The organism is Pantoea sp. BR_17 (assembly GCF_041955125.1).
Classification (GTDB): domain Bacteria; phylum Pseudomonadota; class Gammaproteobacteria; order Enterobacterales; family Enterobacteriaceae; genus Pantoea; species Pantoea stewartii.
In genome coordinates this window covers 1-56,939 of record NZ_JAVAXT010000016.1, presented here as the reverse complement: position 1 = coordinate 56,939, position 56,939 = coordinate 1, and the positions used below count along the sequence as shown (strand labels likewise).

Genomic DNA, 56,939 nt, shown 5'->3' with positions numbered 1-56,939 from the left:
GAGTGAGCCTGGGCAATACCTCTACATGCTCAAAACCCTCAGCCAGCCGGATCGCACGCTGATGCTCATGCTCAGCGCCCCAGGGCAGTTTTACGCGCAAACCTGTCGGCTGGAGCCGTTCAATTAACTCGCGCCAGTGGGATTCCGGCCAGTGCTTGTTATCACGGGTCGTGGCATGCAGGAAGACCAGATAAGCGTTTTCACCCTGTAATGCCACATTGCGGAAATGGCCAGCAATAGCATAGTCTCCCTGCGTTTGCGGCTTCTCATAACCCAGGCTTTTCGCGAACAGTTCCCGGGTCCTCTCTACTGCGTGTTGCTGCTTACTGACCTCGTGCTTTTTGTCGTACCACCAACTGGCAAAGGGTTCACGCGCACTGCGGCTGTCCAGACCGTGCTTGACACCTTTAGCCAGACGCGTCACGAGTGCGGCACTCTTAATCAGCCCCTGAGCATCAATCACCACATCATAGTGGCGAGACTGTAAATCGCGTTTAAATCGAACACGTTCTTCACGCTGCTCGCTGCCGAACCAGTGCTTACGCCAGCGACGGATTGCAACGGGCAGAACCTTATCAACGGCGGGATGCCATGCAGGAATCTGGGCAAAATTTTCTTCTACCACCCAATCAAAACGAATACCGGGAAGGGCATGCATAGCATCAGTCAGGGCAGGTAACGTATGGAGCACATCCCCCATTGACGAGGTTTTAACAATCAGGACGTGCATGAACTCTCCTGGGCTTCACGCAACAAACTGCGTAATCTTTCATGGACTTGTGAAGGCTGGATGTCAATCAGGCTTTGATGGTAGCCCTGCTCAGCATCCCCTTTACGGACGCGATGGTAACCGCTGATTAAACGGATGATACGCGCCTGATCCGACAGCGGCGGGGTGAAGTCCGGGCTACTGGGACCATATAAAGCCACCAGTGGGCGGTTCAACGCGGCGGCAATGTGCATAAGACCAGAGTCATTGCTCACTATCGCCCGGCACTGGGCCAGCAGAGTGACAGCCTGTTCCAGCTGGGTTTGACCTGCCAGATTGCGGCAATGCTCACGACTTTTCTCGGGCAGCGACGCGATGATTTCTTCGCCAGTAGGGCCATCTTTTACTGAACCGAACAGCAGGATCTGAAACCCTTCGCGAATTAACTGTTCTGCCAGTGCGGCGTAGTGAAAATGCGGCCAGCGTTTTGCCGGACCAAATTCGGCGCCGGGGCAAAAGCCAATAGCCGGGCGCTCAGAGGAAAGTTGAAACTGCGCAGCCATTACGCTTTTTTCCGCTTCGCTGACCTGTAACTGCGGTTTCAGCAAGGGTTGTGGCAGTTGACGGGCTGAACGGAAAGGCGTGTCATAGGCCAGCGCAACATAACGCTCTACCATTAAAGGAAACGCGGCCTTATCCAGTACCCGCACATCATTCAACAGACCATAGCGCATTTCTCCGCGCCAGCCGACGCGGCGAGGAATACCCGCAAAAAAGGGCACCAATGCCGATTTGAATGAGTTGGGCAACACGTAAGCGCGATCATAACCCTGATCGCGCAGTGATTTACCCAAACGGCGGCGCTCGCCTATCGCCAGCGCTCCATGGCCGAGTGGCATGGCCAGCGCCTGATTCACTTCAGGCATTCGGGAAAGTAAAGGACGGCACCATTCAGGTGCCATCACATCAATCACCGCATCAGGATGTTCGGCCTTGAGCGTACGATAGAGACTTTGCGACATCATCATATCGCCGACCCACGACGGGCCGATCACCAGAATTTTCATTACCGGTATCCGTTCCTTAGACGTTGCGGTTTAACCAGGCCATATATTCAGACACGCCCTGTGCCACGGTTTTAAAAGGCTTGTCGTAGCCTGCCTCACGCAGTTTCGTCAGATCAGCCTGGGTATAAGCCTGATAACGGCCTTTCAGTTTTTCCGGGAAAGGAATGTATTCAATTTCACCTTTCTGATGGAAATTAAGCACGGCGTCCGCAACTTCCTGGAACGATTCGGCGCGGCCTGTGCCGCAGTTATAAATCCCGGAAATGCCGTTCTCCCAGCACCACAGATTGACTGACACAACATCATCAACATGAATAAAATCGCGTTTAAAGCTGTCGCTGCCCTCGAACAGTTTTGGATTTTCGTCATTACTGATCTGCGTATTCAGATGGAAGGCAACGCTCGCCATACTGCCTTTGTGGCCTTCGCGCGGTCCGTAAACGTTGAAGTAACGGAAACCACAGACTGGTGACGTTGCTTCTGGCAGAATCTGGCGTACATAGTGGTCAAACAGCATTTTTGAGTAGCCGTAAACGTTTAGCGGCTGCTCGTACTGACGCTCTTCGATAAAATTCTCATTGCGTCCACCATAGGTGGCTGCCGAAGAGGCATACAGAAAGGGGATTTCACGCTCAAGGCAAAAGTGCAGCAGGTCTTTTGAGTACTGATAGTTATTATCCATCATGTACTTACCATCCCACTCCGTTGTGGCTGAGCAGGCACCTTCATGGAACACCGCTTCAATCGGACCCAGATCTTCACCCGACATGATGTAGGTTAAGAACTCTTCTTTATCCATGTAATCTGTGATGTCCAGATCGGCAAGATTCACGAACTTGGTGCCATCTTTCAGATTATCTACGACCAGAATATCTGTATGGCCACGATCGTTCAGCGTCTTAACGATATTGCTGCCGATCATACCTGCGCCACCGGTTACGATAATCATATTGCTACCTTTAACGTTTTGTGGTGAAACGGGACGTCTCACGCGTAATGTCACCATCATAACATTTCATCCCGCCACAGACAGCCAGATGACTCCGTAAGGTCAGGACCCAAAATGCCTGTGACGTGAACTGTGCTACATAATTCACATTATTTTGGTCGATTAGGCGTTAAAAGGCGATATGTTCAGTCGTATTTGCCCCTTCCTACCTTTTCAGGAGTGTAATAATGTCAGCGCATTTTTATCAGCATATTCGTCAGCAACTGGCTATCGCCCAGCAAGAAGGGCTGTTCAAAAAAGAACGTATTATCACTTCCGCGCAGCAGGCTGAAATCGACGTTGGGCATCATCACGCTGTCATTAATTTCTGTGCAAATAATTACCTTGGGCTGGCTAACCATCCTGCTTTGATTCAGGCCGCGAAAGAGGGAATGGATTCGCACGGTTTTGGGATGGCATCGGTGCGCTTTATCTGTGGCACGCAGGATAAGCACAAACAACTGGAAAGAAAACTGGCTGATTTTCTGGGTATGGAAGACGCCATACTTTACTCCTCCTGCTTCGATGCGAATGGCGGATTATTTGAAACACTGCTGGGGGCTGAGGATGCCATCATTTCTGACGCACTTAATCACGCGTCGATTATTGATGGTGTGCGTCTGTGTAAAGCACAACGCTACCGTTACGCCAATAATGACATGAACGAGTTACGTGCCCGCCTGCAGGAAGCCAAAGATAACGGCGCAAAGACCATCATGATTGCAACCGATGGCGTCTTCTCTATGGATGGCGTAATTGCCAATCTGAAAGGCATTTGCGATTTGGCAGACGAATACTCTGCCCTGGTCATGGTCGATGATTCCCATGCGGTGGGTTTTGTGGGAAAGGCAGGGCGGGGAACGCATGAGTATTGTGATGTCATGGGGCGGGTAGACATCATCACCGGCACCCTGGGTAAGGCGCTGGGGGGTGCTTCCGGTGGCTATACGGCAGCCAAAACCGAGGTTATAGAATGGCTACGTCAGCGTTCAAGACCTTATCTGTTCTCTAATTCACTGGCACCCGCAATCGTGGCTGCCTCATTGCGCGTTCTGGATCTGTTAAGCGAAGGCGACGGACTGCGTCAGCGCCTCTGGGAAAACGCACGCCTGTTCCGCGAAAAAATGACGGCAGCGGGCTTTACGCTGGCGGGGGCCGATCACGCCATCATTCCGGTCATGCTGGGCGAAGCCAGCGTAGCGCAGGCGTTTGCACATCTGCTTCAGCAGGAGGGGATTTATGTGACCGGATTTTTCTATCCGGTAGTGCCAAAAGGTCAGGCACGTATTCGCACACAAATTTCAGCCGCGCACAGCCAGCAGCAGCTCGATACCGCTGTGGCCGCTTTCACGCGGATTGGTAAGCAACTTGGCGTGATCGCCTGAGGACAGACCATGAAAGCACTTGCGAAACTGAAAAAAGAGCAGGGTATCTGGATGGTTAACGATGCGCCCATGCCGGAGCCTGGCCACAACGATTTGCTGATCAAAATCCGCAAAACCGCGATCTGCGGCACCGATGTACATATTTACAACTGGGACGACTGGTCCCGTAAAACGATCCCCGTGCCCATGATTGTTGGCCATGAATATGTAGGCGAAGTGGTGGCTGTGGGGCAGGAAGTGAAAGGGTTTCAGATTGGCGATCGCGTTTCGGGTGAAGGTCACATTACCTGCGGGCACTGCCGTAACTGCCGGGCAGGGCGGACACATTTATGCCGCAATACGCAAGGTGTAGGTGTCAACCGGCAGGGATGCTTTGCTGAATATCTGGTGATCCCTGCCTTTAATGCCTTCAAAATTCCTGACAATATTTCAGACGAACTGGCGTCGATTTTTGACCCGTTTGGCAACGCAGTTCATACCGCTTTGTCCTTCGATCTGGTGGGAGAAGACGTTCTGATCTCTGGGGCAGGGCCGATTGGAATCATGGCGGCGGCGGTATGTCGTCATGTGGGTGCACGAAATGTCGTCATCACAGACATTAATGATTATCGCCTTGAACTGGCCCGTAAAATGGGCGTGACCTGTGCGGTCAACGTGGCGAAACATGACTTGCGTGAGGTCATGCATACGCTCGACATGCGAGAGGGCTTTGACGTGGGCTTAGAAATGTCGGGCGCACCGCCTGCTTTTCGGACCCTGCTTGACGTCATGAATCACGGCGGTCGTATCGCCTTACTGGGCATTCCGCCCGGTGAAATGGCCATCGACTGGAATCAGGTGATTTTTAAAGGGCTGTTTATTAAGGGCATTTACGGGCGGGAGATGTTTGAAACCTGGTACAAGATGGCCGCACTGATACAGTCAGGTCTGGATCTCACCCCGATCATTACACATCGCTACGATATAGATGACTTTCAGCGAGGTTTTGATGATATGCGGTCGGGGCAATCAGGAAAGGTGATTTTGAGCTGGACGTAATGTTGCCCTTTGTTTTTTTAACGTTGACGCTCAGCATCGGGTTTAAGGCCGATGCTGAGTGTGTCAGAAAAGTGCATTAATACGGCGATACAGCGGGCTCTCAGCGATGCTCTCACCAATCACGCCCAGTGCGCGTGTAGCAGGCACAGGTGACAGTGGTTGCTTCACTTTACATTCGCCTGGCGGCTGGAAGCCTTGCACTGGTTTATTGCGCGGCAGGGTTTTTGCCGGCGAAGCACTGCCGTTACGCAGCGGCTCATTTAATAACTGACCCGGTGTCACCAGCGTAATATCCGCAGGCAAAGTGGGCAGCATTTGTTGCAACACGCGCACAGTGTTCGGGTGCGGGTGACCAATCGCAATCGCATAGCCATCCCGCTCGGCCAGTTTCACTGCCCGACTAAATTGCTGACGGATGGCGTTGATGTCCTGGCTGTCGTCCAGAAAGACCCTGCGCTTTAGCACTCTGACATGCGTGCCCTGGGCGGCGGGTACAGACTGGCTGTTGCCAATCGTCATGCTGTCAAGGAAGTACAGATTGTACTGGTTAAGGGCCTGCATGACTTTTTGCATACCCGGCAGACTGGACGTCATTTTGCTGCCCATATGGTTATTCAGCCCCACCGCATAAGGCACGTTATTTACTGCACTGCGGATGATGCGATCAATCTCGGCGCTGCTCATCTCGGGCGTTAACGTGTTTTTTTCAAGGGGTTGCTTACTGAGAGGGGCCATGGGCAGATGAATCAGGACTTCGTGTCCGCCCTGATGCGCTTTGATTGCCATTTGACGTGCATAGGGCGCATCGGGGAGGACGGCAACCGATATCGCCTGCGGCATCTGCAACACTTTATTCTCTTCTGTAGGCCGGTAGCCGACATCATCAATAACAATGGCGAGCTTACCGGCCTGGGCTGCGAAACTGAGCAGCAATCCACTCAGCAGCGCAACCAGGGTCTTTCGCTGACGTAACACTTATTTTCCTAACCACGGAAGTGGATTAACCGCTTTACCCTGACGCCGGATTTCAAAGTAGAGCGAAGGTGTACCACGGCCACCGCTGGTGCCGACCAGGGCAATAGGCTGACCTGCTTTTACCTGAGCGCCGACGCTGACCAGTGCGCTTTGGTTGTAACCATAGAGGCTCATATCCCCTTTGCCATGTTCAATCACGACGACGAGGCCATAACCCTGTAACCAGTCAGCCATCAACACGCGACCATCGGCAATGGCTTTAACTTCTGTGCCCTCAGGCGCGTTAATGACCAGCCCTTTCCAGCGTAATTCGCCCTGAAGCTCCTCACCGAAGCGATGCTCAATCCGTCCTCTTACTGGCCAGATGTCCTGACCATTTGGCCGCCCAAGCCCGCCTGTGCGCGCCATCAGTTCGCGTTCACTCTGGGTTGGCTGATAGCTGGAGCCTTTCGCTTTTGCCTGCACCTGACGCTGGCGGACTTTTTCAGCCTCACGCGCTTCCCGTGCGGCGCGTTCACGCGCTTCTCGCTCGGCACGGGCAATTTTGTCTTGCAGGCGGCTTTCGTTCTGCCGCATCTCGACCAAATCAGCCTGATCTTTCTGCAGCGCACTTTCCAGAGAGGTTAGCGTTTTTTTGCGGGCGGCACTGGCTTGCTGAAGTTTGTCTTGCTGTGCTTGCTGCTGAGTTAACAACGATTTTTGCTGCTGCTGTTTTTGTTCCAGCGATGCGCGCTGTTGAGCCAGTTCCTTGCGGGTAGTTTGCAGGGCGGTGATATTTTCCTGACGTGCCGTGTTCAGGTAACCAAAGTAGGCCAGGATGCGCTCGCTGCGCTGACTTTCTTCACCACCTAACAGCAGTTGCAGGCCCTTGTGCTGGCCCTGACGAAAAGCGGCATCCAGTTGCTCTGCCAGCAGTTTTTCCTGCTGAGCCTGTTGTTTCTCAAGGTGGGCAACGGAGGCGGTGACCTGCGCGATGTCATTGTTTAAGGCGGACAGACTATTGCGCGTTTCACGCAACTGCCGGCTGGCCTGCGCAATGATTTTTTCCTGACTTTGCAGCTGATTAAGCAACTGGCTGCGCTGGGCTTTTTGCGCCTTAACGCTTTTTTCTTTTTCAGCAATTTCCTGCTGAATGGATTTCAGTTGCGCTTTGTTATCATCAGCGGCCAGCCCGGGTAAGGGCAATGACAACAGGCCCGCATAAAGCAGGCTAAAAGACAGAACGGACAAGCGTGTAAACAGCGGCACGGTAACGCCGTTGTGACGGGTCCATGTTGGCAGAGCAGGTGTCTTTCCCTTCATAGGTCGATGATTATTCCACGATGAACAGTTGCTTACCAGCATTGCCGACCGGCTTTTGCTTCCCTAAACGTGACCATTTTCAACAGTACAAGGCATAAGCGTCACGACATTTTTGCCATTCGGTGAATTTTTTTGGAAAATGACGCACAAATTATCACTCTGCCCGCTTAGCGTCTGTACATGCGAAGTGGCGCAGGTATACTCAGAAGCCTTGTTTTAGCTTATTAGCCCGGTCTGGAGTCGTTACCCCTCATGCAAGAAATTATGCAGTTTGCAAGCAATCACCCCATCCTGAGTCTGGCATGGGTCGTTTTACTTATACTGGTGATTGTGACCACCGTTAAAGGGATGTTCTCTAAAGTAAAAACGATCAGTCGAGGCGAAGCAACCCGACTTATTAACAAAGAGGATGCGGTGGTGGTAGACGTGCGTTCGCGCGACGATTACCGCAAGGGGCATATTTCGGGCGCGGTCAACGTCGCTGCAGCTGATATCAAGAAAGGCAGTTTTGGCGAGCTGGAAAAGCATAAAACACAGCCCATAATTGTGGTATGCGCTACCGGGCAGAGCGCGGCCGATCCTGCTGCACATCTGAGCGCGGCAGGTTTCAATCAGGTGAGCGTGCTCAAAGACGGTATTAGCGGTTGGAGCGGCGAAAATCTGCCGTTAGTTCGCGGTAAATAACCATCCTGAGGTCCCTATGGCAAACGTTGAGATTTATACCAAACCAACCTGTCCGTATTGTCATCGCGCAAAAGCGCTGCTGAATGAGAAAGGCGCGGCGTTCCAGGAGATCCCCATTGATGGGGACATGGCAAAACGTGAAGAGATGATTAAGCGCAGCGGCCGCACGACAGTGCCTCAGATCTTTATTGATGGCCAGCATATTGGTGGCTGCGACGATTTGATGGCACTTAACGATCGTCAGGGTTTAGATCCGTTACTTCAGGCGTAGTTTTACGCCAGACATTTTAACTTACAGGACTTAGTCACATGTCAGAACATAACACTAACGAAATGCAATTCCAGATTCAGCGCGTTTACACGAAGGATATTTCTTTTGAAGCGCCCAATGCGCCGCAGGTGTTTCAGAAAGAGTGGGAGCCAGACGTTAAGCTGGATCTGGATACTGCCTCTTCGCAGCTGGCTGATGAAGTGTATGAAGTGGTGCTGCGTGTGACCGTTACGGCAACCGTTGGCGAAGATACCGCTTTCCTGTGTGAAGTTCAGCAGGCAGGTATTTTCACCATCGGTGGCATTGAAGGTACCCAGATGGCGCATTGCCTTGGCGCTTACTGCCCAAATATCCTGTTCCCTTATGCCCGCGAATGCATCACCAGCCTGGTTTCACGTGGTACCTTCCCGCAGCTTAACCTTGCGCCAGTGAACTTTGATGCGCTGTTTATGAATTATCTGCAGCAGCAGCAAGGCGAAGAAGCGCAACATCAGGATGCCTGATGACCACTCACGCTTCGATTAGCGTCATCGGTGCCGGTTCATACGGCACCGCTTTGGCGATTACGCTGGCCCGCAATGGCCACCCGGTGCTGCTGTGGGGGCACAATCCTGCCCATATGGCACAACTTCAGTCCGACCGCTGCAACCGTGCTTTCCTGCCAGATGTAACGTTTCCCGATAATCTGACTGTTGAACCTGACCTGAATACCGTTATAGCCGCCAGCCGCGATTTGTTGGTTGTTGTACCGAGTCATGTTTTCGGCGATGTGCTGACGCAGATAAAGCCCGGTTTACGTGATGACTCACGCATCGTCTGGGCAACGAAAGGACTGGAGAAGGAAACGGGTCGTCTGCTGCAGGATGTTGCCCGCGACATTTTGGGCGAAACGATTCCACTGGCCGTCATCTCCGGCCCCACTTTTGCAAAAGAACTGGCAGCGGGTTTACCAACAGCGATTGCGCTGGCGGCTACTGACGCGCAGTTCGCAGACGATTTACAACAGCGACTGCACTGCGGCAAAAGCTTTCGCGTCTATAACAATCCCGATTTTATTGGGGTTCAACTGGGCGGCGCGGTGAAAAACGTCATTGCTATCGGTGCTGGCATGTCTGATGGCATCGGCTTTGGTGCGAATGCACGCACGGCGTTAATTACGCGCGGGCTGGCCGAGATGAGTCGTCTGGGTGCGGCATTAGGCGCAGATGCCACAACATTTATGGGCATGGCCGGTTTGGGTGATCTGGTGCTGACCTGTACTGATAACCAATCGCGCAATCGCCGTTTTGGCATGATGCTCGGGCAGGGTGAAGATGTCGATAGCGCACAACGCATTATCGGACAAGTTGTAGAAGGCTACAGAAATACCAAAGAAGTCAAAGCGCTGGCTGCACGCACAGGGGTTGAAATGCCTATCACCGAACAGATTTATCAGGTGCTCTATTGCGGAAAACCGGCACGAGATGCAGCATTAAGCCTGCTGGGGCGTTCACGGAAGGACGAAAACAGCACAAACTAAAGCAGGAAGCCAAGCGTCATCACCTGTAGCGCCGGTCAAGGCGCTTTTTTTATCGGGAGAAAACAGCATGTCGTCTGATGAGTTAGAACTGGTCTGGAACAACATTAAGGCAGAAGCACGCGCGCTGGCAGACTGCGAGCCAATGCTGGCCAGCTTTTATCATGCGACATTGCTTAAGCATGAGAATCTGGGCAGCGCCCTGAGCTATATGCTGGCCAATAAGCTGGCGAATCCAATCATGCCTGCTATTGCGATTCGTGAAGTTGTCGAAGAGGCCTACCGAAAAGATCCCTCAATGATTGCTTCCGCTGCCTGCGATATTCAGGCCGTACGCCAGCGCGATCCTGCGGTTGATAAATATTCGACGCCGCTGCTGTATCTGAAAGGTTTTCATGCGCTCCAGGCCCATCGTATCGGGCACTGGCTTTGGAATGAAGGCCGACGCGCTTTAGCCGTTTACCTGCAAAATGAAGTGTCCGTTTCCTTTGCTGTGGACATTCATCCGGCCGCAAAAATTGGACACGGGATCATGCTGGATCACGCTACAGGTATTGTGATCGGTGAAACGGCCGTCGTGGAAAACGATGTGTCCATCCTGCAGTCGGTGACGCTCGGCGGGACCGGTAAAACCAGCGGCGACCGTCATCCGAAAATTCGCGAAGGCGTCATGATTGGCGCAGGTGCAAAAATTCTGGGCAATATTGAAGTTGGTCGCGGTGCCAAGATTGGTGCTGGCTCTGTTGTGCTGCAACCCATTCCGCCTCACACCACCGCCGCTGGCGTGCCTGCGCGCATCGTTGGCAAGCCCGGCAGTGAAAAGCCGTCCATGGATATGGACCAGCATTTCAGCGGCAATGGCGCAGGTTTTCAGTTTGGTGACGGAATTTAGGACTTAATCAACGCGCCAGCGTAGTCGAGTTGGCGCCAGGCTTCGTATACCACCACGGATACCGCATTTGATAAATTCATACTGCGGCTTTCCGCCCGCATGGGAATCCGTATTTTTTGCTCTGCAGGCAGCGTCTGTAGCACCTCTGCGGGCAAGCCCCGACTCTCTGGACCAAACAGCAGATAATCTCCCTGCTGCCAGGCGACGGCACTGTGCGCGGGCGTCCCCTTCGTTGTCAACGCAAACAGCCGCGCAGGTTGCTCGGTCGTCATGAACGCCTGAAAATCAGCATGGAACTTAATGGCGGTGAACTCGTGGTAATCCAGTCCCGCGCGACGAAGGCGCTTGTCGTCCCAGGCAAAACCCAGCGGTTCGATAAGGTGAAGCTGGAAGCCGGTATTGGCGCACAGGCGAATAATATTACCTGTATTGGGTGGAATTTCTGGTTCAAAGAGTACGATGTTAAGCATAAGGCCCCCGGTAACGAGGGCCGAAGCATAGCAAATTATTGTCTGCCAGAGGAGTAAAGTGGCAGCCAGATTGTCAGACGCAGACCACCCAGTGGGCTGTCATCTGCTTTTACCCAGCCACGATGCTGCTGAATGGCCGTTTCCACAATGGCCAGCCCCAGGCCGGTGCCGCCGGACTCTCGGTCGCGCGCCTCGTCAGTGCGGTAAAACGGTCGGAATATCTGCTCACGATCTTCCGGGCTCACGCCGGGACCATCGTCGTCAACGTGAACGGTAATGCCTGCAATATCAACGGAAAAACTGACGCTGATATGGGTATGAGAGTAGCGCAACGCATTCCGCACGATATTCTCCAGCGCACTTTCAAGCGCATGGGGGTTACCATACAAAGGCCATGGCCCCGGAGGATAAGGGATCTCCAGTGTCTTACCCATTTGTTCCGCTTCAAATCGGGCGTCTTCCAGCACGCCGTTCCACAGCTGATTTGCCTTCATGGCCTCGCTGACCAGCGCGTTCTTATGCTGGGTCCTCGACAGCACCAGTAGGTCATTAATCATGCCATCGAGGCGTTGTGCTTCCGTCTCTATACGTTCCAGCTCTTTGCCTTCACCATGACGGCGGCGCAGCAGGGCGGTCGCCAGCTGTAATCGCGTTAGCGGCGTGCGTAATTCGTGGCTGATATCAGACAGTAAGCGCTGCTGACCGTTCATCATCCGTTCCAGCGCACTGACCATCTGGTTAAAGCTGGAACCTGCCGCCAGAAATTCCTGTGGGCCTGATTCCAGTTCAGGATGCTGGCGCAGATTACCGCTGGCGACTTCGTCCGCGGCATATTTAAGTTTCCGTGCAGGACGCGCCAGGCTCCACGCCAGCCACAACAGAAGCGGTGAGCTAATCAGCATGGTAACAATGAGCAGCAGCAAAGGGCGATCAAACAACAGATTAATAAAATCCAGCTGAGAGCTGCTGGCGGGGCGGATCAGATACAGCTGATAGTTATCCTCTCCATCCCGGACGGCGAAAGGACCTACCATCTCTACCCGGCCATATTTCTTCTTCTGTGGGTGATCGGCGTTATCTGACTGACCGATGAAGTTACGAATGACCTGCATTTCATTATGCTGTGCGCCGATGACCCGGCCTTCACTGGTGACCAGGAGCAAACGTTGGCCGGGTGGAGCCCACTTCTCAATAGCGCGAAATAAGCGCCGCCACCACATCAAATCATTAGGCGGATCGCGTGACAGCTCGGCTTCAACGTGCTGCTCGATCATCGTGCCCTGGCGCTGCTCGCTTTCCAGCAGCGCCGTCATCTGGCGTGAATCAAGCTTGGGTACCATGAGCACCAGCATCAATACCAGTGCCAGCGTCAGCCAGAAAATAGCAAAGATGCGGGTAGTCAAACTGCCTATCATGATGCCGAAACCATCAAATAACCGCGGCCACGTAAGGTCTTGAACCACGGATGCCCATCGCGACGTTCAGGGAGTTTACGGCGCAGGTTCGAGATGTGCATATCGATGGCACGGTCAAAAGGCGTCAGGCGTTTACCCAGCACCTCCTGGCTAAGATGCTCGCGCGAGACAACCTGACCTAAATGCTGAGCCAAAAGGTACAACAGGGTGAATTCTGTGCCGGTGAGATCCAGCGTTTCGTTATCGAAACTGGCTTCCTGACGGCCCGGGTTCAGGCGCAGGCAGTCCACTTCCAGCGTAGGTGAGCTGTTATCGTGCTGCTGCTGTTGTTCGCTCCAGTTCGAACGGCGCAGGATAGCGCGTATGCGCGCAACCAGCTCCCGATCGTTAAAGGGCTTAGGCAGATAGTCATCGGCGCCCAGCTCAAGGCCCAGCACACGATCAAGCTCGCTTCCGCGGGCGGTAAGCATAATCACAGGTGTTTGATACTGCTGGCGTAATTCTTTCAGGGTGTCGATACCGTTTTTCTTGGGCATCATGACATCCAGTAAAAGCAAATCAATTGAGTTATCGAGCAGATTCAGTGCTTGCTCACCATCGCTGGCAACCACCACTTCAAACCCTTCCATTTCTAACAGTTCTTTTAAAAGCGAAGTCAATTCGCGGTCATCATCTACCAACAGGATTTTATTCATTTTTGTAGCCCTCCGCAGGCAAAATAGCGTGTTCCTATGATACCAATCCATCGCTTTACGTACTTTTACACCCCCTGACGGATGTTTGCAGCTATCGCCGTACACTGGCTATCGTTGAATCGCAAAACAGAACGAACTGGAGTAAACGATGCGCAAATTAACCGCCGTCGTTCTTGCCTCAGCGATGGTTCTCAGTCACGCCAGCGCAGGAGCAGCAGAGTCGATGGCGCTTGACGAGGTGCATCACGGCGGATTTACGACAGGCAGTATGACGCAAAATTCGCAAAGTCACATGTTCGACGGCATTGAGTTGACGGAACATCAACGACAACAAATGCGTGACCTTATGCAGCAAGCCCGACATGACCGTCCGGCAACGAATATTGATGATATCGCAGCTATGCACGATTTGGTGACGGCAGATAAATTTAACGAAGCGGCCATACGTGACAAGGCAGAGGCCATCGCCAAAGTTCAGGTTGAACAGCAAGTTGAGATGGCGAGAGTGCGTAATCAGATGTACCACCTGTTAACGCCCGAGCAGCAGGCCGCGTTACAGAAGAATTATGAGCAGCGCCTGAATGCCATGCGTAAGCTCTCAAGTTTGCAGCCAGCTTCGACGCTGCAACCCGTAAGTCGTACCAGTAGTAACCAGTAGTAACCAGTAGTAAATAGTATCCCTGTTTTCCTTGCCATAGACACATCCCTGTCTTCCCCCTCATGATGAGGGGGTTTTTTTTATCTGTTTTTCGCCATTATTTACTGTAGTTTTACAGTGCGCGAAAAAATGATCTGGACGATTGAATGGCAACGTTTTTTTATTTTTCTTACGCACGCTTTCCTGTCTGTTATTACTGTCTTGCCGATCTGTTTTACAGGTCATGAGTTATTTCCAATCGATTGATAAATATAAAGATTCATTAATTTATTTGTGCATTTTCCTTTCTTTTCAAGGGGCTGTAAATATCCCGCTCCGCTTGCACCTTATCCGGCCTCGCCTACACTTATATTGTCTCAGCAAGGAAGCCGATGCACTTCTGAAATTAACGGAGAGCAGCAACCACATCATGTAGTCCGAATTAATCTATTAATGGAGTAAATTATGGCAGAGCATCGTGGTGGTTCAGGTAATTTCGCAGACAACCCGCAAAAAGCCTCTGAAGCCGGTAAAAAAGGCGGAAAGAGCAGCGGCAACGGCGGCGGCGGTAATTTCAAAAATAACCCCGAAAAAGCCTCCGAAGCGGGCAAGAAAGGCGGCAAAAAATAATTTTGCTGAGCACTGAACCAAATCTGCACGTTGATTTGGCGCTTACTTAGGTAAGCAATCCTTCGCCCCATCGTTACCCGATGGGGCGAAGTCGTATTATCTCTTCCCGTCTTATCCCTCATCACGCTGTCCGAACGGTATCAGTCGGGCGCATCGCCTGCGTCAGTGTTAAACTTAGCCCTTCTCTGCTGTTATTTTACCTCTTCAGTCATGATGTTCATGGAGTGTGGCATGCAGGCTTCGTATGGAAAGTGGGTTAAATCTGCGGCGATTGCGGCGACGCTGCTGGCGACAACCTTGTTAATTATCAAGATTTTTGCCTGGTGGTATACCGGATCGGTTAGCCTGCTGGCTGCCATGGTTGATTCGCTGGTGGACATTGCCGCTTCCCTGACAAACCTGCTGGTGGTGCGCTATTCCCTTCAGCCCGCTGACGCCGATCACACCTTTGGCCACGGTAAAGCGGAATCGCTGGCCGCCCTGGCGCAAAGCATGTTCATTTCAGGTTCGGCACTTTTCCTCTTTCTGACGGGTATTCAGCATCTCGCTTCCCCGAATGAACTGCGATCGCCCGGTATGGGCATTATCGTGACGGTGCTGGCTCTCATTTCGACATTACTGCTGGTGGCTTTCCAGCGCTGGGTCGTACGAAAAACACGCAGTCAGGCGATTCGGGCCGATATGCTGCATTATCAATCCGATGTTTTCATGAACGGGGCAATTTTGGTCGCGCTGGTGTTAACCAGCTACGGATTCGCTCGTGCCGATGCGCTGTTTGCGCTGGGCATTGGCGTGTATATTCTCGTCAGCGCACTTCGGATGGGCTATGAAGCCGTTCAGTCCCTGTTGGACAGAGCCTTACCCGATGAAGAACGACAACATATTATTGCGATTTCATCAAACTGGCCCGGTGTGCAAGGCGTTCATGATGTGCGGACGCGTCAGTCTGGCCCGACGAAATTTATTCAGCTTCACGTAGAGCTGGAAGATCAATTACCGTTAGTGCAGGCACACCGAATCGCCGATCAGGTTGAAAAAGCATTACGCGAAGCCTTTCCCGGGTCGGACGTCATTATTCATCAGGATCCCTGTTCTGTGGTACCGTCAGAGAAACAGGATGCATTCAATTTCTGACGTACAGGAAAGACGTTAGAAAGATGAAAATGACATGCAGCTAACATTGCTAAAAAAATTAGTGAAAAGTTGTCTGACCTGAATCAATTCAGCATCAGGCCTTTGATATACTATCTGCCATCATATGTCGCGCTTACCACATCAGTGTTCATCAGCGTTGCACAGGCCGGATTAACCCTTAGTTTTGAACAATCCAGAGGTTGTCATGATCAAAAAAATTGGTGTACTGACCAGCGGCGGTGACGCCCCAGGCATGAACGCAGCCATTCGCGGTGTAGTTCGCTCCGCATTAAGCGAAGGGCTGGAAGTTTTTGGTATCTATGACGGCTATCAGGGTTTATATGAAGATCGCATGATCAACCTCGACCGCTACAGTGTGTCAGATATGATCAATCGCGGCGGCACGTTCCTGGGTTCTGCACGTTTTCCTGAGTTTCGTAATGATGATGTCCGCCAGGTAGCAATCGAGAACCTGAAAAAGCGGGGCATTGATGCCTTAGTAGTGATCGGTGGCGACGGTTCGTATATGGGGGCCAAGCGGCTCACCGAAATGGGCTTTCCGTGTATCGGTCTGCCAGGCACGATTGACAACGACGTGGCCGGGACAGATTACACCATCGGCTACTTTACGGCGCTGGAAACGGTCGTCGAAGCCATTGACCGCCTGCGTGATACGTCGTCATCGCATCAGCGCATCTCGATTGTTGAAGTCATGGGTCGTTACTGTGGCGACCTGACGCTGGCTGCGGCTATTGCCGGGGGATGTGAATTTATCGTGTTACCTGAGATTCCTTACACTCGTGAGGAGCTGGTGGCAGAGATTAAAGCCGGTATTGCGAAAGGTAAAAAGCACGCGATCGTAGCTATTACGGAGCACATCTGTGATATCGACGACCTGGCGCGTTTCATCGAAACAGAAACCAAACGCGAAACGCGCGCCACGGTACTTGGTCATATCCAGCGCGGCGGCGCGCCCTGCGCTTATGACCGCATTCTTGCGTCGCGCATGGGTGCCTATTCGATTGAGTTGCTGATGCAGGGCTACGGTGGCCGGTGTGTAGGTATCCAGAATGACAAGATGGTCCATCACGATATCATTGATGCCATTGAAAATATGAAACGTCCCTTTAAGCGTGACTGGATGGATACGGCTAAGCAGCTGTACTAAGTATTACCGGGCATGCTTAACGGCATGCCCTTGTGCCTTCCTCATATTCCCCAAAGTTATAACCGCTTATTTTTAATTCTTTTAGCTATAATCACGTTTATGTCACGCTTGTCTCATCATGAATGGGGAGAGTGCGCAATGAATAAATGGGCCGTGGGTTTAGGGTTGTTACTGGCATCTGGCAGTGTTCTGGCGAAGGATATTCAGCTGCTAAACGTTTCTTATGATCCTACCCGGGAACTCTACGAGCAGTACAACAAGGCCTTTAGCGCGCACTACAAACAGGAAACGGGCGACAACGTGGTCATCCGCCAGTCGCACGGCGGTTCAGGTAAACAGGCGACTTCTGTCATCAACGGTATTCGTGCTGATGTGGTGACGCTGGCGCTGCAGTCGGATGTTGATGCAATTGCTGATCGCGGTCGCATTGATAAAGACTGGATTAAACGTCTGCCCGACAACTCCGCGCCTTATACCTCCACGATTGTCTTTTTGGTGCGTAAAGGCAATCCTAAAGGCATCCATGACTGGAGCGATCTTATCAAGCCCGGCGTTTCGGTGATTACTCCAAATCCTAAAACGTCAGGCGGCGCTCGCTGGAATTACCTGGCTGCCTGGGGCTGGGCACTGGATCATAACAACGGCGATCAGGCAAAAGCACAGCGTTACGTGAAAGATCTGTTTAAGCATGTTGAAGTGCAGGATTCCGGTGCGCGCGGCGCAACCAATACCTTTGTAGAGCGTGGTATTGGTGATGTCCTGATCGCCTGGGAAAACGAAGCCTACCTGGCGGTCAATAAACTGGGTAAAGACAAATTTGAAATTGTGACGCCAAGTGAATCGATTCTCGCGGAGCCAACTGTGTCCGTCGTGGATAAGGTGGTCGATGAGAAGGGAACGCGTCAGGTGGCGGAAGCCTATCTGAAATATCTCTACTCGACGGAAGGGCAGACGATTGCGGCTGAAAACTATTATCGTCCGCGCAATGAAGAGGTCGCGAAGAAGTTCGCCAGTACGTTTGCGCCGGTAAAACTGTTTACCATCGACGATAAGTTTGGCGGCTGGGCGAAGGCGCAAAAAACGCACTTCGCTGATGGCGGCACCTATGATCAGATCATGAAGCCGTAATCCTTACCGGTTATTCTTGAAGCCAGCGGAAACGCTGGTTTTTTTATGCGTGACATTTACGCGCTGTCAGGTGAGGATGCGAATGAAAACAGTCAGGGGAAGATAACAATGCAGGCAAATCGTCGGGCCTTCATCATCATTGCGCTTCTGCTGGTATTGATTGGCGCAGGGATCCTGGTTGCGGCTACGCATGTTAAAACGAATGCGGATGCGCTTTGGCAAATCGTCAGTGAAAAGTGTCTGCCCGATCAGCTCACGCATGGTCAACCCGCGCCGTGTCAGCACGTTGATCTGCAGCACCGCTACGCGCTGTTGAAAGACCGAAACGGCCCCCTTCAGTATCTGCTCATCCCCATTGATAAAATCACCGGAATCGAAAGCCCACAGTTGCTCCGTTCAGACACGCCGAATTATTTTGACCTGTCCTGGCAGGACAGAGGCGTCGTGGCGCAAAAATATGGCAAGCCCATCAACGACAGTGTGCTGTCACTGGCCATCAATTCCCAGTACGGCCGTACCCAGAATCAGCTTCATATTCATCTTTCATGCCTTCGGCCTGATGTGAGAAAGCAACTGGATGCGCTGACACCCACGTTCACACCGAAATGGAAAGCCGTCACCTTTCTCAGTCATCCTTATCACGTGCGTACGCTGAGTGAAGCCGAGCTGGCAGAGCAAAGCGTATTTATCCGTCTGGCCGCTGAGATACCGCATGCACGCGATCAGATGGGCCGCTACGGCCTCGCGTTAGCGCGCTTGTCTGATGGGCGGTTGATACTGATGGCAGTGGAGCGCAACTGGCTGTTGTTAAATAAAGGTTCCGCTGAGGAAGTGCAGGATCACGACTGCGCGTTACTGCAACCCATAAAAAAAGCGGCCTGATTTGGCCGCTCAGAATGGACTAAGCGCCAGGTCAGCCTTGTTTGGCTGCCGCGGCTGCTTTAACGATGACCGCAAATGCATCGGCTTTCAGTGACGCACCGCCAACCAGGGCACCGTCAATGTCCGGCTGCGTAAACAGCTCGGCTGCATTTTTATCGTTGACTGAACCACCGTACTGAATAATCACTTGCTCAGCGACAGCAGCATCTTTTTTCGCGATATGGTCACGAATGAATTTGTGAACGGCCTGCGCCTGCGCTGGGGTGGCTGATTTACCCGTGCCAATCGCCCAGACGGGTTCGTAGGCGATAACCGCATCTTTAAATGCTTCGGCACCCTGAGTGGTCAGTACAGCATCAAGCTGACGTGCACACACTTCTTCGGTTTTGCCTGCTTCATTTTCGGCTTCGGTTTCGCCGATGCACAGAACCGGCACCAGCCCCGCTGCTTTTAAGACGGCAAATTTTTTCGCAATGAATTCATCGCTTTCTTTATGGTAAGTGCGGCGTTCTGAGTGGCCAATGATGATGTACTTCGCGCCAATATCTTTCAGCATCTCAGCGGAAATCTCGCCGGTAAATGCGCCAGACAGGTTTACATCAACGTTTTGAGCACCCAGTGCAATATGGCTACCGGAGACAGCATGTTTAGCCTGATCAAGATAGAGCGCAGGGGGGGCAATAGCAACGCCACAGCCTCCCACGCCCGACAGTTCTTTGCGCAGACCGTCGATCAGTTCGGCTGTCATATGCTTGCTGCCATTCAACTTCCAGTTACCCATAACCAGTGGATGTCGCATTCTATCCTCCGCATAACGCGATACATGAAATGGCGCTGCCCTGGGGCAACGTTGTCTGCCAGACAGTATAGAGATCAAATAATGCCATGGCTTTGCTTTTCGTCATTTTTGCCCCGTCCATCAAGGCGTAGCCAGCGCCAGTTTTACCGGCTCAATGGCAAAGGTGAGTCCTTTATCCCCGTTATCTGAAACCACGAAACGCAGTGCGCCTTCAACGTGCTCATAGTATCGTGAGCCTTTACCGGCTTTAAGCAGCGTTTCCAGCTTTTTTCGCCCTTCTTCCTGCGTGAGTCCCGGCACAAAAAAACGTAACATGGCGGTCATATAATCAAGCGCCTTAGCCTGCGAGGCACTCTGGTCAGGCCCCGGAATCGGCAGCCACGTGATCTGCAACGTTTTGATTTTGCCCGTGCCCGGCTCAAGCGCCGTAGAAGAATAAAGGGTTTCATTAATTTTGGTGGCGGCGCGTGTCAGATCGCTCTTTTCATCGCGCGTATCAATGGCACTGTATTCCCTGAGCGGCAATTGGGGATTGGCCAGGTTGTATTTTTCACGAAACTGGCCAATGGTCATGTCCAGCGTGGGTGCGCCCGGTAACAGATAGGGGGCGGTTGGCATGTGTTCAGCCTTGTCGAGGGGTTGCGGATCGGCGGCAAATACCGGAACCGTCAGCGCGACGCTCAGCAACAGTACGCCTGGCAAATTCTTCATTTTGTCGGCTCTGACCAATAAACTCGATGCCAAATTAGAACGGTTTTTATCTTCAAGGTCAAAAGTGTGCAGCGTAAAATTTTGTCTAAGGAAAGTGCATGATAATCCAGCAATGGTTTTTCTCTTTTCGCGGGCGCGTAGGGCGTCGGGATTTTTGGCTCTGGCAGGCAATCTGGGTACTGCTAACCAGCCTGCTGTTTTTCCTGGCAGGTAACGATCTGCTGGACACACAGATGGCTGCGTTTGGCATCGTCTGCTTATTGTGGCCTGCCAGCGCGATTGTGGTTAAACGCCTGCACGATCGCGATCGCCGGGGCTACTGGGCCCTGCTGCTGATTGCCGCCTGGCTACTGATGGCGGGCAACTGGAGCATGACGGGAGAGGTGTTACAGTGGCTCATCGGGCGCGTACTGCCCTTTATTATCCTGGCCGGATTGATTCTGGATCTGGGGGTGTTTCGTGGCACCGTCGGCGACAACCGCTTTGGTGCCGCGCCGGTGCCCTTGCGTCTGAAACGCGCGCCTTACCAGTAGTTTTCGCTGGTGATATGGCCGGGTTTGCGCTTAAGGTGCTTACGCATACCGCGCGTCTCTTTCAGTAACTGCTGCGTATCACGTACCATCTGTGGATTGCCACAAACCATGACATGGCTGGTCTCTGCGTCAATGGTTAACCCTGCTGCCTGCTCCAGCTTGCCATTCTCAATCAGGGCCGGAATGCGTCCCGTCAGCGACCCCAGACTTTCCTCACGGCTGACAACCGTGATGATCTGCAACTTACCGTTATAGATTTGCTGGAGTTGCTGCATCAGCGGTAAAAAGCTCAGGTCGGCGGCATAACGGGCGGCATGGACCAGGACGATATTATCGAAGCGATCCAGGCCTTCGCCCTGTTGCAGGATCGACAGGTAAGGGCCCACGGCGGTACCGGTCGCCAGCATCCATAATGTTTGACACTCAGGGACTTCATCCAGAATAAAAAAGCCCGCCGCATCTTTGGTGATCATCACCTGATCACCGGGGCGCAGCGCCTGCAGATGCGGGCTTAATTTGCCGTCGGGTACGGTGACTAAGTAGAACTCAAGCAGGTCGTCATTGGGTGCATTGACGTAAGAGTAAGCTCGCTGCACACGTTCGCCCTCAATTTCGAGTGCCAGTTTTGCGTACTGTCCGGCATGGAAGGGGGCAATCGGTGCCTTAACCCGCAGGCTAAACAGCGCATCGGTCCAGTTTTTCACTTCCTTCACTTGCGCATTGATCCACTCGGCCATAGTGACTCCTTAAGCGTTGATAGTCAGGCGGATAAACATCTTCGCTACTGCTCTGACAGATTACCAGTCGGTAACGGGGCAAAGGCTCTAATCGACAAACTGTAATATTAAGTTTACATCCTGGTTGCATTTATTGACGTGAATGGCGCACCCACTTTGTGTGAATCACTCGCTTTGTCACGTAATCCTGATATTTTCCTGCCACAACCTGTTTCAGCCGTTAGTTGTGCTGTTTAAACGTTCCTTTTCATACAGAATTTTTGTTCAATGATGATGAAGAAGATAGAAAATCGCCCGTTGTTGATCATGCTCATCGCATTGGTCGCAGTAGGACAGATGGCTCAGACCATTTATGTGCCGGCAATGGCGGCAATGGCGGACGCACTGCAGGTGCGTAACGGCATGATGCAACATGTCATGGCGGCCTATTTAATGACCTATGGTGGATCGCAGCTGATCTATGGCCCGTTGTCTGACAGCGTAGGACGCCGTCCGGTGATCCTGGCGGGCATGGCGATCTTTATGATCGGATCAATGATCGCCTTACTGGCTTCATCACTGGATATGCTGGTCATTGGCAGTGCGATTCAGGGCGCGGGCACTGGCGTGGCCGGGGTGATGGCGCGGACCATGCCGCGCGACCTCTATAATGGCCATGCGTTACGTCAGGCGAACAGCTGGCTCAACATGGGCGTGCTTGCCAGCCCGTTAGTCGCGCCAGTGATTGGCGCAGCGTTGACACAACTGTTTGGCTGGCATGCCTGTTTCGCTTTTTTACTGCTGTTATGCATGATCGTGACGGTGACTATGGCGTGCTGGTTGCCGGAAACACGCCCGGTCAGCGCCGAAGTAACGCCGTTCCTTAAACGTTACATTCGTCTGTTACGCGATGCGAATTTTGTCCGCTATCTGGTACTGCTGATTGGTGCGCTGTCAGGCATTGCCGTCTTTGAGGCCAGCTGTGGTGTGCTGCTGGGCGGCGTACTGGGTCTGAACAGTTTTACCGTCAGTATCTTGTTCATTCTGCCCATCCCGGCCGCCTTCTTTGGGGCATGGTTTGCCGGGCGTGAGCAGCGTTCCTGGCACAGCCTGATGTGGTTTGGCGTCAACAGTTGCCTGCTGGCAGCAGTGCTGATGTGGGTGCCTGCCTGGTTTGGCATCATGACTATCTGGACGTTATTGATACCGGCATCGCTGTTCTTCTTTGGCGCGGGGATGCTGTTTCCCCTGGCGACATCGGGTGCCATGGAACCCTATGCCTGGCTGGCAGGAAGCGCGGGTGCATTGATTGGTGGTATGCAGAACCTGGGGTCCGGGCTGGTCGCTTCTTTGTCGGCGTTGATGCCACAGCGCGATCAGTTCAGTCTTGGCATGCTGATGTTCGTCACGGCGCTGGTGATGCTGCTCTGCTGGCTACCGCTTTCGCGCCAGCCAGCAGGTGACAATCAGGCGGTTACAGGATAAAAGGGTGCAGAGCTGGATCTTTACGGTCGAGATAATGTACAGACTGAATGCGGCGAATCGTGCGCGATTTGCCGCGTATTAACAGCGTTTCGCTGGTGGCCATATTGCCCTGACGAGTAATACCTTTCAGCAGGTCGCCGCTGGTGATGCCGGTAGCCGCAAAAACGACATTATCATTGCGCGCCATCGTCTGAAGTGGCAGGACCTTTCCTGCTTCGATTCCCATACCAGCACACCGTTTCAGCTCATATTCGCCAATGCGGCGGTTTTCCTCCGTGTCACCTTTCACATGGTGACGTGCCAGTAATCTGCCTTGCATATCACCATCCAGCGCACGGATAACGGCGGCTGAAACCACGCCTTCAGGCGCGCCGCCAATCCCGTACATCACGTCAACTTCACTGTCCGGCATACAGGTCAGTATGGATGCCGCAACGTCGCCATCGGGAAAGGCAAAAATGCGTACGCCCAGCGCTTTAAGCTGTTGGATGACAGCGTCATGGCGCGGCTTGGCCAGAATCGATACGGTGAGCTCTGAGAGCGGTTTATTCATGGCGATCGCGATATTACGCAGGTTAAGCTCAAGCGGTTGATCCAGATTTATATGGCCGCGCGCCGCCGGACCCACGATAAGCTTCTCCATATACATGTCAGGCGCATGAAGAAAGGTGCCTTTATCGCCTACGGCCATGACGGCAAGCGCATTGGCTTGTCCCATCGCCGTCATGCGTGTGCCTTCAATGGGATCGACCGCAATATCTACCGCGTCACCCTGGCCGGTTCCCACTTTCTCGCCGATATAAAGCATCGGGGCTTCGTCGATTTCCCCTTCGCCAATCACAATCTGGCCATCGATCTGGATGGTATTTAAGACGTGACGCATGGCATGGACCGCCGCACCGTCGGCCGCGTTTTTGTCGCCGCGTCCTAACCATTTATAGCCTGCCAGCGCGGCAGCTTCGGTTACGCGGGAAAATTCAATGGCAAGTTCTCGTTTCATTGTAGGCACCTGACAAAAAACAGGCAGGCAGTGTAGCGGAGGGAGAAGGCGGGGAAAAGGCCCGTGACAGCCGAGGTCACGGGCATAGGGCAGATTACTCTTTTTCTTCCCACGCTTGCGCGCGCGCAACGGCTTTTTTCCAGCCGGCGTAGCGGAAGTTACGCTCTGTGGTTTCAAGCGTTGGACGGAATTCGCGCTCAACGACAGCCTTAGCACGGACTTCATCCAGGTCTTTCCAGAAGCCAACGGCCAGACCCGCCAGATACGCGGCACCCAGTGCTGTGACTTCGCGCACTTCAGGACGCTCAACGCGCGTACCCAGAATGTCAGACTGGAACTGCATCAGGAAGTTATTGGCAACCGCACCACCGTCGACACGGAGTGACTGAAGACGTGTGTTTGCATCGTTTTGCATGGCTTCCAGGACGTCACGCGTCTGGTAAGCGATGGACTCCAGCGTTGCACGGATGATGTGGTTTGCATTCGCACCACGTGTCAGACCGAACAGCGCACCACGCGCATAGGGATCCCAGTAAGGTGCGCCCAGACCGGTAAAGGCTGGCACCATATATACGCCGTTAGAATCTTTCACTTTCATCGCGAAGTATTCAGAGTCAGCCGCATCGCTAATCAACTTCATCTCATCGCGTAACCACTGAATGGCTGCGCCACCGATAAAGACGGCACCTTCCAGCGCGTAGTTCACTTCTCCACGCGGGCCGCAGGCAATAGTCGTCAGCAGACCATGCGTTGAAGTCACCGCTTCGGTACCGGTGTTCATCAGCATAAAGCAGCCGGTGCCGTAGGTGTTTTTCGCCATTCCCGGCTGCACGCACATTTGACCGTAAAGCGCAGCCTGCTGGTCGCCTGCAATACCGGCGATAGGAATACGCGTACCGCCTTTACCACCGATGTTAGTCTGTCCGTATACTTCAGACGAAGATTTCACTTCGGGTAACATTTCACGCGGGATATCAAGAACATCCAACAGGCGTTGATCCCACTCAAGTGTGTGGATGTTGAACAACATGGTACGTGAGGCATTCGTGTAATCGGAGATATGCACACGTCCCTGAGTCATTTTCCAGACCAGCCAGGTATCCACAGTACCGAACAGCAATTCGCCACGTTTTGCACGCTCACGCGCACCTTCAACGTTATCAAGAATCCATTTCACTTTGGTGCCGGAGAAGTAGGGGTTAATCACCAGACCCGTGGTGTGCTGAATGTATTCTTCCAGCCCTTCACTCTTCAGCTTGTGACAGTAGTCAGCGGTACGGGGATCCTGCCAGACAATGGCATTATAAACCGGCTTGCCCGTTTCTTTATCCCAGACGATGGTCGTTTCACGCTGGTTCGTAATGCCGATAGCGGCGATTTCATCAGAACGAATATCAGCATGGGCCAGCACTTCTACGAGCGTTGAACTCTGGGACGCCCAAATATCCATAGGGTCATGTTCTACCCAGCCCGCTTTGGGATAGATTTGAGTAAATTCGCGTTGCGATACCGCCACAATGTTAGCGTCATGATCCAGCACAACAGCGCGTGAACTGGTTGTGCCCTGATCCAGAGCGACGATGTATTTTTTATCGGTGGTAGTCATAAATTCATTCCTGATGATAAAAGTGGAACTTACGCTTTACGTTCATGCGCGGACGCAATCGGTTTGTCAGTAGTGGGTGAGGCAATCACCGCGCCGGGCAAATGGCGACCAATCAGGGCGCGATAACCAAAGGCACCCAGGCAAGCACCGACCAGTGGACCAAAAATTGGCACAAGGAAATAAGGGATCTGATGGCCGCCCGTAAAGGCAACGGAGCCCCAGCCAGCCAGCCATTCGAAAACTTTAGGTCCGAAATCACGAGCCGGGTTCAGCGCAAAGCCGGTCAGTGGACCCATTGAACCGCCAATCACCGCTACCAGCAGGCCAATCAACAGGGGTGCCATTGGACCACGTGGAACGCCGTTGCCGTCATCCGTCAGCGCCATAATCACAGACATCAATACCGCGGTGATGACCATTTCTACCAGGAACGCCTGGCCCACGGAAATCTGTGGATTTGGATAGGTAGAGAAAATGCCGGCCAGACTCAGGCTTTCAACTGAACCGCGCACTATGTTATGACTTTGTTCGAAATTGATAAACAAGCTGTAGTAAAGACCATATACCAGCGCTGCGCCACAGAATGCGCCTGCGACCTGAGACAGGATATAAGGCACGACTTTACGGCCTTCAAAATTAGCGAAAAGACAAAGTGCAATCGTAACGGCTGGATTGAGGTGGGCGCCTGATACGCCAGCACTGAGGTAGACCGCCATTGAAACGGCTAAACCCCAGACGATACAGATTTCCCATTGGCCAAAAGAGGCGCCAGCCAGCTTAAGCGCGGCAACACAACCCGCGCCGAAAAACAGGATCAAACCGGTACCCAGAAATTCGGCAATACACTGACCTTTGAGTGTGGTTGTAGTCTGACTCATGATAGTTGTTCCTGAAGCGAGGTTAAATTTTATCAGTTTTTGTTCTCAGTCCGTGAGTCACCCATCTTCGTTGTAGGGCTGATGTTAATTTATCGTTAACGAGCATAAACGAGAAATAGCGAAATTGATTTTTGTGTGGCGCGTCAAAAAAATGCGCGTTTTCGCGTGTTTCAGTTTTCTTTAAGCGCCATTGAGTGCCTTTCTGCGGGCTTTCTTCAGGCTCTGACAGTAATGCGCGCAGCAAAAAGTGGTTTTTAGGGATAGGCTGAAAAGTGGTACTGACAGTGGACTGCAGGCCTGCGTTGCTGGACTTGCGGGATGAGGCTACATACAATCGGGACAACGTTGCTGGTAAACGCCTTGTGTGCGAAAGCTGGCATCATCAACGCCTTGCAGGATTTTAGGAGAGGTCAGAAAGATGTCATTTGAAGTGTTTGAGAAACTGGAAGCGAAAGTACAGCAGGCGATTGATACTATCACCTTGCTGCAAATGGAAATTGAAGAGCTGAAAGAGCAGAACAACAACCTGCGTAATGAGGCGCAGAACGCAGCCGGCAACCACGAAGCTCTGATGCGTGAAAATCAGCATCTGAAAGAGGAGCAGCATGTCTGGCAAGAACGCCTGCGTGCCTTGTTGGGAAAAATGGAAGAGGTTTAAGCCTCTGCTGATACAAAAACGGGTGCCACTGGCACCCGTTTTCGTTTGCAGACATTATTCAATATCAAGCGGGTCTTCCGACAAAATCATACCGGTGTTGTCTGCATACAGGTGATCGCCTGAGAAAAAAGTGACGCCACCAAAATTCACGCGCACATCGCTTTCACCAATCCCTTCGCCCGCTGCGCCCACCGGAATGGCTGCAATGGCCTGGATACCAATTTCCAGCTCTTCCAGTTCGTCAACCTGACGAACTGAACCGTAAACGACGATGCCTTCCCACTCATTCTGTGCTGCCAGACGCGCAAGTTGTGCATCCACTAACGCACGGCGCACTGAACCGCCGCCATCAATTAACAGTACGCGACCCCGGCCATTCTCTTCCAACAGATCGTAAAGCAGGCCGTTATCTTCAAAGCATTTCACTGTGGTTATCTGACCGCCGAATGAGGTCCGCCCACCGAAATTTGAGAAAAGCGGTTCAACAACATTCACTTCTTCGTGGTAGATGTCGCAGAGTTCAGAAGTATCGTATTTCATAAGGGTTTCGTCTGTTTGCCACAGGAGCGCTAAGTATATCGCTTTATGCTAATTGTTGGCAAAATCATCAACCGTAAAAAAACGGTCCTGCATCAAGCGCATGCAGAAAAAAGCCCAGACGTAATGTCTGGGCTTTGATACAACGCATGGATGCGGAGTGTTACAGAATAAAGCGGCTTAAATCTTCATCTGCAACCAGTTCATCCAGATGCTTGCCGACGTAATCAGCATCGATGGTTACGGACTCTCCACTGCGATCGCTGGCATCGTAAGAAATATCTTCCATCAGGCGCTCCAGCACGGTATGCAGACGACGCGCACCGATGTTTTCGGTCGTTTCGTTGACCTGCCAGGCCGCTTCCGCGATACGGCGAATACCATCGTCGGTGAAGTGGATGTTCACGCCTTCGGTATTCATCAGTGCTTTGTACTGTACGGTGACGGAGGCATTTGGTTCAGTCAGAATGCGCTCGAAATCATTGACCGTCAGCGCCTGCAGTTCAACGCGAATCGGTAAACGGCCCTGCAGCTCAGGAATCAAATCAGACGGGCTGGCCACCTGGAATGCGCCCGAGGCGATAAACAGGATATGGTCAGTTTTAACCATGCCATGCTTTGTCGACACGGTACAGCCCTCTACCAGTGGCAGCAGGTCGCGCTGGACACCTTCGCGCGAAACATCGGGGCCACCGGCGTTTTGGCCGCCGCGTTTACAGATCTTATCGATCTCATCGATGAAGACGATGCCGTGCTGTTCAACCGCGTCGATAGCATCCTGTTTCAGTTCTTCCGGGTTAACCAGCTTAGCCGCTTCCTCTTCAATCAACAGCTTCATCGCTTCTTTGATTTTGAGTTTGCGTGGCTTTTGCTTTTGACCACCCAGATTCTGGAACATGGACTGTAGCTGGCTGGTCATCTCTTCCATGCCCGGCGGTGCCATGATTTCTACACCCGGCCCTGTTACGGCTAAGTCGATCTCGATTTCTTTATCATCAAGCTGGCCTTCACGCAGCTTCTTACGGAAAGACTGACGCGCAGATGAGGGCTCACTGGTGTGTTCAGCCTGTCCCCAGTTATTTTTTGCCGGCGGGATGAGGACATCCAGGATGCGCTCTTCCGCCATTTCTTCTGCGCGGTATTTGTTCTTCTCAATGGCCTGGCTGCGCACCATTTTAATCGCGGAGTCCGTCAGGTCGCGAATGATGGAGTCGACTTCTTTACCGACATAACCCACTTCGGTGAACTTGGTGGCTTCCACCTTGATGAAGGGGGCGTTAGCCAGTTTTGCCAGTCGGCGAGCAATTTCCGTTTTACCTACACCGGTCGGGCCGATCATGAGAATGTTTTTCGGTGTCACTTCGTGACGCAACTCTTCATCAAGCTGCATACGGCGCCAGCGATTACGCAGCGCGATGGCCACGGCGCGCTTGGCGCTGTCCTGACCAATGATAAAGCGGTTCAGTTCGCTGACGATTTCGCGTGGAGTCATTTCAGACATGGTTAAATCCTTACGACTTAGACGTTAATTCTTCAAAATTAACGTTGTGGTTAGTGTAGATGCAAATATCGCCAGCGATATTCAGCGATTTCTCAACGATGTCACGTGCGCCCAGCTCTGTATTCTCCAGGAGTGCGCGCGCCGCCGCCTGAGCGAAGGGACCGCCTGAACCGATGGCAATAAGATCGTTTTCAGGCTGAATGACGTCACCATTACCACTGATAATCAGCGAGGCGGATTCATCGGCCACCGCCAGTAGCGCTTCAAGACGGCGCAACATCCGATCGGTGCGCCAGTCTTTCGCCAGCTCAACGGCCGCTTTCACCAGATGGCCCTGATGCATTTCAAGTTTACGTTCGAAGAGTTCAAACAGGGTAAAGGCATCGGCGGTACCGCCAGCGAAGCCAGCAATGACTTTATCGTTGTAAAGACGACGCACTTTTTTAACGTTGCCTTTCATTACGGTATTACCGAGCGTAGCCTGGCCATCACCGCCAATCACTACCTGGCCGTTGCGTCGAACACTTACTATTGTTGTCACGGGCAGACCCCTTTTACTGTCGGAAAAAAGCTCCGCGCACAAGGCGCGGAGGATCATGCAGACAGATATGGGGCGGGTTTGACGGGTTTCAACCCCCAATGGCGAGCGGAATGCAGCCGGAATGGCCTGACGCACGCAGACGTTTCAGCGTACTGTCGGCACTGGCCCGATCTTTAAAGGGCCCTACCACCACACGGTTCCAGCCGCCGCCGGAGGTGAGGCGACTTTCAAAACCTTCGAACGCCAGGGCAGCACGCACGGATTCAGCCTGTTCTGTTCCCTTGAACGAACCGCACTGCACCATCCAGCGTTGCGATGCCGCTTTTTCAGCAGGTTTCGTTTTCGCCGTATCCTGTGTCTTAGGCTGGGCGGTAGGTTCGCGTGTCACCGGCGCAGGTTGTGACTGCTGCTGGGTATTCTGCTGTTGCTGGCGCTGCGTATGTTGTTCCTGAATCTGCTGGCGCGGCTGTTGTACCTGCTGCTGACGTTGCTGCACCTGCTGTTGCTGACGCTGGAATTGTTGCACCTGTTGTTGATGCTGGTATTGCTGAACCTGTTGTTGATGTTGCAGCGTTTGCTGCCGCTGTGCCGGGGTTTGCTCGTTCCACGGGACTTCGTTCAACTGGGTAGGCTGCTGGCGCATATCTGCCTGCATTTGTTCCAGCAACTGACGTTGCTCATCCGTCAACTGGGTATGTGACTGGACTTCGCCACCCGAGGTTGGTTCGCTGGGCGTTGGAACGGTAACCTGACGATTTTCAAGCTCTTTTATGTATTTCCAGCGTTCTTCAGGCTTGGGCGGCAAGCCATTACCGTTGGCTTTATGATCCGTAATGACCGGCACATCTTCCTTCTTATGATGCGCAAGGAACCATAAACCACCGGCAAAGGTCACTAATACAGCCACCGCCAGTACAATCATAAGTTTAGAGGTGCCTGAACCGCTTTTCGTTTTTTTACCACGGCTGGGGCTTTTCTTGCGACGCGTCCCTGTTGAACGCCCGCGGCCTACATAATCTTTTTGTGCCACTCTCGTCCTGATACCCTTCAAAATATGATGCCATTTGGGCGAATCCGTTGTTACCACACGCCCGGCAAGGAGCCCGCCATGTTACTTAAGGGCTGGAACTTTGACCAGCAATGATAGCCCTAAGAATCTCCTGAAAATAGCGGAACATTTTCTGTATCAACGCCCCATTTTTGCCAATGTTGTGCTACCGCGTATCACTAATTCTGCGTCGAGTAACTTTGACCCGCTCCGCGTGCCTTTCCCCTGAAGTTCGTTCAGCAGTAACAGCACCGCTTCCCGGCCAATGTCAAAACAGGGTTGTTTCACCGTGGTCAGCGGCGGTTCGCAGTAGCGCGACAGCTCGATGTCATCGAATCCCACCACGGACAGGTCTTCCGGCACACGTAAGCCCAGTTTTTTTGCCTGACTGATGGCACCGATGGCCATGATATCGCTGTGACAAAACAGGGCCTGCGGGGGCTCGGCTAAGGTCATGAGCTGATTGATCGCGGCCACACCTGATTCGAAAGTGAAATCTCCCCGAACAATACAGGTCGGATCGACGCTAATCCCGCTGCGTCGTAACGCCTGTACGTAGCCCTGCAGACGATACTGACACAGGGCGACATCTTCCGGACCGGCCAGGCAGGCGATGCGTTTATGGCCTAACTCCAGCAGATGGTTAACGGCAACAAATGAGGAGGTAAGATTGTCGATATTCACCGTCGGCAACGACATCTCGGGATCGAACTCAATCGCCATCACCATGGGCGGAAGATTACGTTGTTCGTCCGGGCTGACGTCAAAAGGCAACTGCGCGCCCAGCAGCACCATGCCATCAATCTGACGTGTCAGTATCAGGTTGAGAAATGTCCACGCCTGCGGTTTCTGATGCGCACAATCGCCGATAAGCACGAGATAACCGGCTTCTGAGGCGGCGACTTCAACGCCGCGAATAATGTCGCTGAAAAAGGGATCGCAGATATTGGGGACGATCAACAAAATCGTTTGTGTGTCGTTGCGCCGGGAATGTCGTGTCATGCTTTGCGACGCATAGCCTACGGCCGCGACGGCCTGTTCCACCTTTTGACGGGTGGCCGAAGAGACTTTTTCGGGATTCATCAGCGCACGCGACACGGTAGCAGTGGAGACGCCGGCTTTTTCTGCGACGTCTTTCATGGTGGCGGCGGCCGGCGGTTGATTCTGATCCAACACATGCTCCTGATGCGTAATCGCGCATTCAACGTTCGTATCGACGGGTATAAAAACAAGCCGGGCACTATTGTTATCGATTGGCCAACAAGGCTGTTACTTAATTTGCATAAAAATTGTGACTTATGCGACGTATTTCGATCCCGCTCGCAACCTGGCCGGCCTTAACTTTCGGTAGGATCGACATCCAGCGTCCACTTCACCTTTCGTGAGGCGGGCAAGGTTGTGACCAGCGGTAACGAACTGCTCAGCAACTGTTGCAGGCGTTTACGCGAGGGATGCTGAACCAGTAACTGCCAGCGCCAGCGGCCACTGCGTTTGGGCTGCAAGGCAGGTAACGGGCCCATAAACCACATTGACGCATCGTTATGCGGGCTGGCTTCCAGCATATTGCGTAGCTGTTGCAGAAATTCTGCAGCCTGATGATTATCCATGTCTTCTGCCCGGAATAAGGCATGGTGCGTCCAGGGAGGTAAAAAGACCGACTGGCGCTCCAGCAACGTTTGTTGTGCGAAAGCGAAGTAGCCCTGATGCAGCAGCGTTTGCAGCAGGGGATGATCAGGATGATGGGTTTGCAGTAAAACCTCACCTTGCTTACCGGCACGTCCGGCACGTCCGGCCACCTGGGTATACAGTTGAGCAAAGCGCTCCGCAGCACGGAAATCGGCTGAGAACAAGGCACCGTCTACATCCAGCAGCGACACTAAGGTCACATCCGGGAAATGATGACCTTTTGCCAGCATCTGCGTGCCAACCAGAATACGCGCGCCCCCGCGATGAACGTCGGCGAGGTGCTGTTCAAGAGCGCCTTTTCGGCTGGTGGTATCACGGTCAATGCGTGAGACAGGGACGCCGGGAAAAAGGGTGCCCAGCTGTTGCTCCAGCTGTTCCGTGCCCACACCGACCGGCAGTAAATGTGTTGAACCACATTGCGGGCACTGATGCGGCAGCGGTCGTTGACTGTCACAGTGGTGGCAACGCAACTGGCGGTGATGCTGATGCAGCGTGTAATAACGGTCGCAGCGCTGGCATTCGGCGATCCAGCCGCAATCGTGACAGAGCAGAGCCGGCGAAAAACCGCGGCGGTTCAGAAACAGCAGAACCTGGTTATCGGCTTTCAGGTGCTGACGCATTTTGAAGATCAGGGCGGGTGCCAGGCCACCAGTAAGTTGTGCCCCTTTCAGGTCGATCAACTGCTGCAGTGCCGGTTTAGCATTGCCGGCACGCTTCATCAGATCAAGCTGGCGATATTTACCGTTACGCACGTTATGCAGGGTTTCCAGTGCCGGCGTTGCGGATCCCATGACTACAGGAATGTTTTCTTCATGCGCGCGGAAGACAGCCAGATCCCGTGCCTGATAGCGCCAGCCTTCCTGTTGCTTATAGGAACTGTCGTGCTCTTCATCAATAATGATCACGCCCGGTCGCGCCATGGGAGTAAAGAGCGCGGAACGCGTACCAATAATAATGGCGTTTTCCCCCCGTCGCGCCCGCAGCCACACGGACAGACGCTCGCTGTCATTAAGTCCCGAATGCAGGACATCCACCGGCGCGTCAAAACGTTCACGGAAACGGGCAATGGTTTGTGGCGTCAGGCCAATTTCCGGTACCAGCACCAGTGCCTGTTTCCCCCGCGCCAGCACATTTTCCAGTACGCTGAGATACACCTCGGTTTTACCGGAACCTGTAATTCCTGCCAGCAGCCAGGCGGCATAGTGCTCATCTTCTCCCCGAATGGCGCCCACCGCAGTCGCCTGATCGGTGTTCAGGCGCAGACGCTCACCCTTTACCGCAAACGCGGTTCGCCAGTCATGCATTTGCGGCTGGTGCTCGTGCAATTCGCAAAGCCCTTTCGCGCGCAACGCCTGCATAGCCGCCTCGGTCAGGTCATGTTCACTGACTTCATGACGATAGAGCGGTTGCTGGCGCAGCACCGCCAGACCTTGCTGCTGCCTGGGCGCGCGTTTAAGACTTTCCGGGGACGTCGCGCGGCCCTGTTCCGTGATTTCCCAGCGCCACAGGGGATCATCCTGAGCCGGTTTACCTTGTCTGAGGAGTACCGGAATGGCATGGCTGAGCACCTCACCCAGCGGAGAGTGATAATAGTCGGCTGCCCAGTGAAGAATGCGCCACAGAGAGGACGGAAACAGGGATTCCCTGTCCAGGACGGTAAGCACCTGTTTAAGCTGTGAGGTCGCCAGATCGCTGCTGTCAGAGAACGCCACCACAATGCCGATCATTTTCCGGTTACCAAACGGCACGATCACGCGACCGCCAGTCACCGGCTGCACACCCTCAGGCGGCAGATAGTCAAAAAGGCGGGGAAGGGGAACGGGCAGGGCAACCTGAACAACGGGCATAACTTTCTCTTTCCGGTTCATCTGACAGGGCGATTAGTGTACACGCTGGCGCACAGGACGGATATCTCAGGCGACATTTGCAGCAGCAAACATTAGCCTGTATAATATGCCGCCTTCGGTAGGAAAGACCTTACCGGAGTACACCATTAATGTTCAATCGCGTGTGGTGCTGCGCAGGTTTCGTCCTGGCGCGGAGAGCGACACGGCCTTCTATGAGGTTTCCCATGAAACAAGGTATTCACCCTAAATACGAAGCAGTTACCATCAACTGTACTTGCGGTAACGTGATTCACACTCGCTCTACGCTGACTCACGAACTGAACCTGGACGTTTGTGGTAAGTGCCACCCGTTCTACACCGGTAAGCAGCGTGAAGTTGCCACTGGTGGCCGCGTTGACCGCTTCAACAAGCGTTTCAGCGTGCCAGGCACCAAAAAATAAGAAACGGCATTCGAACATTTGTTCGGCGGCAAGAAAAACCCAGCTCAGGCTGGGTTTTTTTATGTCTGGCTGACTCAGTATTCCCAGGTGTCCGGGTCAATGCCCATCTCGCGCATAATTTTCTTCGCTTCTTCCGGGATTTCGTCGTTACGTTCTTTACGCAAATCGACATCATTTGGTAACGGTTGTCCGGTAAAAGCATGCAAGAAGGCTTCGCACAGGAGCTCACTGTTGGTCGCATGGCGCAGGTTATTCACCTGACGACGTGTCCGTTCGTCAGTCAAAATCTTTAACACGCTCAACGGAATAGAAACCGTGATTTTTTTAACCTGTTCGCTCTTCTTGCCGTGCTCAGCGTACGGGCTGATATATTCGCCGTTCCATTCAGCCATGGGATACCTTAATCAATAAAAGTTAAAAGTTACGAAATCAGCCGATTATGCCTGATTTTCTTCTACCGGACCCCTTCTCTGGCGGGTTTCTTCGTCCAACACAGGAAGAAAATGGGTTGAACGCCAGCATGGGCGCATAATTTTAGCGGTTATTGCGGCCATGCTCAATCTATACGCAAAGACATTTGGATGTCCAGATGTGTTGACGTCTAAATGTAAGCTGATATCCTGTGGTCAGTTTATTTCTCACTTCAGGAACAGTTAGCCCTATGACGCGTAAACAGGCAACCATCGCAGTGCGCAGCGGTTTGAATGACGACGAGCAATATGGCTGCGTTGTCCCGCCCATCCACCTTTCCAGCACCTATAACTTCCATGATTTCAATGAGCCGCGAGCCCACGATTATTCTCGTCGTGGTAATCCTACGCGCGACGTTGTGCAACGCGCGCTGGCAGAGCTGGAAGGCGGTGCGGGCGCGGTATTGACTAATACCGGCATGTCCGCCATTCATCTGGTCACAACGGTTTTCCTGAAGCCTGGCGATTTGCTGGTGGCACCGCACGACTGCTATGGCGGCAGCTACCGTCTGTTCGATAGTTTAAGCAAGCGCGGTGCTTATCGGGTGAAGTTTGTCGATCAAGGCGACAGTGCCGCGCTACAGGCTGCGCTGGACGAGAAACCTCAGCTCGTATTAGTAGAAAGCCCCAGTAACCCGCTGCTGCGTGTCGTCGATATCGCGGCCATCTGCGACGCCGCGCGTAAAGTAGGCGCAGTAAGCGTTGTGGACAACACCTTTATGAGTCCGACGCTGCAAAATCCGCTGGCGCTGGGCGCAGATCTGGTTATTCACTCCTGTACCAAATATTTAAACGGGCACTCCGATGTCGTGGCTGGCGCTGTCATTGCCAAAGATCCTCAGGTCGCGACCGATCTGGCGTGGTGGGCGAATAATATTGGCGTGACCGGTTCCGCTTTTGACAGCTACCTGCTGTTACGTGGTATGCGTACGCTGGGTCCGCGTATGGCCGCTGCTCAGCGTAATGCGTTAGAAATTGTTGCTTATCTGAAGCAGCAGCCCCTGGTGAAAAAGTTGTATCATCCTTCTCTGCCAGAAAATGCCGGGCATGAAGTCGCTGCGCGTCAGCAGCGTGGGTTTGGCGCCATGCTCAGTTTCGAACTGGATGGCGATGAAGCGCGCTTGCGTCGTTTCCTGAAAGCGCTTGAACTGTTTACGCTGGCTGAATCACTGGGTGGCGTTGAGAGCTTAATCTCGCATACCGCGACCATGACGCACGCTGGCATGTCTGCAGAAGCCCGTGCCGCAGCAGGTATTTCTGAAACATTGCTCCGTATTTCTGTGGGGATTGAAGACCACGAAGATTTAATTGCCGATTTGGATAATGCATTCCGGATCGCAGCAGAGGATTAACCATGACGATTTCAGCAGGCGCAGGAACGCCAAACAACAGACAGCTCCACAAGTTTGGTGGCAGCAGCCTTGCCGATGCACGCTGCTACCAGCGTGTTGCCAGCATCATGGCGGATTACAGCCAGCCAGGCGACATGATGGTGGTCTCAGCCGCAGGTTCAACGACCAATCAGCTGATTAGCTGGCTGAAACTGAGCCAGAGTGACCGCTTGTCCGCGCATCAGGTGCAGCAGACATTACGTCGTTATCAGAGTGAGCTCATCAGTGCCCTGTTGCCTGCCGAAATCGCCGAACCTTTAATATCGGCCTTTATTCGCGATCTTGAGAAGCTTGCCGGATTACTCGATGGTACCGTTACCGACGCGGTTTATGCGGAAGTCGTGGGCCATGGTGAAGTCTGGTCGGCACGTTTAATGTCCGCTGTGCTGAATCAACACGACCTGCAGGCCTGCTGGCTGGATGCGCGCGATTTTCTGCGTGCAGAACGTGCCGCGCAGCCTCAGGTTGATGAAGGAAAATCCTGGCCGTTGTTACAAACGCTGCTGGCCCAGCATCCCCATAAACGTATCGTGGTGACGGGCTTTATCTGCGCCAACGATGCGGGTGAAACCGTGTTGCTGGGGCGTAATGGCTCTGATTACTCCGCCACACAAATTGGTGCGCTGGCCGGTGTGGGACGCGTCACTATCTGGAGTGATGTGGCGGGTGTTTACAGTGCCGATCCACGTAAAGTTTCTGATGCCTGTCTGCTGCCGCTGTTGCGTCTTGATGAGGCCAGTGAACTGGCGCGTCTCGCCGCACCGGTGCTGCATACCCGCACCTTACAGCCCGTTTCCGGCAGCGACATCGATTTGCAGTTGCGCTGTAGCTATCAGCCAGAACAGGGCTCAACCCGTATTGAGCGCGTCCTCGCTTCCGGAACGGGCGCACGCATTGTGACCAGTCACGATGATGTGTGTCTGGTCGAAATCCAGCTTCCCGGGCAGCACGATTTTACGCTCCTGCGCAAAGAGATCGATCAGTTGCTCACGCGCGCGCAGATGCGCCCACTGGCAATGGGCGTTCATCCTGATCGTCAGCTGCTGCAACTCTGTTACACCTCTGAAGTGGTTAACAGCGCCTTCACATTGTTACAGGACGCAGGCTTACCCGGGCATTTACAGTTACGTGATGGCTTAGCGCTGGTAGCGCTGGTCGGAGCAGGCGTGACTCGTAATCCGTTGCATACGCACCGTTTCTGGCAGCAGTTGAAAGATCAGCCGGTTGAGTTTGTTTGTCAGTCGCCAGAACATATCAGCGTGGTGGCGGTCCTGCGCGTGGGGCCGACGCAGCATTTAATTCAGGGCTTACACAGCTCCCTGTTCCGTGCCGAAAAGCGAATTGGCCTGATGCTGTTTGGCAAAGGCAATATCGGCTCACGCTGGCTGGAACTGTTTGCGCGTGAGCAGGAAACCTTGTCAGCACGAACCGGTTTTGAATTTGTGCTGGCGGGTGTGGTCGACAGTCAACGCAGCCTGCTGAACTATGACGGGCTTGATGCCAGCCGCGCGCTGGCCTTCTTTGACGATGAAGCGGAAACACGTGATGAAGAATCGCTGTTTCTGTGGATGCGGGCGCATCCTTACGATGATCTTGTGGTGCTGGACGTCACCGCCAGTAAACCACTGGCACAGCAGTATCTGGATTTTGCCAGTCATGGCTTCCACGTGATTAGCGCCAATAAGATTGCGGGCGCGTCCGACACGCAAACCTGGCGTGAGATTCGCGATGCCTTCGAAAAAACCGGGCGTCATTGGTTATATAACGCCACCGTAGGCGCAGGTTTACCCATCAACCATACGGTGCGGGATCTGCGTGAAAGTGGCGATACCATTCTGTCGATTAGCGGTATTTTCTCAGGCACATTGTCCTGGCTGTTCCTGCAGTTTGACGGGACGGTGCCCTTTACCGAACTGGTGGATCAGGCATGGCAGCAGGGCTTAACCGAGCCGGATCCGCGTGTTGATCTGTCTGGCGAAGATGTGATGCGTAAGCTGGTCATTTTGGCCCGTGAAGCGGGCTATAACATTGAACCCGATCAGGTACGCGTCGAGTCACTGGTGCCCCAGAACTGTGATGAATCCGTCGACCATTTCTTCGAGAACGGTGACGAACTTAATGAGCAGATGCTGCAACGGTTTGAAGCCGCTCAGGAAATGGGGCTGGTCCTGCGTTATGTGGCACGGTTTGATGCCAATGGCAAAGCACGTGTGGGTGTGGAAGCCGTTCGTCCTGAGCATCCTCTGGCAGCCTTACTGCCCTGCGATAATGTGTTTGCCATCGACAGCCGCTGGTATCGCGATAATCCTCTGGTGATTCGCGGACCTGGCGCGGGTCGTGACGTCACGGCAGGCGCGATACAGTCTGATATCAATCGCCTCGCGCAACTCCTCTAAACAGGTTTCAACACAGGTGCTCCGGCACCTGTTTTTTTGCCCTGTTTCTGCTCGCCGATGTCATAACGTGCGGTAACGTTTGCCTGCCTGTGGCGCCATTTTGACTGGCGCTGAGGTGAGCATCGGTCACGTTGAATGTCTGAACGTCTCACTATGTTGAGGGGGAAGCGTTGGGTGGTGGTGGCAGGATGCGTTTTTTTGCCGGTCAGCGCTAAACGGACAGATTACTCTTCATTCTTCCCGCCCCGGATCAGCGAAATGGCAGAGAAGCTATGGCATGCCATTGGTCACCTGAGCCTGCTACGAGCAGGGTGAATATTCTGTCACGCGAAAGGGTAAAAGACCGGCATTTCTACAATCTGAAAGGTGCGATACCTTTTGCCCCCGCGTCAGTTGGGCGACCTGTAATGGCGATATGAGGATGACGTTAACTGATACGAAACAGGGCGGTATCAACCGCCCTGTTTCTGTGAGTTAACCTGTATTACGCATCCCTGCAGCGACACCGGCAATCGTCACCATCAGCGCCTGTTCGACGCGCGCATCCGGTTCTTCACCACGGGCTTCCTGTGCACGTGAACGGTGAAGCAGCTCTGCCTGGAGTACGTTCAGGGGATCGGTATAAACGTTACGCAGGGCAATCGATTCGGCAATCCACGGCTGGTCCGCCATCAGATGGGAATCGTTGGCGATGGTCAGCACCGCTTTAATATCGGCATCCAGCTGGTCACGCAGCTGTTTACCTAATGGCCATAACGATTTATCAACCAGTCGCTGATCGTAATACTCCGCCAGCCACAGGTCTGCTTTCGAAAACACCATTTCCAGCATACCAAGGCGGGTTGAGAAAAAGGGCCAGTCGTGGCACATGGCCTCAAGCTGATCCTGATGGCCTGCCAGCATCGCCTGCTGCAGGGCGGCGCCCGCGCCCAGCCAGGCGGGTAACATCAGGCGGTTTTGCGTCCAGGCAAAAATCCAGGGAATGGCGCGCAGGGATTCCACACCACCCGTCGGACGACGCTTCGCCGGACGAGAGCCCAGGGGCAGCTTGCCCAGTTCCTGCTCAGGGGTTGCGGAACGGAAGTAAGGCACAAAATCCTTATTCTCACGCACATAACCCCGGTACATGGCGCAGGAGTCGGCAGAAAGCTGGTTCATGATATTACGCCATTCCGGTTTGGGTTCCGGCGGCGGCATCAGGTTGGCTTCCAGAATCGCGCCGGTATAAAGCGACAGGCTGGCGATAGTGACTTCCGGCAAGCCGTACTTGAAGCGAATCATTTCGCCCTGTTCCGTCACGCGCAGGCCGCCTTTGAGGCTGCCTGGCGGCTGGGACAGCAGTGCGGCATGCGCGGGTGCACCACCGCGGCCGATGGTACCGCCGCGTCCGTGGAATAGCGTGAGGGAAACGCCCGCCTTTTCGCAGGTTTTAATCAGTGCATCCTGTGCCTGGTATTGTGCCCAGCTGGCGGCCATCACGCCGGCATCTTTCGCCGAGTCGGAATAGCCAATCATGACCATTTGTTTGCCCTGAATAAAACCACGGTACCAGTCGATGTTAAGCAGTTTGCTCATCACATCATTGGCATTGTTCAGGTCATCCAGGGTTTCAAACAGGGGAGCAACCGGCATAGCGAACGGAATGCCAGCCTCTTTCAGTAACAGATGGACGGCAAGGACATCAGACGGCGTTTTCGCCATCGAAATGACATAGGCTGCGATAGAGCCCTGGGGCGCTTCTGCCACTACTTTGCAGGTTTCCAGCACTTCGCGGGTTTCGTCACTCGGTTCCCAACTGCGAGGAAGTAAAGGGCGCTTGGAGTTCAGCTCACGGATAAGAAAAGCCTGCTTGTCGGCTTCCGACCAGCTTTCATAATCGCCCAGGCCCAGATAGCGGGTAATTTCAGCGATAGCTTCAGTGTGACGGGTGCTTTCCTGACGGACGTCGATGCGAACCAGCGGCACGCCAAAGCATTTCACACGGCGCAGCGTATCCAGTAACTGACCGTTGGCAATAATGCCCATGCCGCACTGCTGCAGGGACTGATAGATAGCGAAAAGCGGATCCCACAACTGCGCGTTGGAGACCAGCAGGTCTGCCGGGCGGGGCAAGCGCTCGCCTTTCAGGCGGCGCTCCAGGTAAGCCTGGGTAGACAGTAGCTGACTGCGCAGACGCTTTAAGATCACGCGATACGGCTCCAGCGCTTCAGGATCGCCACTCAGCTCGGCAACTTCCTGACTGCATTCGGACATCGACAGTTCCGAAATCAACACGCCAATATCGCGCAGAAACAGATCGGTGGCTTTCCAGCGGCTGAGCTGCATAACATGGCGGGTAATGGCGGCGGTAACGTTCGGGTTACCGTCACGGTCTCCGCCCATCCAGGAGGTGAACTGCACCGGCACAAAATCAACCGGTAACTTAATGCCAAACGTCTCTTCTACCTGCTCATTCAGCTCACGCAAAAATGCAGGTACACCTTCCCACAGGCTGTTTTCAACGACGGCAAATCCCCACTTGGCTTCATCAACCGGCGTGGGACGGTATTTACGGATCTCATCCGTATGCCAGGCCTGCGCGACCAGTTGGCGCAGGCGGCGCATAATCTGGTTGCGTTCGTATTCAGAGATATCGCTGTGGTCGAGTTGTTCAAGACAGCTGTTGACCTCGCCCAGTTTGTGAATCAGCGTGCGGCGTGTAATTTCAGTAGGGTGCGCGGTTAAAACCAGTTCCAGGGAAAGTGATTCAATGGCGTTATGAATCGCACTTTCACTGAGATTATTTTGCTTGAGGGTTTCAAATGTTTTTTTCAACAGTTCAGGGTGGTTTGCGCCATCGCCGCTGCGGGAAATCGTTTGATACTGCTCAGCCACGTTAGTGAGGTTGAGGAACTGACTAAAGGCACGCGCCACGGGCAATAACTCGTCATTTGACAGGTTTTGCAGCGTATTCAGCAATTCCTTACGATGAGTGTCATTTCCTGCACGGGATGACTTAGAGAGCTTACGGATGGTTTCCACCTGGCCCAGGATATTCTCTCCCAGCGCATCCTTAATCGTATCCCCGAGCAGTTTGCCGAGCATACTGACATTACTTCGCATTGCGGAATATTGTTCGTTCATGTGACCCTGACACCCTTATCGTCTTGATAAACCTCTATACCCGGCCTTTTCAGGCAGCAGAAAAGCCAGCAACGTCGTCCTCCCGGCTCTGACCGGGGTTCTTCAGTTGCTGCCCGTCGCAAGCTGAATAAAGTGGGATGATTGCCCAGTGGGTATAACATCGTCTTTTATCTAGCCACGTAATCAGGCGTTCGTCAAATGACTTAAAGTGAGGGAAACGTGCAGCTAACTGACGGAAATTCATGGAATTTGATAGCGGCGAAGCGGGATAAGTTATTCTTATTATCAAATCCCACAGATTGGCAGGGCATTTTGCTGTTAATACAGTGAAATGCCCCATTTGATGATAATTAGTGACAGAAATGCTGCACAACCTGAGCGATTAAGGCGCGCGTAGGCTGAATAAATGCGGTATCGATAAATTCGTCCGGCTGATGCGCCTGGTTGATAGAACCCGGGCCCAGCACCAGCGTTGGACAAAGTTGCTGGATAAACGGGGCTTCAGTGCAATAATTCACCACTTCTGTCGGTGTACCCAGCAGTTTTTCCACCACCTTGACCAGCTCGTGGTCAACCGGACATTCATAGCCCGGAATCGGCGGATGCAATTCTTCGATGGTAATCCGTCCCGGCCAGCGTTCGCTCACCGGCGCCAGTGCCTCATTCAGCAGCGCGTCAAGATCGCTCAGCGTCAGCCCCGGCAAAGGGCGGATGTCCATGTGCAATTCGCAGCAGGCGCAGATACGGTTTGCTGCATCACCGCCATGAATATGACCAAAGTTCATTGTGGGATAAGGAATCGCAAAACCATCATGGTTGTAACGGGCTTTCAGCGTATTGCGCAGTTGCATGAGTTCGGTAATCGACTCATGCATCAGCTCAATGGCGTTGACGCCGCGACCCGGATCGCTGGAATGGCCAGATTGACCCTGAATACGAATCGCATTCGAGATATGTCCTTTGTGCGCACGGACAGGTTTCAGCGACGTCGGTTCGCCAATAATGGCGCAGTCAGGGCGAAGCTGTGTGGATGCGGCAAAATATGACGCGCCCGCCATGGTGGTTTCTTCATCAGCGGTGGCCAGAATATAAAGCGGCTTACTCAGGGCTGTCACATCCACATCACGGAGCGTGTCCAGAATAAACGCGAAGAAGCCTTTCATATCGGCGGTACCCAGACCGTACAACTTGTTGTCGTGCTCGGTCAGGGTAAAGGGATCGCGAGTCCAGCGACCATCATCAAACGGAACGGTATCGGTGTGCCCGGCAAGCAGCAGACCGCCCGCACCGCTTCCGGTGCGCGCCAGCATATTAAATTTATGCCGCGTGCCCGGCACGGGTTGGACTTCCACGGTAAAACCCAGGTCACGGAACCAGCCAGCCAGTAAATTGATTAAAGTTTCATTGCTCTGATCGAGAGCGGCATCGGTTGCGCTGATAGACGGTGTTGCGATCAACTGGCGGTAGAGTTCGATAAAAGGCGGTAATTTTGTCTTCACTGTTGACGGTCCTTGAGTTAGGATGTATCAATATTCATGCATTAATAGTGAATAAAAATACATTAACGTCGTGTGCATGTGAACCTTAAATCGCTGCAAACGACATCGTGGGCAACGGGGCAAGGCCGCGACCCGGAACGTGTGACTGTAATAAAGGTATACAGCCTGATGTTGAATACGCTGATCGTTGGTGCCAGTGGTTACGCTGGCGTAGAGCTTGCCACCTTCCTTAATCGCCATCCACATATCAACATAACCGCTTTGGCGGTGTCTGCGCAAAGTCCCGATGCGGGTAAGCGCTTGTCCGATCTTCATCCACAGCTGAAAGGCGTGGTGGATCTGCCGCTGCAGCCACTGAGCCGCGCCGACGAATGGGCAGATAAAGTTGATGTGGTGTTTCTGGCGACGGCCCACGAAGTCAGCCACGACCTGGCGCCTGAATTTCTGAAAGCTGGCTGCGTCGTGTTCGATCTGTCCGGCGCTTTCCGCGTCAACGACGGCGAGTTTTACACGCAGTTTTATGGCTTCACACACCAGCATGGGGACTGGCTGGATAAAGCCGTTTACGGTCTGGCGGAGTTCCAGCAGGAAAAAATCAAAGAAGCACAGCTGATTGCCGTCCCTGGCTGCTATCCCACCGCCTCTCAGTTGGCACTCAAGCCGTTGGTGGATGCCGGTTTACTGAATGAGGCGCAGTGGCCGGTCATCAATGCCACCAGTGGCGTCAGTGGAGCAGGGCGCAAAGCGAATGTTGGTACCAGCTTCTGTGAAGTCAGTCTGCAGCCTTACGGTATTTTTAATCATCGTCATCATCCTGAAATTGTGGCGCACCTGGGCACACCGGTAATTTTTACGCCGCACCTGGGCAGTTTCCCGCGTGGCATCCTGGCCACGATCACCTGCCGTCTTAATGCCGGCGTCAGCCGTGATGATGTCGCTGAGGTCTTTCACAATGCCTACCACGATAAGCCGCTGGTACGCGTTTACGAGCAAGGCGTACCGGCATTGAAAGCCGTGGTCGGTCTGCCTTACTGCGATATTGGCTTTGCCGTACAGGGCGAACACCTGATTGTGGTGGCTGCTGAAGATAACCTGCTTAAAGGGGCAGCCTCTCAGGCAGTACAGTGTCTTAATATTCGTTTCGGTTTCCCTGAAACGCAGTCACTGATTTAACGGACGACTAAACCATGACTAATCCATTAATTATCAAGCTGGGCGGTGTGCTGTTAGACAGCGAAGAAGCACTGGCCCGTTTATTTGACGCGTTGCTGGCCTACCGTTCTGCTCATCAGCGCCCCCTGATTATCGTTCACGGTGGCGGTTGCCTGGTCGATGAACTGATGAAAAAACTGGCGCTGCCGGTGCAAAAGAAGAACGGTTTGCGTGTTACGCCTGCCGATCAGATTGACATCATCACCGGCGCACTGGCTGGTACCGCCAATAAAACGCTGTTGGCCTGGGCGAAAAAATACGGCATTCAGGCCGTCGGTCTGTGCCTGGGCGATGCGGGCCTGGTCAATGTCACCCAGTTAGATGAAGCGCTGGGCCATGTGGGCAACGCAACGCCGGGCAATCCTGCATTAATTAACACGCTGCTGGGTGCAGGTTACATGCCCGTTGTCAGTTCAATCGGCATCACCGACAGCGGTGAGCTTATGAACGTCAATGCCGATCAGGCTGCCACAGCGCTGGCCTCAACGCTGGGTGCTGACTTAGTCTTGTTATCGGACGTCAGCGGCATTCTTGATGGCAAAGGTCAGCGCATCGAAGAAATGACGGCAGATAAAGCAGAACAGCTGATCGCTCAGGGCATCATCACCGATGGCATGATTGTCAAAGTGAACGCTGCGCTGGATGCGGCACGCACGCTGGGCCGTCCGGTCGATATTGCCAGCTGGCGTCATGCCGAGCAGTTACCTACCCTTTTTAACGGCGTGTCCATTGGCACCCGGATTCTCGCTTAACGACTCAGATTCAAGGATTACGAAATGCAAACGCAAAACATCAAAAAAATCGTACTGGCTTACTCCGGTGGTCTGGATACTTCGGCCATTATTCCCTGGCTGAAAGAAAACTATGGCGGCTGTGAAGTGGTCGCGTTCGTGGCGGATATCGGTCAGGAACGTAGCGATCTGGAAGGCGTTGAGAAGAAAGCGCTGCAGTCAGGTGCATCAGAATGTCACGTTGTCGATCTGCGTGAAGAGTTTATCAGTGACTACGTTTATCCGGTGCTGCAGACCGGGGCCCTGTATGAAGGGACGTATCTGCTGGGTACCTCAATGGCGCGTCCTATCATCGCGAAAGCCCAGGTTGAGCTGGCGCTGAAAGTGGGTGCTGATGCGCTGTGCCACGGTGCCACGGGTAAAGGTAATGACCAGGTGCGTTTCGAAACCACTTACACCGCACTGGCGCCGCAGCTGAAAGTGGTGGCGCCATGGCGCGAGTGGGATCTGCGTTCGCGTGAAGCGCTGCTGGATTATCTGAAAGCGCGCAACATCCCTACCACCGCGTCGCTGGAAAAAATCTACAGCCGTGATGAAAACGCCTGGCACATTTCTACCGAAGGCGGCGTGCTGGAAAGCCCGTCTAACGCACCTAACAAAGATTGCTGGGTCTGGACTGTCGATCCGCTGGAAGCGCCCGATCAGCCAGAAGACGTGACAGTAACCGTTGAAAAAGGCCGCGTGGTGGCGGTGAACGGTGAAAGACTGAGCCCGTTCCAGTGTCTGGAAAAACTGAACGTGCTGGGCGCAAAACATGGCGTGGGCCGTATCGATATCGTTGAAAACCGTCTGGTAGGCATTAAATCACGCGGCTGTTACGAAACCCCTGGCGGCACCATTATGGTTAACGCGCTGCGTGCGGTAGAGCAACTGGTTCTGGATCGCGACAGCTTCAAATGGCGTGAGCAGCTGGGCCATGAAATGTCTTATGTGGTTTACGATGGTCGCTGGTTTGCACCGCTGCGTAAGTCTATCCAGGCGGCGGCAGAGTCGCTGGCGGAAGAGGTTAACGGCGAAGTGGTTCTGCAACTCTACAAAGGTCAGGCCACGGCGACGCAGAAGCGTTCAGCTAACAGCCTGTATTCCGAAGAGTTCGCGACCTTCGGCGAAGACGAAGTTTACGATCATCGTCATGCAGGCGGCTTTATCCGTCTGTTCTCACTCTCTTCACGTATCCGTGCGTTGAACGAGCAGAAAAAGTAATCGCAGGCGGGGATCGCCTCGCCTCTCAGTATGACATCAGGGGCGGCTTTCAGGCCGCCCCTGGTTTAACGACTTGAAGGAGATTCACATGGCACTTTGGGGTGGACGCTTTACCCAGGCAGCAGATCAACGTTTCAAACAGTTCAACGACTCGCTGCGTTTTGATTACCGCCTGGCAGAGCAGGACATCATTGGCTCAGTGGCCTGGTCCAAAGCGCTGGTGACGGTAAATGTCCTGAGCAGTGATGAGCAGCAGCAGCTTGAAGCCGCACTGAACGCACTGCTGGAGGAGGTTCGTGCCAATCCTGAGCAAATCCTGCAAAGCGATGCCGAAGATATTCACAGCTGGGTTGAAGGCCAGTTGATTGAGAAAGTCGGTGCACTGGGCAAAAAACTGCACACCGGCCGTAGCCGCAATGATCAGGTGGCGACCGACCTGAAACTCTGGTGTAAAGAGCAGGTTGCCGCACTGCTGGATGCCACACGTGAGCTGCAGCAGGCGCTGGTGGCGACTGCCGAAGTCAATCAGGACGCGGTGATGCCGGGCTATACACATTTACAGCGTGCACAGCCGGTGACGTTTGCACACTGGTGCCTCGCTTACGTTGAAATGCTGGCGCGCGATGAAAGCCGTTTGCAGGATACGTTAAAGCGTCTTGATGTCAGCCCGTTAGGTTGTGGTGCACTGGCCGGAACGGCTTACGCTATTGACCGTGAGCAACTGGCAGGCTGGTTAGGCTTCGCGTCTGCAACGCGTAACAGCCTGGATACCGTATCCGACCGTGATCATGTGCTGGAGCTGCTTTCCGATGCGTCAATCGGCATGGTGCACCTTTCACGTTTTGCGGAAGACATGATTTTCTTCAATACCGGCGAAGCCGGCTTTATCGAACTCTCGGATAAAGTCACCTCAGGTTCGTCCCTGATGCCACAGAAGAAAAATCCGGATGCACTGGAGCTGATCCGTGGAAAATGCGGGCGGGTTCAGGGCGCGTTAACCGGCATGATGATGACGCTAAAAGGCCTGCCGCTTGCCTATAACAAAGACATGCAGGAAGACAAAGAAGGGCTGTTTGATGCGCTGGATACCTGGCTGGACTGCCTGCATATGTCCGTGCTGGTGCTGGAAGGTTTGCAGGTAAAACGTCCTCGCTGCCAGGAAGCGGCCGAACAGGGTTACGCAAACTCAACTGAACTGGCCGATTATCTCGTGGCAAAAGGCGTTCCCTTCCGTGAAGCGCACCATATCGTGGGAGAAACGGTCGTTGCAGCGATCGCGCAAGGTGTGGCACTGGAAGCCTTGTCGTTATCTCAGCTTAAGCAGTTCAGTGCTGTTATCGAAGACGATGTCTATCCGGTGCTGGCCCTGTCATCCTGCCTGGATAAGCGCAATGCGCAGGGAGGCGTTTCACCGTCTCAGGTTGCCCGTGCCATTGCGGATGCCAAAGCGCGCTTAGCCTGAGTCGCAGATAAAAAAAGAGCGGGCATACCATGCCCGCCAACCTCTAGCTTCAGAAACTACTTTTATTTTAGGCACATCATCAGACCATCGGTGCTCCCGACCGATGTTCAGATTCGTTACGCTTGTCGTCTGGCCTTCGCCTGTTCAGTTTTTTGTTTTATCAGCGTTGCCAGAAGATTTGCGTCAGCTAAAAACAGCGGATAACGCTGTCTTTATGATTCAGAAAACATTTCCCTGGGTGGCGATGAGTCTGAATTTGATGTGGGCATTATTCCCATCCGCTCTTGATAGGGCCAATCGTTGGTTGCTATTCTATCTATCGCCACGAGCTATCGTGGAATGGAGGGTAATAATGAATATCCGTGATCTTGAATATCTGGTTTCGCTTGCTGAACATCGTCACTTCCGACGTGCGGCGGATGCCTGTCATGTCAGTCAGCCGACCTTAAGCGGGCAGATTCGCAAATTAGAAGATGAGTTAGGTGTCATGCTGCTGGAACGTACCAGCCGCAAAGTACTGTTTACGCAGGCCGGTTTGCTGCTGGTCGACCAGGCGCGTACTGTCCTTCGTGAAGTCAAAGTGCTGAAAGAGATGGCCAGTCAGCAGGGCGAAGCGATGTCAGGACCACTGCATATTGGGCTGATTCCTACCACCGGTCCGTATTTACTGCCGCAAATTATTCCTATGCTGCATCAGACTTTTCCAAAGCTGGAAATGTACCTGCATGAAGCACAGACCCAGCAATTGCTGGCTCAGCTCGACAGCGGCAAACTGGACTGCGCGATTCTGGCGCTGGTCAAAGAAAGCGAAGCCTTTATTGAAGTCCCGCTGTTCGATGAGCCGATGAAGCTGGCAGTTTATGAGGATCATCCGTGGCGCGAACGCGATCGTGTGCCCATGTCCGATCTGGCTGGTGAAAAACTGCTGATGCTGGAAGACGGCCACTGCCTGCGCGATCAGGCCATGGGTTTTTGTTTTGAAGCGGGTGCAGACGAAGATACCCATTTCCGTGCGACAAGCCTGGAAACGTTGCGCAATATGGTCGCGGCAGGAAGCGGTATTACGTTACTGCCTGCTCTGGCTGTCCCGCCACAGCGTGTGCGTGATGGGGTTTGTTATCTGCCCTGTTATAAGCCGGTACCACAGCGTACGATTGCGCTGGTTTACCGTCCCGGCTCACCTCTGCGCAGCCGTTATGAACAACTGGCAGAGGCAATCCGCACACATATGCAAGGCTATTTCGATACCACGTTAAAACAGGCGGTTTAAACCGTTTAGCGCGGCGACGCGATACGCTTCTGCCATGGTCGGGTAGTTAAAGGTGGTATTCACAAAGTACTCAATTGTGTTGCCACCATTTTTTTGCTCCATGATCGCCTGACCGATATGGATAATCTCCGCAGCACGTTCCCCAAAGCAGTGAATGCCCAGAATCTCTTTGGTTTCACGGTGGAACAGGATCTTCAGACTACCGACGTTCATCCCCACAATCTGCGCACGCGCCAGATGTTTAAACTGCGCACGTCCCACTTCGTAAGGCACTTTCATCGCCGTGAGCTGCTGTTCGGTTTTGCCTACAGAGCTGATTTCCGGAATGGTATAAATCCCGGTCGGAATGTCTTCGATCAGGTGCGCTGAGGCTTCGCCTTTAATGATGGCCTGTGCGGCAATACGGCCCTGATCGTAAGCAGCGGAGGCCAGGCTGGGGTAACCAATGACGTCGCCCACTGCATAAATGTGCGGCTGCGCTGTCTGATACATGCTGTTCACTTTCAACAGCCCACGGCCATCCGCTTCCAGACCGACATTTTTCAGCGACAGTGAATCGGTGTTACCTGTACGGCCGTTCGCATACAGCAGGCAGTCCGCTTTGACTTTCTTGCCGGATTTCAGGTGCATGATAACGCCGTCATCCACGCCTTCAATCTTCTCAAACTCTTCGTTGTGACGAATCACCACGCCGCTGTTCCAGAAGTGATAAGACAGCGAGTCAGACATCTCCTGATCAAGGAACGCCAGCAGGCGGTCACGGGTGTTGATCAGGTCAACCTTGACATTGAGCCCACGGAAAATGGAAGCATATTCACAGCCAATCACGCCCGCGCCATAAATGATGACGTGGCCGGGTTCATGATGCAGGTTGAGAATAGAATCGGAATCGTAAATACGTGGATGGGTAAAGTCGACATCATGCGGATGATAAGGGCGCGAACCACAGGCAATAATAAATTTCCCGGCGGTCAGCTGTTCGCGCGTGCCATCATGATGTTCCACTTCAACCGTGTTGGCATCCACGAAATGCGCATCGCCCTGAAACAGCTCACAGCGATTGCGCTCGTAAAAACCCTGACGCATTGCGGTTTGTTGGCTGATCACGCTTTCCGTGTGATTGAGAATATCGGCAAACGATGAGCGGAGAAGGCGGGTATGGTCACTGTAGAGGGGATTCTGGTTGAACTCGATGATGCGGCTCACAGCATGACGAAGGGCTTTCGAGGGGATCGTACCCCAGTGTGTACAGCCGCCGCCTATGTTGTGATAGCGTTCGATAACCGCGATTCGGGCGCCTTGCTTCACCAGCCCCATCGCCGCACCTTCACCGCCTGGTCCTGATCCAATCACAATGACATCGTAATCGTAAGACTTTTGCATACCGGTACGTCCTATTATTTATACATTTTTACAACGAGATTCTAACATCTCGCCGCGCACTTCTGAATTCTAACAGCGATTTTCATCACGTTTTGGCTTTCAGTGAGGTTTAACACGTCGTCACAAAGTTTGCCGGACTGTACGCTGAATATTTTGTTATAGTGCTGTTTCAGAACCTCACAAGGCAGAGAGAATGGGCGTCAGAGCGCAACAAAAAGAACGTACACGACGTACACTGATTGAAGCTGCCTTCAGTCAGCTCAGCGCCGAACGCAGTTTTGCCAGTCTGAGTTTACGTGAGGTTGCCCGCGAGGCGGGCATCGCGCCAACCTCTTTTTATCGGCACTTTAAAGATGTCGATGAGCTGGGTTTAACCATGGTGGATGAAAGCGGGCTGATGCTGCGGCAGTTGATGCGACAGGCACGTCAACGTATTGCGAAAGGCGGCAGCATCATTAAAACCTCTATCGCCACCTTTATGGAGTTCATTGAAAATAACCCCAATGCGTTTCGGCTGCTGTTACGCGAACGTTCGGGGACGTCTGCGGCTTTCCGTGCGGCGGTTGCGCGTGAAATCCAACATTTTATTGCTGAACTGGCTGATTATCTTGAGGTCGAAAACCGCATGCCGCGCAGCTTCACCGAAGCGCAGGCTGAAGCGATGGTGACTATTGTCTTCAGTGCCGGTGCCGAAGCGCTGGATATTGATATAGCGCAGCGTCGTAAGCTGGAAGATCGTCTGGTATTGCAGTTACGTATGATCGCGAAGGGCGCGTATTACTGGTATCGCCGGGAACAAGAACGCCTGGCGGTAACCCTGGATAAACCTGAAGAGCTATGAATAAGGACCCTGCCATGACCCACCCAAGCTCCCGTGATAAAGGCACGATGTTACTGGCTTTTATTACCGGCCTTGCTATGAACGGCTCGTTCTCTGTGCTGTTTAGTGCTTTCGTTCCTTTTTCTATTTTCCCGTTGATTGCGTTGGGGCTGGCGGCATGGTGCCTGCATCAACGCTACCTGAATAAAAGTATGCCCGATGGGGTTCCGGGGCTGGCTGCGGCCTTCTTCCTGCTGGGAATCCTGGTGTACAGCGCATTAGTGCGTGCCGAATATCCGGATATCGGATCTAACTTTATCCCCACGATTCTTATGGTCGGGCTGGTGTTCTGGATTGCCCTGCGTTACAAGCGCAATCGCAACCGGTAATCACAAAAACGGGAACCCTTGGGTTCCCGTTTTTTTACGCTTTGCGCGTCAGTAGCACACCGCATTCCATATGATGGGTATACGGGAACTGGTCAAACAGGGCCAGTCGCGTGACATCATGGGTTTGCGCCAGCTCCAGCAGATTGTCACACAGGGTTTGCGGGTTGCAGGAAATATACAGGATCGTGCGATAAGCCTGCACCATCCTGACGGTTTCCTCATCCAGCCCACTGCGCGGCGGATCCACAAAGATCGTCTCGCAGTCATAACTCTTCAGGTCGATCCCCTCCAGCCGGTTAAAGCTGCGCACGCCGTTCATTGCCTGGGTAAACTCTTCGGCCGCCATGCGAATAATCTGGACATTATCAATCTGGTTGGCGGCAATATTGTACTGGGCCGACGCGACGGATGGCTTGGCAATTTCCGTGGCCAGCACGCGGCGGAAATTTCTGGCCAGCGCCAGCGAGAAGTTGCCATTACCACAGTAGAGTTCCAGTAAATCGCCACGGGAACCCGTTGTCACATCCAGCGCCCATTCCAGCATATGAATGTTCATCGCCGCGTTGGGTTGCGTGAAGCTGTTCTCCACCTGTCGATAAATCATCTCTTTACCGGCGACCGGCAAACGCTCTTCCACGTAATCCCGATCAAGGCAAATTTTGGTCTTAGTGGCGCGACCAATCAGCTGCACATCGACGCCTTCCGCCCGCAACTGATCGCGTAACGTTGTGGCGGCCTGCTGCCATTCCTCATCCAGCTTGCGGTGATAGAGCAGGGAGATGACGATTTGGTTGCTTAGCGTCGACAGATAATCAATCTGGAACAGCTTATGGCGCAGGATGCGATTATCGCGAATGACCGCCATCATTTTCGGCATCATCTGGTTAATCAGGGCACTGGCCGCCGGGAACTGGTCAACGCGAATGCGCTGTTTCGTCTCCTGATCGAAAATGATGTGATAAATGTCGTCGCCATCATGCCAGATGCGGAATTCTGCACGCATGCGATAGTGGCTGACCGGTGAACGGAACACCTCCACGGCGGGGGCAGCGAAAGGCGTCATCATCGTTTCTAACCGACTGACTTTTTCCGCCAGCTGCGCGTCATACTGTTCAACAGGGAGATGTTCGGGTGTCATGTTTAATCCTGGTTAATAGCCTGCTTGCCGGGCGATTGTAGGGATTCACCTGCTGATGTCCAGTCCTGCGCGCGCGAGCAGAGCGTCGGGGTGTGCAGATCTGGACTTGCCCGTGCGCGCTTCGTAGACTGCGGGCACCGGCCTCAACCTTGAGTTAACAGGGAATCCAGTGTGAATCTGGAGCTGACGCGCAGCGGTAAGGAATGTCAGGGTGATTGCAATTGCAGACACTGTCCTGCGGGATGGGAAGTCATCACCTGCTATGATTCCCAGCCCGAAGACCTGCCGGTGTGACGTCGCCACGCGTACAGTCATCGCGTGCTATCGACTGTATGCCTGCGGCATCCTTTTTCTTTTGGATGCGATAAAAATGAGTAAAACAACAACCCCGCTGTTTGCCTTCAGTGCAACGGCGATTTTCCTCTGGGCGCAAAATGGCTTTGCACAGAGAAGTGATGATGCGCTCATCGTGACGGCTAATCGTTTTCAACAGCCGGTTTCGTCGGTACTGGCTTCAACCTCGGTGGTGACACGGGATGAGATTGAACTGTGGCAGGCAAAAAATCTGGTAGACGTGCTTCGTCGCCTGCCCGGCGTGGATATTGCGCAGAACGGTGGGATTGGGCAAAGCGCGTCAATGTTTGTGCGAGGCGCTGAAGCGCGCCAGACGTTGATTCTTGTGGATGGCGTGCCCTTTGCCAGACCGGGCATCACCGGTGCAGCGGACTTCAATCTGATTCCGATCTCCCTTATACAACGCGTTGAATTCATTCGCGGGCCGCGCTCCTCCGTCTATGGCGCTGATGCCATTGGCGGAGTGGTAAACGTGATTACTCAAAATCCACAAAATCACAATGTGCTTTCTGCAGGCATGGGGTCAAAGGGATATCAGGAATACAGCGGGGGCGTAAACCAGAATGTGACCGACCAAACCCGCCTTACCGTCGCCGGTTCTTATCAGGCAACCAATGGCTATAACATCCAGCCTGATTCGACGTCTCCAGCCGATCGCGATCGTGATGGCTGGCGTAACAAAGCGTTCTGGGCAGGGGTTGAGCATAAGTTCAATGACATGTTTTCCGGTTTCTTTCGTGGTTATGGTTATTCGGCGAATACTGACTACGATGCTGGCTTCCCGGGCGGATCGGATGAGCAGCAGATTTATAATCACGCCTTTGATACCGGCCTGCGCTTTACTAAAGGTGATTATTCTTCTCAACTGGTCGCCAGCTACCAAAAGTACAAAATATATAATTATGTTGGCGCTGAGGGACGTTACGCAGACTCCAATACGCTGGATGATATGGATCAGCGCAACCTTCAATGGGGGAACGCCTTCGCAGTCGGTTATGGCACGGTGAGTACCGGGATTGACTGGCAGCGGCAAGCGTTGAGCTCAGTAGGCCAACTCTTTTCTGGTCAGCCCAGAGAAACGGACCGCTATAAGCAGGATAATACCGGGGCATATCTGACGACGCAGCAGCAATTGGGCACTGTTACGCTTGAAGGTGCTGTCCGGGGGGACGATAACCAGGATTATGGTCGTCATGGTACCTGGCAAACGGCGGCTGGATGGGAGTTTGTGCCGGGTTATAAGGCATCGCTCTCCTATGGCACCGGTTTCCAGGCACCGACGCTGGGGCAGCTTTATGGCCAAAAGCATTTTGGCATTAGCGCCAATCCCGATTTGCAGCCTGAGAAATCAAAACAATGGGAAGCTGCGCTCGAAGGGTTAAGTGGCCCCGTTAACTGGCGGCTGGCGGCCTACCGTAATCACGTCACGAACCTGATTGACTATGCGTCCGATCCGGTGACATTCCAGGGCGGCTATTTCAATCAGAAAGCGGTGACAATGAAAGGTATTGAAGCCACCGCAGACTTCGATACGTCTTTCCTGCATCATCAAATCACCTTAGGCTATCTTGATGCCCGACGCGATTCGGATGATGAAGTCCTGGCTCGCCGGTCTCGTCAACAGATGAAATATCAGTTGGGTGTAACGGTTTATGAGGCTGATATAGATGTTATTTACCAGTATTTTGGCAAGCGTTATGACAATAACACGAGCCAGTACACGAGTGAGCAGCGCCGTTTGCCGGCCTACAGCACCGTTGATCTCGCCGTATCGTATCCTATCACATCACATCTGACCGTTCGTGGTAGAATTGCCAACCTGTTCGATAAAGATTACGAGACAGCGTATGGCTACCAGACTCCAGGAAGAGAGTATTACCTCAACGGAAGCTACAGCTTCTGACCTGCGCCCGACTGTGCTGGTGTTTGATTCCGGCGTAGGCGGGCTTTCTGTCTATGATGAGGTTCGGCAACTCCTGCCGGACCTGCATTATCTTTATGCGTTCGATAACGCCGGTTTTCCTTATGGTGAGAAAACCGAGACATTTATTGTCGAGCGCGTTGTTGCGATGGTTGATGCCATTACTCGCCGTCATCCCATTTCTCTCGTCATTATTGCCTGTAATACCGCCAGCACCGTCACTTTGCCTGCATTACGTGAGCGATTTGCCTTTCCGGTTGTCGGCGTTGTACCGGCAATCAAACCGGCTGCACGCCTTACACGTAACGGTGTGGTCGGGCTGCTGGCGACGCGCGCAACGGTCCGGCGTTCGTACACGCATGATCTGGTGTCGCAGTTTGCTAAAACCTGCAAGATTGAAATGCTGGGCTCAGCCGAGCTGGTGGAGTTAGCCGAAGCCAAGCTTCATGGCGATAAGGTTTCACTGGGTGATGTCAGGCGCATTGTGCAACCCTGGTTACGTATGACGGAGCCACCGGATACTGTCGTATTAGGCTGCACGCACTTTCCTTTACTTCGCGATGAGCTTCAGCACGTCCTGCCTGAAGGTACGCGTTTAATTGACTCCGGTGCCGCAATAGCCAGACGTACTGCCTGGCTACTGGACAATGAAGCACCCGAAGTCCGCTCGCCGGATCAAAACATGGCGTTTTGCACTGAGCTGGATGAAGAGGCGGCGCAATTATCGCCGGTTTTACAGCGTTATGGATTCCCGTTGCTTGAAAAACTGGCGCTTTAGCGGGTTTTCGCTGAAAAAAACAGCACTCGGAAAATTAATTGAAATTAGCCCTTGTCAGCTTCGAAGAACTCCCTATAATGCGCCTCCACTGACACGGCACAACGGAATACGAAGCGCCGGGTTGAGTAAGGTTCAGAATGATTCGAACCGATGAGTTTAGCAAAAATAAGTGCTTGACTCATAAAGCGGAAAGCGTAATATATGCAGCCCGCGCCACAGAGAAGTGTGGCACTGCTCTTTAACAATTTATCAGACAATCTGTGTGGGCACTCGCAGGATTGATATCCGCGTCTCCGGACGCAAAAAAAATATCAAGTCTTAAGAGTGAACACGTAGTGAAATTCATTACGACGTTTTCCTTGAGCAT

General features: G+C 53.2%; 53 protein-coding genes and 1 riboswitch (1 of these 54 running past the window's edge). Of the genes, 28 read left to right on the top strand and 25 right to left on the bottom strand.

The window, feature by feature from the left end; genetic code table 11:
- The 3 genes in view from rfaC to rfaD are tightly spaced (at most 16 nt apart) and all read right to left on the bottom strand, a layout consistent with a single transcriptional unit that may run on beyond the window.
- A protein-coding gene (rfaC, locus tag RAC60_RS20415; RefSeq protein ID WP_054632875.1) for a lipopolysaccharide heptosyltransferase RfaC crosses the window boundary here: on the bottom strand, window positions 1-730 show its 5' portion. Its footprint begins 239 nt before the window's first position; the window shows 730 of its 969 coding nt (coding positions 1-730); its start codon is at window positions 728-730; the stop codon falls past the left edge of the window.
- Entirely contained in the window at window positions 718-1,776 is a 1,059-nt protein-coding gene (gene rfaF, locus RAC60_RS20410) for an ADP-heptose--LPS heptosyltransferase RfaF (RefSeq protein ID WP_324029429.1), read from the bottom strand. Before rfaF ends, rfaC begins: the two co-directional genes overlap by 13 nt.
- A 16-nt stretch (window positions 1,777-1,792) precedes the next feature.
- Window positions 1,793-2,725 (bottom strand): ADP-glyceromanno-heptose 6-epimerase, encoded by a 933-nt coding sequence (gene rfaD / locus RAC60_RS20405; RefSeq protein ID WP_033738074.1) that lies wholly within the window; start codon window positions 2,723-2,725, stop codon window positions 1,793-1,795.
- Between the two features lie 227 nt (window positions 2,726-2,952).
- On the opposite strand from rfaD, the gene RAC60_RS20400 reads away from it, so the two are divergent.
- Both RAC60_RS20400 and tdh read left to right on the top strand, forming a co-directional pair.
- Window positions 2,953-4,149: a glycine C-acetyltransferase gene (locus RAC60_RS20400; RefSeq protein ID WP_039342497.1), complete on the top strand. Its 1,197-nt coding sequence runs from the start codon at window positions 2,953-2,955 to the stop codon at window positions 4,147-4,149.
- A gap of 9 nt (window positions 4,150-4,158) precedes the next feature.
- Entirely contained in the window at window positions 4,159-5,187 is a 1,029-nt protein-coding gene (gene tdh, locus RAC60_RS20395) for an L-threonine 3-dehydrogenase (RefSeq protein WP_033738079.1), read from the top strand.
- 63 nt (window positions 5,188-5,250) lie between these two features.
- Here the strand turns inward: tdh and RAC60_RS20390 are convergent, their stop codons facing one another.
- A complete protein-coding gene (locus tag RAC60_RS20390) occupies window positions 5,251-6,162 on the bottom strand; it encodes a divergent polysaccharide deacetylase family protein (protein ID WP_033738082.1) in 912 nt (303 codons plus the stop codon).
- A complete protein-coding gene (envC, locus tag RAC60_RS20385; RefSeq protein ID WP_033738084.1) occupies window positions 6,163-7,464 on the bottom strand; it encodes a murein hydrolase activator EnvC in 1,302 nt (433 codons plus the stop codon).
- Window positions 7,465-7,716: 252 nt separating this feature from the next.
- Between envC and RAC60_RS20380 the strand changes: the two genes are divergently transcribed.
- From RAC60_RS20380 to cysE, 5 genes are all read left to right on the top strand, one after another.
- Complete coding sequence (locus RAC60_RS20380; RefSeq protein ID WP_006121275.1) at window positions 7,717-8,148, top strand: rhodanese-like domain-containing protein; 432 nt, start codon at window positions 7,717-7,719, stop codon at window positions 8,146-8,148.
- Window positions 8,149-8,164: 16 nt separating this feature from the next.
- Window positions 8,165-8,419: a glutaredoxin 3 gene (grxC, locus tag RAC60_RS20375; RefSeq protein ID WP_033738087.1), complete on the top strand. Its 255-nt coding sequence runs from the start codon at window positions 8,165-8,167 to the stop codon at window positions 8,417-8,419.
- Window positions 8,420-8,457: 38 nt separating this feature from the next.
- The gene (secB, locus tag RAC60_RS20370) at window positions 8,458-8,922 is read left to right on the top strand and encodes a protein-export chaperone SecB (RefSeq protein ID WP_006121277.1); all 465 of its coding nucleotides are present in this window, start codon (window positions 8,458-8,460) and stop codon (window positions 8,920-8,922) included.
- A complete protein-coding gene (gpsA, locus tag RAC60_RS20365; protein ID WP_006121279.1) occupies window positions 8,922-9,938 on the top strand; it encodes an NAD(P)H-dependent glycerol-3-phosphate dehydrogenase in 1,017 nt (338 codons plus the stop codon). Before secB ends, gpsA begins: the two co-directional genes overlap by 1 nt.
- A gap of 67 nt (window positions 9,939-10,005) precedes the next feature.
- Window positions 10,006-10,827 carry a serine O-acetyltransferase gene (gene cysE / locus RAC60_RS20360; RefSeq protein WP_006121280.1) on the top strand — a complete coding sequence of 274 codons (822 nt, stop codon included), beginning with the start codon at window positions 10,006-10,008 and terminating at the stop codon, window positions 10,825-10,827.
- On the opposite strand, the gene trmL is transcribed toward cysE, so the two are convergent.
- The 3 genes from trmL to cpxR are packed head-to-tail and all read right to left on the bottom strand — an operon-like array spanning window position 10,824 to window position 13,407.
- Entirely contained in the window at window positions 10,824-11,297 is a 474-nt protein-coding gene (gene trmL / locus RAC60_RS20355; protein ID WP_006121281.1) for a tRNA (uridine(34)/cytosine(34)/5-carboxymethylaminomethyluridine(34)-2'-O)-methyltransferase TrmL, read from the bottom strand. The genes cysE and trmL overlap by 4 nt on opposite strands.
- Before the next feature lie 35 nt (window positions 11,298-11,332).
- Complete coding sequence (gene cpxA / locus RAC60_RS20350; protein WP_058701579.1) at window positions 11,333-12,712, bottom strand: envelope stress sensor histidine kinase CpxA; 1,380 nt, start codon at window positions 12,710-12,712, stop codon at window positions 11,333-11,335.
- The gene (gene cpxR, locus RAC60_RS20345; RefSeq protein ID WP_006121283.1) at window positions 12,709-13,407 is read right to left on the bottom strand and encodes an envelope stress response regulator transcription factor CpxR; all 699 of its coding nucleotides are present in this window, start codon (window positions 13,405-13,407) and stop codon (window positions 12,709-12,711) included. Before cpxR ends, cpxA begins: the two co-directional genes overlap by 4 nt.
- A 148-nt stretch (window positions 13,408-13,555) precedes the next feature.
- Here cpxR and cpxP point away from each other — a divergent pair, with 148 nt between their 5' ends.
- The 6 genes from cpxP (at window position 13,556) to RAC60_RS20315 (ending at window position 18,986) form a co-directional block, all read left to right on the top strand.
- Window positions 13,556-14,065, top strand: a complete 510-nt coding sequence (gene cpxP, locus RAC60_RS20340) for a cell-envelope stress modulator CpxP (protein ID WP_033738090.1) — start codon at window positions 13,556-13,558, stop codon at window positions 14,063-14,065.
- 444 nt (window positions 14,066-14,509) lie between these two features.
- On the top strand, window positions 14,510-14,674 hold the full coding sequence (locus RAC60_RS20335; protein ID WP_028723167.1) for a KGG domain-containing protein: 165 nt from the start codon (window positions 14,510-14,512) through the stop codon (window positions 14,672-14,674).
- Window positions 14,675-14,905: 231 nt separating this feature from the next.
- Window positions 14,906-15,808, top strand: a complete 903-nt coding sequence (gene fieF / locus RAC60_RS20330) for a CDF family cation-efflux transporter FieF (RefSeq protein WP_006121287.1) — start codon at window positions 14,906-14,908, stop codon at window positions 15,806-15,808.
- A 205-nt stretch (window positions 15,809-16,013) separates the two neighbouring features.
- The gene (gene pfkA / locus RAC60_RS20325; protein ID WP_006121288.1) at window positions 16,014-16,976 is read left to right on the top strand and encodes a 6-phosphofructokinase; all 963 of its coding nucleotides are present in this window, start codon (window positions 16,014-16,016) and stop codon (window positions 16,974-16,976) included.
- Window positions 16,977-17,114: 138 nt separating this feature from the next.
- Window positions 17,115-18,104: a sulfate ABC transporter substrate-binding protein gene (locus RAC60_RS20320; protein WP_033738094.1), complete on the top strand. Its 990-nt coding sequence runs from the start codon at window positions 17,115-17,117 to the stop codon at window positions 18,102-18,104.
- 108 nt (window positions 18,105-18,212) lie between these two features.
- Window positions 18,213-18,986: a CDP-diacylglycerol diphosphatase gene (locus RAC60_RS20315; RefSeq protein WP_058701586.1), complete on the top strand. Its 774-nt coding sequence runs from the start codon at window positions 18,213-18,215 to the stop codon at window positions 18,984-18,986.
- A 31-nt stretch (window positions 18,987-19,017) separates the two neighbouring features.
- Here the strand turns inward: RAC60_RS20315 and tpiA are convergent, their stop codons facing one another.
- A complete protein-coding gene (tpiA, locus tag RAC60_RS20310) occupies window positions 19,018-19,785 on the bottom strand; it encodes a triose-phosphate isomerase (protein ID WP_058701580.1) in 768 nt (255 codons plus the stop codon).
- A 120-nt stretch (window positions 19,786-19,905) separates the two neighbouring features.
- The gene (locus RAC60_RS20305) at window positions 19,906-20,496 is read right to left on the bottom strand and encodes a DUF1454 family protein (RefSeq protein ID WP_006121292.1); all 591 of its coding nucleotides are present in this window, start codon (window positions 20,494-20,496) and stop codon (window positions 19,906-19,908) included.
- Window positions 20,497-20,594: 98 nt separating this feature from the next.
- Here RAC60_RS20305 and RAC60_RS20300 point away from each other — a divergent pair, with 98 nt between their 5' ends.
- Complete coding sequence (locus tag RAC60_RS20300; RefSeq protein ID WP_006121293.1) at window positions 20,595-21,029, top strand: DUF805 domain-containing protein; 435 nt, start codon at window positions 20,595-20,597, stop codon at window positions 21,027-21,029.
- Here the strand turns inward: RAC60_RS20300 and fpr are convergent.
- Window positions 21,020-21,766: a ferredoxin--NADP(+) reductase gene (fpr, locus tag RAC60_RS20295; protein ID WP_054632881.1), complete on the bottom strand. Its 747-nt coding sequence runs from the start codon at window positions 21,764-21,766 to the stop codon at window positions 21,020-21,022. The two genes, RAC60_RS20300 and fpr, sit on opposite strands and share 10 nt — an antisense overlap.
- 270 nt (window positions 21,767-22,036) lie before the next feature.
- Here fpr and emrD point away from each other — a divergent pair, with 270 nt between their 5' ends.
- Window positions 22,037-23,230, top strand: a complete 1,194-nt coding sequence (gene emrD / locus RAC60_RS20290) for a multidrug efflux MFS transporter EmrD (RefSeq protein ID WP_269751336.1) — start codon at window positions 22,037-22,039, stop codon at window positions 23,228-23,230.
- Here emrD and glpX read toward each other — a convergent pair.
- The 3 genes from glpX to RAC60_RS20275 all read right to left on the bottom strand — a co-directional run bounded on the left by glpX (window position 23,220) and on the right by RAC60_RS20275 (window position 26,714).
- On the bottom strand, window positions 23,220-24,230 hold the full coding sequence (glpX, locus tag RAC60_RS20285) for a class II fructose-bisphosphatase (protein WP_006121296.1): 1,011 nt from the start codon (window positions 24,228-24,230) through the stop codon (window positions 23,220-23,222). The genes emrD and glpX overlap by 11 nt on opposite strands.
- Before the next feature lie 94 nt (window positions 24,231-24,324).
- Window positions 24,325-25,836 carry a glycerol kinase GlpK gene (gene glpK / locus RAC60_RS20280; protein WP_039342527.1) on the bottom strand — a complete coding sequence of 504 codons (1,512 nt, stop codon included), beginning with the start codon at window positions 25,834-25,836 and terminating at the stop codon, window positions 24,325-24,327.
- Between the two features lie 29 nt (window positions 25,837-25,865).
- Window positions 25,866-26,714, bottom strand: coding sequence for an MIP/aquaporin family protein (locus RAC60_RS20275; RefSeq protein ID WP_324029431.1), 849 nt, complete (start codon window positions 26,712-26,714; stop codon window positions 25,866-25,868).
- A 418-nt stretch (window positions 26,715-27,132) separates the two neighbouring features.
- Between RAC60_RS20275 and zapB the strand changes: the two genes are divergently transcribed.
- Window positions 27,133-27,372 carry a cell division protein ZapB gene (zapB, locus tag RAC60_RS20270; RefSeq protein ID WP_006121300.1) on the top strand — a complete coding sequence of 80 codons (240 nt, stop codon included), beginning with the start codon at window positions 27,133-27,135 and terminating at the stop codon, window positions 27,370-27,372.
- A gap of 54 nt (window positions 27,373-27,426) precedes the next feature.
- On the opposite strand, the gene rraA is transcribed toward zapB, so the two are convergent.
- From rraA to priA, 6 genes are all read right to left on the bottom strand, one after another.
- Window positions 27,427-27,912 (bottom strand): ribonuclease E activity regulator RraA, encoded by a 486-nt coding sequence (gene rraA / locus RAC60_RS20265; protein ID WP_006121301.1) that lies wholly within the window; start codon window positions 27,910-27,912, stop codon window positions 27,427-27,429.
- A 160-nt stretch (window positions 27,913-28,072) separates the two neighbouring features.
- Window positions 28,073-29,410, bottom strand: a complete 1,338-nt coding sequence (hslU, locus tag RAC60_RS20260; protein ID WP_006121302.1) for an HslU--HslV peptidase ATPase subunit — start codon at window positions 29,408-29,410, stop codon at window positions 28,073-28,075.
- Window positions 29,411-29,420: 10 nt separating this feature from the next.
- Window positions 29,421-29,951: an ATP-dependent protease subunit HslV gene (gene hslV / locus RAC60_RS20255; RefSeq protein WP_006121303.1), complete on the bottom strand. Its 531-nt coding sequence runs from the start codon at window positions 29,949-29,951 to the stop codon at window positions 29,421-29,423.
- 88 nt (window positions 29,952-30,039) lie between these two features.
- Complete coding sequence (gene ftsN / locus RAC60_RS20250) at window positions 30,040-30,981, bottom strand: cell division protein FtsN (protein WP_006121304.1); 942 nt, start codon at window positions 30,979-30,981, stop codon at window positions 30,040-30,042.
- 156 nt (window positions 30,982-31,137) lie between these two features.
- Window positions 31,138-32,172 carry a DNA-binding transcriptional regulator CytR gene (cytR, locus tag RAC60_RS20245; RefSeq protein WP_058701581.1) on the bottom strand — a complete coding sequence of 345 codons (1,035 nt, stop codon included), beginning with the start codon at window positions 32,170-32,172 and terminating at the stop codon, window positions 31,138-31,140.
- Window positions 32,173-32,336: 164 nt separating this feature from the next.
- On the bottom strand, window positions 32,337-34,532 hold the full coding sequence (priA, locus tag RAC60_RS20240) for a primosomal protein N' (RefSeq protein ID WP_058701582.1): 2,196 nt from the start codon (window positions 34,530-34,532) through the stop codon (window positions 32,337-32,339).
- A gap of 224 nt (window positions 34,533-34,756) precedes the next feature.
- On the opposite strand from priA, the gene rpmE reads away from it, so the two are divergent.
- On the top strand, window positions 34,757-34,972 hold the full coding sequence (gene rpmE / locus RAC60_RS20235; protein ID WP_006121308.1) for a 50S ribosomal protein L31: 216 nt from the start codon (window positions 34,757-34,759) through the stop codon (window positions 34,970-34,972).
- A gap of 74 nt (window positions 34,973-35,046) precedes the next feature.
- Here the strand turns inward: rpmE and metJ are convergent, their stop codons facing one another.
- Entirely contained in the window at window positions 35,047-35,364 is a 318-nt protein-coding gene (gene metJ / locus RAC60_RS20230; protein ID WP_006121309.1) for a met regulon transcriptional regulator MetJ, read from the bottom strand.
- A gap of 269 nt (window positions 35,365-35,633) precedes the next feature.
- Here metJ and metB point away from each other — a divergent pair, with 269 nt between their 5' ends.
- Together metB and RAC60_RS20220 are read left to right on the top strand one after the other, a co-directional pair.
- Window positions 35,634-36,794, top strand: coding sequence for a cystathionine gamma-synthase (gene metB / locus RAC60_RS20225; RefSeq protein WP_006121311.1), 1,161 nt, complete (start codon window positions 35,634-35,636; stop codon window positions 36,792-36,794).
- Window positions 36,795-36,796: 2 nt separating this feature from the next.
- Window positions 36,797-39,229: a bifunctional aspartate kinase/homoserine dehydrogenase II gene (locus RAC60_RS20220; protein WP_054632886.1), complete on the top strand. Its 2,433-nt coding sequence runs from the start codon at window positions 36,797-36,799 to the stop codon at window positions 39,227-39,229.
- 474 nt (window positions 39,230-39,703) lie between these two features.
- On the opposite strand, the gene ppc is transcribed toward RAC60_RS20220, so the two are convergent.
- Window positions 39,704-42,352, bottom strand: a complete 2,649-nt coding sequence (gene ppc, locus RAC60_RS20215; protein ID WP_375094222.1) for a phosphoenolpyruvate carboxylase — start codon at window positions 42,350-42,352, stop codon at window positions 39,704-39,706.
- A gap of 350 nt (window positions 42,353-42,702) precedes the next feature.
- The gene (gene argE / locus RAC60_RS20210; protein WP_033738113.1) at window positions 42,703-43,851 is read right to left on the bottom strand and encodes an acetylornithine deacetylase; all 1,149 of its coding nucleotides are present in this window, start codon (window positions 43,849-43,851) and stop codon (window positions 42,703-42,705) included.
- A 168-nt stretch (window positions 43,852-44,019) separates the two neighbouring features.
- Here argE and argC point away from each other — a divergent pair, with 168 nt between their 5' ends.
- The 5 genes from argC (at window position 44,020) to oxyR (ending at window position 49,789) form a co-directional block, all read left to right on the top strand.
- Window positions 44,020-45,024: an N-acetyl-gamma-glutamyl-phosphate reductase gene (gene argC / locus RAC60_RS20205; protein ID WP_006121175.1), complete on the top strand. Its 1,005-nt coding sequence runs from the start codon at window positions 44,020-44,022 to the stop codon at window positions 45,022-45,024.
- 14 nt (window positions 45,025-45,038) lie between these two features.
- A complete protein-coding gene (gene argB, locus RAC60_RS20200) occupies window positions 45,039-45,815 on the top strand; it encodes an acetylglutamate kinase (RefSeq protein ID WP_006121174.1) in 777 nt (258 codons plus the stop codon).
- Between the two features lie 24 nt (window positions 45,816-45,839).
- Complete coding sequence (locus RAC60_RS20195) at window positions 45,840-47,057, top strand: argininosuccinate synthase (protein ID WP_033738115.1); 1,218 nt, start codon at window positions 45,840-45,842, stop codon at window positions 47,055-47,057.
- An 88-nt stretch (window positions 47,058-47,145) separates the two neighbouring features.
- Entirely contained in the window at window positions 47,146-48,519 is a 1,374-nt protein-coding gene (argH, locus tag RAC60_RS20190; RefSeq protein ID WP_033738117.1) for an argininosuccinate lyase, read from the top strand.
- Window positions 48,520-48,871: 352 nt separating this feature from the next.
- On the top strand, window positions 48,872-49,789 hold the full coding sequence (gene oxyR / locus RAC60_RS20185) for a DNA-binding transcriptional regulator OxyR (RefSeq protein WP_006121171.1): 918 nt from the start codon (window positions 48,872-48,874) through the stop codon (window positions 49,787-49,789).
- Here the strand turns inward: oxyR and sthA are convergent.
- Window positions 49,772-51,172: a Si-specific NAD(P)(+) transhydrogenase gene (gene sthA, locus RAC60_RS20180; RefSeq protein ID WP_375094219.1), complete on the bottom strand. Its 1,401-nt coding sequence runs from the start codon at window positions 51,170-51,172 to the stop codon at window positions 49,772-49,774. The two genes, oxyR and sthA, sit on opposite strands and share 18 nt — an antisense overlap.
- Window positions 51,173-51,365: 193 nt before the next feature.
- Here sthA and fabR point away from each other — a divergent pair, with 193 nt between their 5' ends.
- Together fabR and RAC60_RS20170 are read left to right on the top strand one after the other, a co-directional pair.
- Window positions 51,366-52,013: an HTH-type transcriptional repressor FabR gene (fabR, locus tag RAC60_RS20175; RefSeq protein WP_006121169.1), complete on the top strand. Its 648-nt coding sequence runs from the start codon at window positions 51,366-51,368 to the stop codon at window positions 52,011-52,013.
- 14 nt (window positions 52,014-52,027) lie between these two features.
- Window positions 52,028-52,381, top strand: a complete 354-nt coding sequence (locus tag RAC60_RS20170; protein WP_006121168.1) for a YijD family membrane protein — start codon at window positions 52,028-52,030, stop codon at window positions 52,379-52,381.
- A 34-nt stretch (window positions 52,382-52,415) separates the two neighbouring features.
- Here RAC60_RS20170 and trmA read toward each other — a convergent pair whose 3' ends face one another.
- Window positions 52,416-53,519 carry a tRNA (uridine(54)-C5)-methyltransferase TrmA gene (gene trmA / locus RAC60_RS20165; RefSeq protein ID WP_205952472.1) on the bottom strand — a complete coding sequence of 368 codons (1,104 nt, stop codon included), beginning with the start codon at window positions 53,517-53,519 and terminating at the stop codon, window positions 52,416-52,418.
- Window positions 53,520-53,640: 121 nt separating this feature from the next.
- Window positions 53,641-53,824, top strand: a riboswitch (cobalamin riboswitch).
- 65 nt (window positions 53,825-53,889) lie between these two features.
- Here trmA and btuB point away from each other — a divergent pair.
- Both btuB and murI read left to right on the top strand, forming a co-directional pair.
- A complete protein-coding gene (gene btuB, locus RAC60_RS20160; RefSeq protein WP_375094218.1) occupies window positions 53,890-55,776 on the top strand; it encodes a TonB-dependent vitamin B12 receptor BtuB in 1,887 nt (628 codons plus the stop codon).
- Entirely contained in the window at window positions 55,721-56,572 is an 852-nt protein-coding gene (gene murI, locus RAC60_RS20155; protein WP_033738123.1) for a glutamate racemase, read from the top strand. Before btuB ends, murI begins: the two co-directional genes overlap by 56 nt.
- Window positions 56,573-56,939: the final 367 nt, after the last annotated feature.

What these genes read in the sequence shown, in the direction of transcription:
- rfaF (WP_324029429.1), bottom strand. Translation starts at nt 1,776, where the DNA reads ATGAAAATTCTGGTGATCGGCCCGTCGTGGGTCGGCGATATGATGATG.
- rfaD (WP_033738074.1), bottom strand. Translation starts at nt 2,725, where the DNA reads ATGATTATCGTAACCGGTGGCGCAGGTATGATCGGCAGCAATATCGTT.
- RAC60_RS20400 (WP_039342497.1), top strand. Translation starts at nt 2,953, where the DNA reads ATGTCAGCGCATTTTTATCAGCATATTCGTCAGCAACTGGCTATCGCC.
- tdh (WP_033738079.1), top strand. Translation starts at nt 4,159, where the DNA reads ATGAAAGCACTTGCGAAACTGAAAAAAGAGCAGGGTATCTGGATGGTT.
- envC (WP_033738084.1), bottom strand. Translation starts at nt 7,464, where the DNA reads ATGAAGGGAAAGACACCTGCTCTGCCAACATGGACCCGTCACAACGGC.
- RAC60_RS20380 (WP_006121275.1), top strand. Translation starts at nt 7,717, where the DNA reads ATGCAAGAAATTATGCAGTTTGCAAGCAATCACCCCATCCTGAGTCTG.
- grxC (WP_033738087.1), top strand. Translation starts at nt 8,165, where the DNA reads ATGGCAAACGTTGAGATTTATACCAAACCAACCTGTCCGTATTGTCAT.
- secB (WP_006121277.1), top strand. Translation starts at nt 8,458, where the DNA reads ATGTCAGAACATAACACTAACGAAATGCAATTCCAGATTCAGCGCGTT.
- gpsA (WP_006121279.1), top strand. Translation starts at nt 8,922, where the DNA reads ATGACCACTCACGCTTCGATTAGCGTCATCGGTGCCGGTTCATACGGC.
- cysE (WP_006121280.1), top strand. Translation starts at nt 10,006, where the DNA reads ATGTCGTCTGATGAGTTAGAACTGGTCTGGAACAACATTAAGGCAGAA.
- trmL (WP_006121281.1), bottom strand. Translation starts at nt 11,297, where the DNA reads ATGCTTAACATCGTACTCTTTGAACCAGAAATTCCACCCAATACAGGT.
- cpxA (WP_058701579.1), bottom strand. Translation starts at nt 12,712, where the DNA reads ATGATAGGCAGTTTGACTACCCGCATCTTTGCTATTTTCTGGCTGACG.
- cpxR (WP_006121283.1), bottom strand. Translation starts at nt 13,407, where the DNA reads ATGAATAAAATCCTGTTGGTAGATGATGACCGCGAATTGACTTCGCTT.
- cpxP (WP_033738090.1), top strand. Translation starts at nt 13,556, where the DNA reads ATGCGCAAATTAACCGCCGTCGTTCTTGCCTCAGCGATGGTTCTCAGT.
- RAC60_RS20335 (WP_028723167.1), top strand. Translation starts at nt 14,510, where the DNA reads ATGGCAGAGCATCGTGGTGGTTCAGGTAATTTCGCAGACAACCCGCAA.
- fieF (WP_006121287.1), top strand. Translation starts at nt 14,906, where the DNA reads ATGCAGGCTTCGTATGGAAAGTGGGTTAAATCTGCGGCGATTGCGGCG.
- pfkA (WP_006121288.1), top strand. Translation starts at nt 16,014, where the DNA reads ATGATCAAAAAAATTGGTGTACTGACCAGCGGCGGTGACGCCCCAGGC.
- RAC60_RS20320 (WP_033738094.1), top strand. Translation starts at nt 17,115, where the DNA reads ATGAATAAATGGGCCGTGGGTTTAGGGTTGTTACTGGCATCTGGCAGT.
- RAC60_RS20315 (WP_058701586.1), top strand. Translation starts at nt 18,213, where the DNA reads ATGCAGGCAAATCGTCGGGCCTTCATCATCATTGCGCTTCTGCTGGTA.
- tpiA (WP_058701580.1), bottom strand. Translation starts at nt 19,785, where the DNA reads ATGCGACATCCACTGGTTATGGGTAACTGGAAGTTGAATGGCAGCAAG.
- RAC60_RS20305 (WP_006121292.1), bottom strand. Translation starts at nt 20,496, where the DNA reads ATGAAGAATTTGCCAGGCGTACTGTTGCTGAGCGTCGCGCTGACGGTT.
- RAC60_RS20300 (WP_006121293.1), top strand. Translation starts at nt 20,595, where the DNA reads ATGATAATCCAGCAATGGTTTTTCTCTTTTCGCGGGCGCGTAGGGCGT.
- fpr (WP_054632881.1), bottom strand. Translation starts at nt 21,766, where the DNA reads ATGGCCGAGTGGATCAATGCGCAAGTGAAGGAAGTGAAAAACTGGACC.
- emrD (WP_269751336.1), top strand. Translation starts at nt 22,037, where the DNA reads ATGATGAAGAAGATAGAAAATCGCCCGTTGTTGATCATGCTCATCGCA.
- glpX (WP_006121296.1), bottom strand. Translation starts at nt 24,230, where the DNA reads ATGAAACGAGAACTTGCCATTGAATTTTCCCGCGTAACCGAAGCTGCC.
- glpK (WP_039342527.1), bottom strand. Translation starts at nt 25,836, where the DNA reads ATGACTACCACCGATAAAAAATACATCGTCGCTCTGGATCAGGGCACA.
- RAC60_RS20275 (WP_324029431.1), bottom strand. Translation starts at nt 26,714, where the DNA reads ATGAGTCAGACTACAACCACACTCAAAGGTCAGTGTATTGCCGAATTT.
- zapB (WP_006121300.1), top strand. Translation starts at nt 27,133, where the DNA reads ATGTCATTTGAAGTGTTTGAGAAACTGGAAGCGAAAGTACAGCAGGCG.
- rraA (WP_006121301.1), bottom strand. Translation starts at nt 27,912, where the DNA reads ATGAAATACGATACTTCTGAACTCTGCGACATCTACCACGAAGAAGTG.
- hslU (WP_006121302.1), bottom strand. Translation starts at nt 29,410, where the DNA reads ATGTCTGAAATGACTCCACGCGAAATCGTCAGCGAACTGAACCGCTTT.
- priA (WP_058701582.1), bottom strand. Translation starts at nt 34,532, where the DNA reads ATGCCCGTTGTTCAGGTTGCCCTGCCCGTTCCCCTTCCCCGCCTTTTT.
- rpmE (WP_006121308.1), top strand. Translation starts at nt 34,757, where the DNA reads ATGAAACAAGGTATTCACCCTAAATACGAAGCAGTTACCATCAACTGT.
- metJ (WP_006121309.1), bottom strand. Translation starts at nt 35,364, where the DNA reads ATGGCTGAATGGAACGGCGAATATATCAGCCCGTACGCTGAGCACGGC.
- metB (WP_006121311.1), top strand. Translation starts at nt 35,634, where the DNA reads ATGACGCGTAAACAGGCAACCATCGCAGTGCGCAGCGGTTTGAATGAC.
- RAC60_RS20220 (WP_054632886.1), top strand. Translation starts at nt 36,797, where the DNA reads ATGACGATTTCAGCAGGCGCAGGAACGCCAAACAACAGACAGCTCCAC.
- ppc (WP_375094222.1), bottom strand. Translation starts at nt 42,352, where the DNA reads ATGAACGAACAATATTCCGCAATGCGAAGTAATGTCAGTATGCTCGGC.
- argC (WP_006121175.1), top strand. Translation starts at nt 44,020, where the DNA reads ATGTTGAATACGCTGATCGTTGGTGCCAGTGGTTACGCTGGCGTAGAG.
- argB (WP_006121174.1), top strand. Translation starts at nt 45,039, where the DNA reads ATGACTAATCCATTAATTATCAAGCTGGGCGGTGTGCTGTTAGACAGC.
- RAC60_RS20195 (WP_033738115.1), top strand. Translation starts at nt 45,840, where the DNA reads ATGCAAACGCAAAACATCAAAAAAATCGTACTGGCTTACTCCGGTGGT.
- argH (WP_033738117.1), top strand. Translation starts at nt 47,146, where the DNA reads ATGGCACTTTGGGGTGGACGCTTTACCCAGGCAGCAGATCAACGTTTC.
- oxyR (WP_006121171.1), top strand. Translation starts at nt 48,872, where the DNA reads ATGAATATCCGTGATCTTGAATATCTGGTTTCGCTTGCTGAACATCGT.
- sthA (WP_375094219.1), bottom strand. Translation starts at nt 51,172, where the DNA reads ATGCAAAAGTCTTACGATTACGATGTCATTGTGATTGGATCAGGACCA.
- fabR (WP_006121169.1), top strand. Translation starts at nt 51,366, where the DNA reads ATGGGCGTCAGAGCGCAACAAAAAGAACGTACACGACGTACACTGATT.
- RAC60_RS20170 (WP_006121168.1), top strand. Translation starts at nt 52,028, where the DNA reads ATGACCCACCCAAGCTCCCGTGATAAAGGCACGATGTTACTGGCTTTT.
- trmA (WP_205952472.1), bottom strand. Translation starts at nt 53,519, where the DNA reads ATGACACCCGAACATCTCCCTGTTGAACAGTATGACGCGCAGCTGGCG.
- btuB (WP_375094218.1), top strand. Translation starts at nt 53,890, where the DNA reads ATGAGTAAAACAACAACCCCGCTGTTTGCCTTCAGTGCAACGGCGATT.
- murI (WP_033738123.1), top strand. Translation starts at nt 55,721, where the DNA reads ATGGCTACCAGACTCCAGGAAGAGAGTATTACCTCAACGGAAGCTACA.